The sequence below is a fragment of the Candidatus Acididesulfobacter guangdongensis genome (assembly GCA_004195045.1).
In the GTDB taxonomy this organism is placed as follows: Bacteria; SZUA-79; SZUA-79; order Acidulodesulfobacterales; family Acidulodesulfobacteraceae; genus Acididesulfobacter; species Acididesulfobacter guangdongensis.
In genome coordinates, this window is the sequence record SGBC01000004.1 from 230,686 (window position 1) to 288,356 (window position 57,671).

General features: G+C 31.9%; 49 protein-coding genes and 1 pseudogene (2 of these 50 only partly in view). 30 read left to right on the top strand and 20 right to left on the bottom strand.

Going from position 1 to position 57,671, the window contains the following annotated elements:
* Positions 1–811, top strand: the 3' portion of a protein-coding gene (locus EVJ46_09625; protein RZD15769.1) for a hypothetical protein. It extends 107 nt beyond the left edge of the window; the window shows 811 of its 918 coding nt (coding positions 108–918); its start codon lies off the left edge, out of view; it ends in the stop codon at positions 809–811.
* A gap of 42 nt (positions 812–853) precedes the next feature.
* On the opposite strand, the gene EVJ46_09630 is transcribed toward EVJ46_09625, so the two are convergent.
* Together EVJ46_09630 and EVJ46_09635 are read right to left on the bottom strand one after the other, a co-directional pair.
* Positions 854–1,096 carry a hypothetical protein gene (locus tag EVJ46_09630; GenBank protein RZD15770.1) on the bottom strand — a complete coding sequence of 81 codons (243 nt, stop codon included), beginning with the start codon at positions 1,094–1,096 and terminating at the stop codon, positions 854–856.
* Positions 1,097–1,417 (bottom strand): hypothetical protein, encoded by a 321-nt coding sequence (locus EVJ46_09635; GenBank protein RZD15771.1) that lies wholly within the window; start codon positions 1,415–1,417, stop codon positions 1,097–1,099.
* 266 nt (positions 1,418–1,683) lie between these two features.
* On the opposite strand from EVJ46_09635, the gene EVJ46_09640 reads away from it, so the two are divergent.
* The 6 genes from EVJ46_09640 to EVJ46_09665 all read left to right on the top strand — a co-directional run bounded on the left by EVJ46_09640 (position 1,684) and on the right by EVJ46_09665 (position 5,038).
* The gene (locus tag EVJ46_09640; GenBank protein RZD15772.1) at positions 1,684–1,866 is read left to right on the top strand and encodes a hypothetical protein; all 183 of its coding nucleotides are present in this window, start codon (positions 1,684–1,686) and stop codon (positions 1,864–1,866) included.
* A 454-nt stretch (positions 1,867–2,320) separates the two neighbouring features.
* The gene (locus EVJ46_09645; GenBank protein ID RZD15773.1) at positions 2,321–2,524 is read left to right on the top strand and encodes a hypothetical protein; all 204 of its coding nucleotides are present in this window, start codon (positions 2,321–2,323) and stop codon (positions 2,522–2,524) included.
* Positions 2,517–3,062: a hypothetical protein gene (locus EVJ46_09650; protein ID RZD15774.1), complete on the top strand. Its 546-nt coding sequence runs from the start codon at positions 2,517–2,519 to the stop codon at positions 3,060–3,062. Before EVJ46_09645 ends, EVJ46_09650 begins: the two co-directional genes overlap by 8 nt.
* Before the next feature lie 321 nt (positions 3,063–3,383).
* Positions 3,384–3,950 (top strand): nitroreductase, encoded by a 567-nt coding sequence (locus EVJ46_09655; GenBank protein ID RZD15775.1) that lies wholly within the window; start codon positions 3,384–3,386, stop codon positions 3,948–3,950.
* Between the two features lie 166 nt (positions 3,951–4,116).
* A complete protein-coding gene (locus EVJ46_09660) occupies positions 4,117–4,590 on the top strand; it encodes a hypothetical protein (GenBank protein ID RZD15776.1) in 474 nt (157 codons plus the stop codon).
* Between the two features lie 16 nt (positions 4,591–4,606).
* Positions 4,607–5,038 (top strand): hypothetical protein, encoded by a 432-nt coding sequence (locus EVJ46_09665; protein RZD15777.1) that lies wholly within the window; start codon positions 4,607–4,609, stop codon positions 5,036–5,038.
* Between the two features lie 45 nt (positions 5,039–5,083).
* Here the strand turns inward: EVJ46_09665 and EVJ46_09670 are convergent, their stop codons facing one another.
* Both EVJ46_09670 and EVJ46_09675 read right to left on the bottom strand, forming a co-directional pair.
* On the bottom strand, positions 5,084–6,028 hold the full coding sequence (locus EVJ46_09670) for a mechanosensitive ion channel family protein (protein RZD15778.1): 945 nt from the start codon (positions 6,026–6,028) through the stop codon (positions 5,084–5,086).
* A complete protein-coding gene (locus EVJ46_09675) occupies positions 6,025–7,533 on the bottom strand; it encodes a trehalose-6-phosphate synthase (protein RZD15779.1) in 1,509 nt (502 codons plus the stop codon). The genes EVJ46_09670 and EVJ46_09675 overlap by 4 nt, the downstream gene beginning before the upstream one ends.
* 538 nt (positions 7,534–8,071) lie before the next feature.
* On the opposite strand from EVJ46_09675, the gene EVJ46_09680 reads away from it, so the two are divergent.
* Positions 8,072–9,421 (top strand): hypothetical protein, encoded by a 1,350-nt coding sequence (locus EVJ46_09680; GenBank protein RZD15780.1) that lies wholly within the window; start codon positions 8,072–8,074, stop codon positions 9,419–9,421.
* Between the two features lie 421 nt (positions 9,422–9,842).
* On the opposite strand, the gene EVJ46_09685 is transcribed toward EVJ46_09680, so the two are convergent.
* The gene (locus EVJ46_09685) at positions 9,843–10,241 is read right to left on the bottom strand and encodes a DUF302 domain-containing protein (protein ID RZD15781.1); all 399 of its coding nucleotides are present in this window, start codon (positions 10,239–10,241) and stop codon (positions 9,843–9,845) included.
* Between the two features lie 356 nt (positions 10,242–10,597).
* On the opposite strand from EVJ46_09685, the gene EVJ46_09690 reads away from it, so the two are divergent.
* The 6 genes from EVJ46_09690 (at position 10,598) to EVJ46_09715 (ending at position 16,747) form a co-directional block, all read left to right on the top strand.
* Positions 10,598–11,407, top strand: coding sequence for a GGDEF domain-containing protein (locus EVJ46_09690; GenBank protein RZD15782.1), 810 nt, complete (start codon positions 10,598–10,600; stop codon positions 11,405–11,407).
* A gap of 300 nt (positions 11,408–11,707) precedes the next feature.
* Positions 11,708–12,829, top strand: coding sequence for a chemotaxis signal transduction protein CheV (locus EVJ46_09695; GenBank protein RZD15783.1), 1,122 nt, complete (start codon positions 11,708–11,710; stop codon positions 12,827–12,829).
* 11 nt (positions 12,830–12,840) lie between these two features.
* A complete protein-coding gene (bioD, locus tag EVJ46_09700) occupies positions 12,841–13,587 on the top strand; it encodes a dethiobiotin synthase (GenBank protein ID RZD15784.1) in 747 nt (248 codons plus the stop codon).
* A gap of 165 nt (positions 13,588–13,752) precedes the next feature.
* Positions 13,753–14,523, top strand: a complete 771-nt coding sequence (locus EVJ46_09705; GenBank protein RZD15785.1) for an FAA hydrolase family protein — start codon at positions 13,753–13,755, stop codon at positions 14,521–14,523.
* A 97-nt stretch (positions 14,524–14,620) separates the two neighbouring features.
* The gene (locus EVJ46_09710) at positions 14,621–15,805 is read left to right on the top strand and encodes an LL-diaminopimelate aminotransferase (GenBank protein RZD15786.1); all 1,185 of its coding nucleotides are present in this window, start codon (positions 14,621–14,623) and stop codon (positions 15,803–15,805) included.
* A gap of 117 nt (positions 15,806–15,922) precedes the next feature.
* The gene (locus tag EVJ46_09715; GenBank protein RZD15787.1) at positions 15,923–16,747 is read left to right on the top strand and encodes a 2-amino-4-hydroxy-6-hydroxymethyldihydropteridine diphosphokinase; all 825 of its coding nucleotides are present in this window, start codon (positions 15,923–15,925) and stop codon (positions 16,745–16,747) included.
* 309 nt (positions 16,748–17,056) lie between these two features.
* Here the strand turns inward: EVJ46_09715 and speD are convergent, their stop codons facing one another.
* The 3 genes from speD to EVJ46_09730 all read right to left on the bottom strand — a co-directional run bounded on the left by speD (position 17,057) and on the right by EVJ46_09730 (position 21,685).
* Complete coding sequence (gene speD, locus EVJ46_09720) at positions 17,057–17,464, bottom strand: adenosylmethionine decarboxylase (GenBank protein ID RZD15788.1); 408 nt, start codon at positions 17,462–17,464, stop codon at positions 17,057–17,059.
* A 117-nt stretch (positions 17,465–17,581) separates the two neighbouring features.
* Complete coding sequence (locus tag EVJ46_09725; GenBank protein RZD15789.1) at positions 17,582–19,930, bottom strand: hypothetical protein; 2,349 nt, start codon at positions 19,928–19,930, stop codon at positions 17,582–17,584.
* A gap of 66 nt (positions 19,931–19,996) precedes the next feature.
* Entirely contained in the window at positions 19,997–21,685 is a 1,689-nt protein-coding gene (locus EVJ46_09730) for a methyl-accepting chemotaxis protein (protein RZD15790.1), read from the bottom strand.
* A gap of 808 nt (positions 21,686–22,493) precedes the next feature.
* Here EVJ46_09730 and EVJ46_09735 point away from each other — a divergent pair.
* The 12 genes and pseudogenes from EVJ46_09735 (at position 22,494) to nadB (ending at position 36,460) form a co-directional block, all read left to right on the top strand.
* Positions 22,494–22,841, top strand: coding sequence for a cytochrome c (locus tag EVJ46_09735; protein ID RZD15791.1), 348 nt, complete (start codon positions 22,494–22,496; stop codon positions 22,839–22,841).
* Between the two features lie 62 nt (positions 22,842–22,903).
* The gene (locus EVJ46_09740; GenBank protein ID RZD15792.1) at positions 22,904–23,278 is read left to right on the top strand and encodes a cytochrome c; all 375 of its coding nucleotides are present in this window, start codon (positions 22,904–22,906) and stop codon (positions 23,276–23,278) included.
* 595 nt (positions 23,279–23,873) lie between these two features.
* Positions 23,874–24,944, top strand: coding sequence for an Lrp/AsnC family transcriptional regulator (locus EVJ46_09745; GenBank protein RZD15793.1), 1,071 nt, complete (start codon positions 23,874–23,876; stop codon positions 24,942–24,944).
* Positions 24,945–25,018: 74 nt separating this feature from the next.
* Complete coding sequence (locus tag EVJ46_09750; GenBank protein ID RZD15794.1) at positions 25,019–25,627, top strand: MotA/TolQ/ExbB proton channel family protein; 609 nt, start codon at positions 25,019–25,021, stop codon at positions 25,625–25,627.
* Between the two features lie 100 nt (positions 25,628–25,727).
* A complete protein-coding gene (locus EVJ46_09755) occupies positions 25,728–26,126 on the top strand; it encodes a biopolymer transporter ExbD (protein RZD15795.1) in 399 nt (132 codons plus the stop codon).
* A 177-nt stretch (positions 26,127–26,303) separates the two neighbouring features.
* Positions 26,304–27,995 carry an adenylosuccinate lyase gene (locus tag EVJ46_09760; protein RZD15796.1) on the top strand — a complete coding sequence of 564 codons (1,692 nt, stop codon included), beginning with the start codon at positions 26,304–26,306 and terminating at the stop codon, positions 27,993–27,995.
* Positions 27,996–28,136: 141 nt separating this feature from the next.
* Positions 28,137–28,517, top strand: a pseudogene (locus EVJ46_09765) (phosphoribosylformylglycinamidine synthase I).
* 571 nt (positions 28,518–29,088) lie between these two features.
* Positions 29,089–31,515, top strand: coding sequence for a phosphoribosylformylglycinamidine synthase subunit PurL (gene purL, locus EVJ46_09770; protein RZD15797.1), 2,427 nt, complete (start codon positions 29,089–29,091; stop codon positions 31,513–31,515).
* Positions 31,516–31,645: 130 nt separating this feature from the next.
* Positions 31,646–33,052: an amidophosphoribosyltransferase gene (locus EVJ46_09775; protein RZD15798.1), complete on the top strand. Its 1,407-nt coding sequence runs from the start codon at positions 31,646–31,648 to the stop codon at positions 33,050–33,052.
* 152 nt (positions 33,053–33,204) lie between these two features.
* Complete coding sequence (gene pyrE, locus EVJ46_09780) at positions 33,205–33,816, top strand: orotate phosphoribosyltransferase (GenBank protein RZD15799.1); 612 nt, start codon at positions 33,205–33,207, stop codon at positions 33,814–33,816.
* Positions 33,817–33,947: 131 nt separating this feature from the next.
* Positions 33,948–34,685 carry a hypothetical protein gene (locus EVJ46_09785; GenBank protein RZD15800.1) on the top strand — a complete coding sequence of 246 codons (738 nt, stop codon included), beginning with the start codon at positions 33,948–33,950 and terminating at the stop codon, positions 34,683–34,685.
* 101 nt (positions 34,686–34,786) lie between these two features.
* Positions 34,787–36,460 (top strand): L-aspartate oxidase, encoded by a 1,674-nt coding sequence (gene nadB / locus EVJ46_09790; protein ID RZD15801.1) that lies wholly within the window; start codon positions 34,787–34,789, stop codon positions 36,458–36,460.
* Between the two features lie 249 nt (positions 36,461–36,709).
* Here the strand turns inward: nadB and EVJ46_09795 are convergent, their stop codons facing one another.
* From EVJ46_09795 to EVJ46_09815, 5 genes are all read right to left on the bottom strand, one after another.
* Positions 36,710–37,441, bottom strand: a complete 732-nt coding sequence (locus EVJ46_09795) for a type II secretion system protein (GenBank protein ID RZD15827.1) — start codon at positions 37,439–37,441, stop codon at positions 36,710–36,712.
* A gap of 260 nt (positions 37,442–37,701) precedes the next feature.
* Complete coding sequence (locus EVJ46_09800) at positions 37,702–39,348, bottom strand: sensor domain-containing diguanylate cyclase (protein ID RZD15802.1); 1,647 nt, start codon at positions 39,346–39,348, stop codon at positions 37,702–37,704.
* Between the two features lie 251 nt (positions 39,349–39,599).
* Positions 39,600–40,673, bottom strand: coding sequence for a diguanylate cyclase (locus EVJ46_09805; protein RZD15803.1), 1,074 nt, complete (start codon positions 40,671–40,673; stop codon positions 39,600–39,602).
* Between the two features lie 67 nt (positions 40,674–40,740).
* Entirely contained in the window at positions 40,741–40,986 is a 246-nt protein-coding gene (locus EVJ46_09810) for a hypothetical protein (protein RZD15804.1), read from the bottom strand.
* A gap of 313 nt (positions 40,987–41,299) precedes the next feature.
* The gene (locus tag EVJ46_09815; GenBank protein RZD15805.1) at positions 41,300–42,472 is read right to left on the bottom strand and encodes an HD domain-containing protein; all 1,173 of its coding nucleotides are present in this window, start codon (positions 42,470–42,472) and stop codon (positions 41,300–41,302) included.
* 422 nt (positions 42,473–42,894) lie between these two features.
* On the opposite strand from EVJ46_09815, the gene EVJ46_09820 reads away from it, so the two are divergent.
* On the top strand, positions 42,895–43,533 hold the full coding sequence (locus EVJ46_09820; protein ID RZD15806.1) for a phosphoribosyltransferase: 639 nt from the start codon (positions 42,895–42,897) through the stop codon (positions 43,531–43,533).
* Between the two features lie 50 nt (positions 43,534–43,583).
* On the opposite strand, the gene EVJ46_09825 is transcribed toward EVJ46_09820, so the two are convergent.
* Positions 43,584–45,212 (bottom strand): sensor domain-containing diguanylate cyclase, encoded by a 1,629-nt coding sequence (locus EVJ46_09825; GenBank protein ID RZD15807.1) that lies wholly within the window; start codon positions 45,210–45,212, stop codon positions 43,584–43,586.
* Between the two features lie 776 nt (positions 45,213–45,988).
* Between EVJ46_09825 and EVJ46_09830 the strand changes: the two genes are divergently transcribed.
* A complete protein-coding gene (locus tag EVJ46_09830; protein RZD15808.1) occupies positions 45,989–47,131 on the top strand; it encodes a sensor domain-containing diguanylate cyclase in 1,143 nt (380 codons plus the stop codon).
* An 82-nt stretch (positions 47,132–47,213) separates the two neighbouring features.
* On the opposite strand, the gene EVJ46_09835 is transcribed toward EVJ46_09830, so the two are convergent.
* Entirely contained in the window at positions 47,214–47,996 is a 783-nt protein-coding gene (locus tag EVJ46_09835) for a 7-cyano-7-deazaguanine synthase (protein ID RZD15809.1), read from the bottom strand.
* Between the two features lie 686 nt (positions 47,997–48,682).
* Between EVJ46_09835 and EVJ46_09840 the strand changes: the two genes are divergently transcribed.
* A complete protein-coding gene (locus EVJ46_09840) occupies positions 48,683–50,098 on the top strand; it encodes an aldehyde dehydrogenase family protein (GenBank protein RZD15828.1) in 1,416 nt (471 codons plus the stop codon).
* 202 nt (positions 50,099–50,300) lie between these two features.
* Here EVJ46_09840 and hemB read toward each other — a convergent pair whose 3' ends face one another.
* From hemB to EVJ46_09865, 5 genes are all read right to left on the bottom strand, one after another.
* The gene (hemB, locus tag EVJ46_09845; GenBank protein ID RZD15810.1) at positions 50,301–51,287 is read right to left on the bottom strand and encodes a porphobilinogen synthase; all 987 of its coding nucleotides are present in this window, start codon (positions 51,285–51,287) and stop codon (positions 50,301–50,303) included.
* Between the two features lie 153 nt (positions 51,288–51,440).
* On the bottom strand, positions 51,441–52,328 hold the full coding sequence (locus tag EVJ46_09850) for a site-specific DNA-methyltransferase (protein ID RZD15811.1): 888 nt from the start codon (positions 52,326–52,328) through the stop codon (positions 51,441–51,443).
* Entirely contained in the window at positions 52,325–53,191 is an 867-nt protein-coding gene (locus EVJ46_09855) for a hypothetical protein (protein RZD15812.1), read from the bottom strand. Before EVJ46_09855 ends, EVJ46_09850 begins: the two co-directional genes overlap by 4 nt.
* 77 nt (positions 53,192–53,268) lie before the next feature.
* A complete protein-coding gene (locus EVJ46_09860; GenBank protein RZD15813.1) occupies positions 53,269–54,633 on the bottom strand; it encodes a tetratricopeptide repeat protein in 1,365 nt (454 codons plus the stop codon).
* A gap of 18 nt (positions 54,634–54,651) precedes the next feature.
* Positions 54,652–56,259 (bottom strand): hypothetical protein, encoded by a 1,608-nt coding sequence (locus EVJ46_09865; protein RZD15814.1) that lies wholly within the window; start codon positions 56,257–56,259, stop codon positions 54,652–54,654.
* A 540-nt stretch (positions 56,260–56,799) separates the two neighbouring features.
* On the opposite strand from EVJ46_09865, the gene EVJ46_09870 reads away from it, so the two are divergent.
* Positions 56,800–57,671, top strand: partial view of a cysteine--tRNA ligase gene (locus tag EVJ46_09870; protein RZD15815.1) — the 5' portion only. Its footprint extends 694 nt past the window's final position; 872 of the gene's 1,566 nt are visible here — the first part of the coding sequence; it begins with the start codon at positions 56,800–56,802; its stop codon lies off the right edge, out of view.

A 57,671-nucleotide genomic window follows, 5' to 3' on the forward strand; every position in this document is an offset into this window, starting at 1 on the left:
ATGCGTAGCCGTTGGTAAAGAACGCGGCATAATAATAGCTTTAAGCTATGAAGCCAAAGCTAAAGGCGTTAAAAGAGGCATGTTCGTATCGGATGCTAAACGAATATGCCCGGGCATAATAATACTCGATTCCAATCACGAAACTTACGGTCTTTTCTCCGTCCGTATGTTTGAGATACTGAAAAGATTTTCTCCTAAAATAGAAGAATATTCCGTAGATGAAGCCTTTATTGATTTAACCGGACTCAGAAGGCTATATTCATGCTCCTACGAAGAAATAGCCGTAAAAATTCAAAATACTATAGAACAAGAGCTTTCAATAAGCGTATCTATAGGCATAAGCATAACCAAAGTTCTTGCAAAGATAGCCTCTAAATATAAAAAGCCGCACGGAATAACGGCGATACCGGGGAATAAGATACATTTATATTTAAGCAATATATTAATAGAAGACGTATGGGGCATAGGACCCAACACGGCATCTCTTCTTAAAAAATTTGATATTAAAACAGCCCTTGATTTTGCTCTTAAAAATGAAAACTTCGTTAAAAAATATCTTTCTAAACCCTATATCCAGATATATAAAGAACTGAAAGGAGAGCCATCCATAGAGTTTATTGAAAAAATATCCCCCAAATCGATATCTAAAGCAAAAAGCTTTTATCCTCCGTCGCAAAAGCCAGAAGATTTAATCTTGCCGCATCAAACTATGCCTTTTGCCCTTTCTATATATTCCTTAACGCTGTTTCTTATTATGGCGCTTAAAGACAGATGTTTCTTGTTTTTTAAGGCTATTTCCCTTGCTTCCTGATATTCTTCGAATAGTTCTAAGGATATACGCACAGAAACGTTCTTATCTTTTTTTACCGGTTTCTTTTTTGGTTTTATCTCGTTTTTTTCTTTCTTCCTCAAGTTCCTTCTCCGCTTCTTCAAGCCCTATTTCAAAGGCTCTGTCTAATATTTCTTTTATGGTAAGCCTCAGTCCGTTTTCAGCTGCTTCTTCCTGCATCTTTTTTATCTCGCCAAATTCGTCTCTCGTAAGTTTGACTCCGATATAAACCTGTTTTTTGTCTTTTTTGTCTTTTTTTTCCGTCATTTATTCGTTGATTATTTTTTTAAATTCGTTTAACGATTGTCTTAATCCTGCGCATATTATATCGCCTACTTCCAGATTTTTGTTTTTTTCTTTTATTTTTATATATCTTTCAAAAAGTTCAGGCTCGGTATAAGATACTACTTTAACCCTGCTTAATTCGTCTTCTTTAAGCGAAAGCCCTTTTTTAATTATATCCCTCACTGAAAGCCTGATGTTGTATTCTTTTAAGGCTTTTTCTTTAAACGCAAGCGCTTTATCGTAAACGTTTTTATCTATAAATGCTCTTATCGTTATCTCGTTTTCTTTTTTTAATATCGGCATACCATATATATAAACATAATATGGTTAATTTTGTCAATACAAAAATAGATAGATGCAATATGCAGTATTGATACACTAATATATAAATGTTATTATTAATTGAATAATTTATATTATAAAAAAAGAAAAGAATTCAGTATTCTAAGGATAATTAATATGTCATAGACAACTATGAAACGGTTGCCGATTTTTTAGAAGAAAAAGCTATAGACTTAGATACTCAAGAATAGTTAGAGGATTACTATATCAGACAGATTCAATATTTAGTGAATGATTACGCCGATTATTATCTATCTGAATTAGAAGAGGATAAAAACAGCGATAATTATAAAAAATTAAAAAAGGAATTATCCGAGGCGTTAAAATTAGATTATGGTTACATGCCCGAAGCATTAATCGGCGAAATTGAGAATTTGTCTTTCAAAGAAACCGTAAATAAATACAGATAACAGAATGAATGCGATGTTATTGAAAAAATTCTTTATATTTAAAATATTTTAATAAAGATATGGCGGGAGCGATTGATATGGCTAATTTAAAAATATATAATTAAAATAATTAGGAGAGATTATGGAAAATTTTATACTAAAATTTAAAAAATACACTTTGTTACTATGCTGCTTGCCTTTGCGTTAGGTGTTCTTGCTGTTGAATTTTTTAATAAAACTTTTCAAAATGCAAATTCAAAAGAACTGGTCCATGAGCTAACTATATATGCCTTATTATCAACCGCTTTTGGAATGATTTCAATGAAAAAGATAACGAGGAATATTACATAACAGGAATAGTAGTTAGGATTAAACTTAATTATATGCCTATATATGATAATAACTCTGGGAAAATCGGTTTATTTGATGAATCATCAACAGAAAAAGTTGTTAATGCCTATATGTTTGTAAAAAAATGATAGAAACACTCATGCTTTACTCTGAAACTTTAGAAAATAACAATGAACATTCCAACTTTATGATAAATCGGACAGTTCTTCTAATTAACAATATAAATGAAATTAAGAAATTAGAGACTGATTTTAAAGAGTCAATAAAAGATGCTATAAAAGCATTAAGGGAAGAACTGTCGACAAATAGGTATATCCGAGATGAATAGTTCAAACCAAACCGCATTAGACCTTGACGGCGTGATATTCGATTACGAAAAGACCTTTTTGAAGCAAGCCGCTAGGCTTAATCTAAATATCTCAATTAAGCATCCCGAAATATACAATATGACTGAAAGATACGAAATCACGCAGGAACAGTTATCTTTAATTAACTTAAATATAGACTATTCCGATATGGATATTTTCGACGAAGTCTTAAACTTAAAGCGTTACATCATTAATATCAAATGCTTTATAACATCGTTTCCCGAAGAAATACTACATTTAAGGAAATCAAATCTATCTAAAATATTTAACAAAGATATTCCCGTATATTATGCGGGAGTTCAAGAAAAACATAGAATTATTTCGGAACTTGGAATAAAATATTTCATAGACGATTACGACGCTGTAATTCATCATATAGAGTTAAATTGTCCGGACTGCAAGGCGTATTGGCTTAACAGAGGATATAAGGATAAAACGTTACCGGAGCCGGTTAATAAGATAAATAATTTAACGGAGTTTTTTAAAATTAATTATTAACCGCAAAAAATATTACACTATTATAAATCTACTATTATAAATATTATGGACATTCAAAAAGCAATAGAAAAATATGTTAAAAAAGATTTAATGCTTATTCCGCATTTTAATATTTCAAAAAAACGAAAGTTTAACGGAGCTCAAAAATTAAATAAATCTGTTGGAATAATTAAAAAATAAATTTAAGAGGATATAAAAATGAAAATATATTATGATAAAGATGCAGATGCTGCATGCCGCATATTTAAGGCTGTCTGATAATATACCTATCGGCGTCATTAAAGTAAAAGAAGGGTTAAATATATTAAGGAGGAACAAAAAATGGATGTATCAGTAGCTATCGAGTCAAGACGCGCCTACAGATCTTTGGAAGAAACAGAAATAAATAAAGACCTTATAAAAACGCTATCTTCATTCGCGTCTTTGTCGCCGTCTTGTTTTAATCATCAGCCATGGAAATTTGTATTTGTTTATGAAAATGCTATTCTTGAAGAGCTAAAAACCGCCCTTTCCAAAGGCAATGATTGGGCACGCAGCGCATCTATGATAATAGTCGTTTTATCAAAGCAGAATGATGATTGTGTTTTGGATTATAGAAAATATTATCTTTTCGATACGGGAATTGCGTCAGCTTTCCTTATTCTTAAAGCAACTGAGCTTGGATACGTCGCCCATCCAATAGCCGGCTATAATCCTGAAATAGTTAAAAGTGTTATAAAATCGCCTGACGATATGGAAATAGTAACTCTTATAATATTTAGCAAACACAAAATGGAAATAAACCCTGTTTTGAGCGAAAAACAAAGACATGACGAAATTGAGCGGCCCGAACGTAAATCATTTGACGAATACGCTTGCTTTAACAAATACTGTTTTTTAGACAAATAAAAAAGCGTCCCTGAGGCAGCTAATTTTATATATGATATATGCTCTTTTTTTTCATAGCTATTGTGAAGCTTTATTTATTGTGAAACCATAAAGCAACATAATATAAATAATACGTGCGAATAAATATGTATTATATAGTAAATTTTTGGTGTATAATATAAACATTATGATGATAACAGTTGCCTATATATTAGTATTCGTTGCGTTTGCTTTGATTGTAAGCGATTTTTTTGTATTTTCATACGGAGTTTTAACTTCTGTCAGTGCGGTTTTGTTTGTAGTCGGAACGATCATTATTTTTATGTATTCTGCAAAAACACCGACGCTTTTTATGCATATAGTAATGCCTACATACATAGCAATTGTAATATTTATAGTTATATTTTTTATTCTTGGATATAAAGCTCAAAAAACAAGCAGAAAATCGCCTGTCGATAACATAATAAATTCTGCCGCCGATGTGGTAGAGGATATACCTGCAAACGGATTTGGACAGATAGATTTAAACGGCGAAAGGTGGGAAGCTTATGCCGATGAGCCGATTGCAAAAGGCAGAAAAGTTGTTATAATAGAAGCTCCAAATTCCTCGTCCCTCATAGATAAAGATTCTCTAAAATTAAAAGTAAAAGTTTTAAAATAATCCAAATGTATATACTATGTTAGATTACCTGATTTTAATTCTTATAAATATTAATCCTTTTTTTGGCGGTAAGTTTTTAGCTGTAGCATATATAACTGTTGCAAAACTGAATCCTTTTATTTCTATCCTGCTCGTAATAATTTCTGAAATTCTTATATGTACGCTTATATTTTACTTTGCGCAGTATCTGAGAAAATTTAATTTTTTTAAGAAAAAATTAAATAAAGTTAATAGCAAATGGGTCAAAAACGGCGCTTATATAGGTTTTTTTGCAGGACAATTTTTTGTGGGTACTTTATTTGTTTCTTTAGTTCTTGGATTAGTGGAAAACAGACGAAACGATATTTTGTTCTTTTATGTGCCTCTGATAGCGAGCACTATTTGCTATACATTGATTTATTATTATTTAAGTTCTCACGGAATAAATTTAATGAAAAATTGGTTATAATCCTATATTCATATGAAGCGCAGAATCTTAATCAATCTGCCTGATTTATTTTAACAAAGGTTTGCTTAATATCTCCGATTGTCTTATAAGGACGTATGACAGTACTGCATCTCTCACAGGGTCCTCGAAAATAGAAGGAGTAAAAACTTCAACAGCAACAAAATAGCTTGTCAGCGATAAATCTATAATCCTTATTATCGGAAGAGGATTCTGTTCTATGATATCTTTCTTAGTCAGCAAATAAACATTCAGGTCTTTCTTAAAATTTTCGAAATCTATTACCTTATCAAGTTCAAATCTGACCCTTACTAATCGTTTATTAGTATTTGCATAATTTGTTACCAGCGCCTGCATTAAAATATTATTCGGCGCTTTCATAATAAAACCGTTGTCTTCCTTAATGGTTGTGAATAAAATATTTATATCTTTAATGACGCCGGTATAACCTGGTTTAACCGCCTCATGCTGATATGTGGACATCAGAAGACCGTATTGCCAAGTTACTATTGTAATTCTGTCACCTATTTTGAACGGTTTTGCAAATAATATAGTAAATCCTGATAATAAATTTGAAAGAACGGTCTGAGATGCTATACCGAATATAACGCCTAAAAACGTAGCTCCAAGAAGAATATTTGAAATATCTATGCCTAATGAAGAAAAAATTAACAGAAACAGTGTGAAATATGCCGTAAAATTTAATATAAATTTTAAAAAACCTAATCTGTCTTCCGATATATAATTGTGAATAATTTTGACAAACAGTTCCTGAACGAGTTTTATTATTAAAATGCCGAAAATGAGCAGCAAAACAGCTTCTATTATTGAGTAAGAATGTTTTGGAAGATTTTTTGAATATATAGGTATTGCGTACAGAAGCCCCGACAAAAATAGTAACGTCGCTATAATGCCTGCAAGATAGTATGATATTTTTTTATATTTATTGTGCTTATTTTTATTATTATCGTCCGAGTTTTTATTTGCGTTCATATAGTTTTAAGTTTGGAAAGGAAGTTATACGCCCAGTCGAATATATCGTTATCAAGTATAATATTCTGCATTTTGGTAATTCTTTGTTTTTTTTCTTCCGGATTTAATTCTATCGCATATTTGATTGAATCTGCAAAGCATTCAATATTGTACGGATTGATTAAAACCGCATCATAAAGCTCTTTGGCAGAACCCGTGAATTTTGATAATACCAGCATTCCGTTGCAATCAGTATTCGACATTATAAACTCCTTTGCAACAAGATTCATTCCGTCATGCAGCGGACTTACAATCACAATAGCAGCAATTTTATAAAAATAAATATATGATTTTAAATCCAATTGCTTCAAAAATAAAACAATTGGATGCCAGTCGTCATTTTTATACTTCCAGTTTATCTGTTCAGTCAGGCTGTTTATTTCATCGTAGTATTCTTTGTATGCAGTTATATGCATTCTGGACGGAACGCCAAGCTGTAAAAAAACAAATTTCCCTATAAACTCAGGATATTTTTCTAAAAACAGGTCGATAGCCATTAATTTTTCTTTTATGCCTTTGGTATAATCAATCCTGTCAACAGAAAGAGCCAAAAATTGATAAGGCGGTTCTATAACCTCTTTTAATTCATTAAATTCTTCCGAGTTTATGTCGATATTTGTTGAAAAATCATATATAGACCTTGCATCTATACTTATCGGAAAAGGATTAATAATAGTTTTATGCCCTTTGTACGTAACGGAGTAATCAGCCCAGTTAACCTGAGCCTCAAGTTCCCATTCGCAGGCTTTAAGAAAATTCTGACAGTGGTATAAAATATGAAAACCTATTAAATCATTCGATAGTAGTCCTTCTAAAATTTCTTTTTTTTCCGGACATATTGAAAAAACTTCAGGGTTTGGCCACGGAATATGCCAGAATATAGCAATTTTTAACGACTCATCGTATTCTTTTATATATTTTGCGGCTAAGGACAGATGATAGTCTTGCAGCCAGATAACATTGTCAGCTTCATCCTGCAGATTGTTATGCAGACTGTCGTTGTTCGCTGCAATAGTCTTTATTTCTTCTATAACCGAATCGGCAAATTTTTTGTTTACGTTTTTATAAATTTCAAAATTTTTTGAATTAAATTCGGGCTGTTTGTAAACTATGTGGCTAAGCGGCCATAAAACAGAGTTTGCGTATCCGTAATAATATCCGTTTATTTCTTCCTTGCTTAAAAATAATCTTTTAAGCGAATACGATTCTTCACCCGGAGGCAGTTTAATTTTATTGTTGTTATCTATAACCGCTTTATCGGCGCTTCCGCCTCCGTAAGCAATCCATGTTCCGTTAAGGTTTCGCATTATAGGCTCTAAAGCGATAGTAAGACCGCCTACGGAACGGTTAGAAACTATTTTTTTACCTGAATATTCGTGTACGACAGGCTCCCTGTTGGAAACCGCAATCAGGTTTATATTTTTAAATTTTTCTTTAATCAGAATATTAAATTGTTTTTTTTCCATATGTAGCAATAATTATACCATTTTTTTATTATTTTTTCAATTTTAAATTATCTTAAATTAGGACAGGCTCTGCCTATTTTTCAGAAAAACTGAACAGTTGGCGAGTAAATTCAGTATCAGAAGCTCATTTATCCGTTATCCTGATTTATAATTTAATAATTTGAATATAATTTATTATTAACTATACATTATCATAAAAATTTGATATATTATAAAAAAATATAAAAATGAGTGTGATATCTAAATTAGATTATTTGAGCTAGCGATAGACACCTATTTCAAAAATTCATGTTGTATTACATAATTATAATTACATAATATAATAACGCACAATACATAATTACATTATGAAACCTGTTAATTATATTATATAAATATACATATAAAAGTATCCATTTGATTTTTGTACTTATTTTTATATTTTTTGTACTTAAATATTTTTTAAAACTTGTATAAATTGCATAAGTTATATACAATTTATATTAAAAATTATTAAAAATGTTGTAATATTATATTAAAAATTCGGAGGAGCAATTTTATGTTCGGCGGACACAACGAAGTTGAAAAAAAATGCAGGCTTATTAATGCCGCTTTTATAGGAACCAATGCGGAACTTAAAGAATTAATAAAGAAAGAGGCTAAACACGTCAAAGATAATGACTTCCTAAAAGCAATGGAAACAAGGCGCAAAATAGTTGAAATTGCAGATATAGTGGTCGGCGGTTTCAGCACGGCGGCTCAATCTAAAGTGCTGTATTCAGAATTTAATCAATCTTTAGGCGAGATATTAACAATGTCAAATACTACGTCTTCTTCTATTGAAGAGATGTCTCAGACAATAAAAGAAATCGCTTCAAATGCACAGTTTTCCGCAGGAGCGGCAAAACAGACCGTTGACCAGACGACTGAAGGTTCTAATGCTTTAAACCAGCTCTCCGAGAAGATGGGTATGGTAATGCAGGCTGTTCAAATGATGAGCGAATCAATTACAAAGTTTGTAGAAAATACCCAGAAAATAACGGGTCTTACCTCGGAAGTAAAAGATATAGCCGACCAGACTAACCTTTTGGCATTGAACGCTGCAATTGAAGCGGCTCGAGCGGGAGAGCAGGGCAGAGGTTTTGCCGTGGTAGCCGACGAGGTAAGAAAATTAGCAGAAAAATCGGCAAAAGCGGCAAAAGAAATTGAGCAGGTAACAATGGTTATAAACGACCAGTCTAACGCCGTTAAGGAAAAAGTAACAGACGGAATTAATTTTATGAACAACAGCAAAGAATCATTAGATATAGTGGAAGATGTTCTAAAAAAAGCTAACGACGAAGCTATAAAGACCTCAGACAGCATAAGCAGAATTGCAACAGCCGCTGAAGAACAATCATTCGTTTCAAAAGAAATGGCTTCCAACATTACAGCTATAACGGGAGATCTAGAAAGCGGAAGCGCAACATTTAAAAAATTATACGGTCTTATAGATGAATTATTAAACGGTTTCAAGAAGGACTTAAACGAATTTATGTTTTTTCCTTACGATACAATGCTTTTAACCCTGACTAAGGGCGACCATGTTACATGGGTTTCAAATGTTTTAGATATTTTTGTGGCTAATAATACGAAGGTAAGCCCTTCGGAATTAACCTCTCATCACGAATGCAGGCTCGGGAAATGGTATGATGGTCCGGGCAAAGAACAATACGGAGATAATCCGGCTTTTATTGCGTTAGGTCAAGTCCATCCGAAGGTTCACGAAACAGGAAAAGCAATCGTCGCTGCAATACAGAGCGGCAATAAAAGCGAAGCTAAAAAATTAGCGGAGCAGTTAGAAAAATATTCCGAAGAAGTACAGTTAAAATTAGACGATTTAATAAGAAGCGTTCAGGTAAAAGCTTAAACGCCGATAAACGTAATATCTATGCATAACATATATTTATGTATAGATTATATACATATATACATATATATACAGAAGCATATTTGAAAATATATAACAAGCGCTAGATGTATAATATGAATATTACTATAAAATATAAATATAATATAATAATGCTGTCGCAGATTTATCAATGCAATTTAGTTAATTAAAATAACAAACAGGCTGCATAGGTACGCCTATATATATGAAAAGGAAAAGGTGTCAGATTTTATTTTTTTGCATATGGAGTAGTTCAATTAACAAAGAAAATATTTGCAAAAAAATTAATCTGACACCTTTTCCGTATTAGACATATATAATGGATAAATATATGCATAGTATATACAGTATAGATAGAACTATATTATTTTTTTATTCACAGCAGCCTGTTTAGAAAATTTTAAATATCGGCAACTGCTTTTTCAATAATTTTTTTTATTTCTAAAGATTTTCTTTTCAAACTGCCATCTGTATCGGCGGCTAAACTTAGCAATGCGGCAGGGTTAACGGCATTGACTATAACATTGCCTTCTTTATCTTCATATATGCAGACATTGCAAGGAAGCAAAAGCCCTGTTTCATCGCTCATATCAAGTACATCCATAGCTATTTTAGGATTGCACATTCCTAAAATAGTGTATTTCTTGAAGTCTGCATTTATTTTTTCTTTTAAAGTTTTCTTAATGTCTATCTCTGTTATAGCGCCGAAACTGTTTGCCTTAAATGCTTCTTTGACCTTTAAAATTGCGTTGTCGAAATCTAAATTAACCGTTTTTTTAATGCCGATACTTTCAGTCATGTCAAATTCTCCTTAAATTTAATAAATTATTTTTTGTTTGATTGTAGTATATTAATATATACAGATATATATATATTAACATCAATATTTTATTTTTTCAAGCAAATTAAAAGATAGTGTCTATTTCTGTCAAATTAACGATTATTTCGTTTAAATTAATTAAATAACAGGGTGTCTGTTCATAATTAAACCTCTAAAATTAAAATTAAAATATTGCTATTTAATTGACAATATTAGTATTTAATGCTAAATTAATTTTAAAAATAACAGCATTAAATCAGTAAGACAATATTTATTATTTTTTTTGTTTATTATGGCTTTATCATTTTTTTTATTATTTATGGTTAAATATTATTATGGATAAAGAAAAAAAAATATTTTATATATTGACTTTATCAATTATAATAGAGATTTGCTTAGTATTGGTTGTATTATTTATAAGTTCTAATTTTTTGATTTATAACGATTTTAGCGTATTAAGAGAAATTAATAAATCTATTTTTATCGGTGCTAAGAATTTTATTTATATAAGTTTTATTTTAGAGTTCATCTTATTTATATCGGCAATAACCGTCGTCTGGATTATTACCAGGTATAAAAAAATATTTTTCGAAAAAAATTCCGAAGATATAGCTATGACCGACAGTTTGACCGGTTTATACAACAGGCGGTATTTCGACAGCTTTTACGAAAATATATTTGATCAGGCTTCAAGATACAGTACGATATTTTCGTTAATAATGTGCGATATTGACCATTTTAAAAAAATTAATGATACTTATGGCCATGATAAGGGCGACGTAGTGTTAAAAGAAGTAGCAAAAATTTTAAAAAATAATATTCGCAAATCCGATATAGCCGCCAGGTACGGCGGCGAAGAGTTTATGATTGTTTTGCCTCAGACCGAGTTATCTAACTGTTTAGACGTCGCAAGAAAAATCAAAACTTTAATTTCTAAAATTAATATAAAAGATACAGGAAAAATCACTATAAGTATGGGAGTAATATCTTATTCAAAAGAATTTGAAGATAAAGCAAAAGATTTTTTAAAAAAAGTTGACGAACTTTTATATGATGCTAAAAACAGAGGCAGAAATAGAATAATTTCCGTAGATGCAAACAATGAAAATATTGAAGTTTCTGAAAATCCATGGATTGACGATTAGTTTTTTAAATACCTTAATCCTGCAATAGAAAGTTATCTACTCGGAAAAGGTGTCAGATTAATTTTTTTGCAAATATTTTCTTTGTTAATTAAACTATTTCATATGCAAAAAAATAAAATCTGACACCTTTTCCTTATATTTTGCTTAACCGAGCAAAGAAATGCATAAATATTTTCTATTGCAGGATTAAAGAAATATTCTTATATTGAAAAAAACAGTTGAATAAAGTAATATATAATCTGAAATAACTATAAATAAACTAAATATAAAATAAACTATAAAATAAACGAGGATATAAATATGGGTATTAATATTCCCAAAGAAACGCCAGTGAATGCGGGGCAGAATATATTAGAAGTCGGACAGAACAAAATGGAGCTTGTTGATTTCAGACTTTTTAGTATTAATGAGCAGCCCAATGCGGTATTTGACAAAATTATAAGCAATAAATCAAAAGCAGGTTTGTCCGATTTATCCGATTCTTCACGCAACGACGGTTCGTCAGAACAGCAAGGTTTAGCATCCGATAAAAGCGGCTATTCCAGAGAAAGCAGCTTAAAGCTTTCGTTGGAGGAATACGGAGACGAAATAAATGAAGGAATATACGGAATAAATGTAGCCAAAGTCATTGAAATCATTAAAATGCCGGAAGATATTTCTGAAGTTCCCAATAGTAATGAATTTATAGAAGGAATGTTTAATCTGAGAGGTTTTGTTGTTCCTTTAGTTAATCTGCCAAAATGGATGGGGTTAGCGGAACCGGAAAATTTAAAAAAGAAAAATTTTAAAGTTATTATTACAGAATTTAATAAAGTCAAAGTCGGCTTTATTGTCCATGAAACTACAAGAATAAGGCGTGTGTCGTGGGTTGATATCAATAAAACTGAATTGTCGTCAGTTTCTCAAGAAGATTCAAAAGTTACCGGTATAATAAAAATAGAAAATGATGATTTGCTTCTTTTGTTAGATTTTGAATCTATCGTTGATGAACTTGGATTTTATAAAAAAGAGATAGGTGAAATAGATGCGGAAAAGAAGGAGATTGCAAGCGATATAAATGTTCTTATAATTGACGATTCTTCAACCGCAAGAAAAATGGTAAATAACGCCCTCTTGAAAGAAGGGTTTAAAACAATTATGGCGGAAAACGGAAAAGAAGCGCTTGATGTCGTCTATTCAGGAAAATATAATATTAATGCTATAATCTGCGATGTTGAGATGCCGGTCATGGATGGTTATACTTTCACCAAAACTATGAAGGCTGATGACAAGTACAGAGATATACCAATCATAATGCATACTTCCCTCAGCGGAACGGAAAACGAATCTAAAGGTAAATCCTCCGGTGCCGATTTGTATATTGTTAAATTTGACCCTGTTGAATTCAACAAAGCAATTAAGACAGTGCTAAAATTAGATTGATATTATAGAGAATAGATATAATAGCGAATAGAGGGCTATTTATTTTGGAAATAAAAAAGCGTGTTTTTTTTATAACAGGAACAGATACGGATGTCGGCAAAACATTTGTGAGCTCCTTAATAATTAATGGCTTAAAATATTACGGCAAAAAAACTGGATATTTGAAGCCTATAGAAACAGGGGTTAAATTAAATTGCGACGGCTCAAAGAAATATATTGACAGTTTTTTTGTTAAAAAACAATCAGATATAAAGGAAAGTTTAGAGGAGATATGTCCGTTTACTTTTGAACATCCTTTATCTCCGCACGCTGCAGCTAAATTTGAAAATAAATCGATTTGCATTAAAGATATTTTGTATAGTTTTTACGATTTGCAGAGCAATTACGATATTTTAATAGTTGAGGGAGCCGGAGGTATGCTTGTGCCGCTTAAAAAAGGGCATTTTATGATAGATATTGCCAGATATATAGATGCTGAAGTTATAATAGTCAGCAGAGCAGGTCTTGGAATGCTGAACCATACGTTACTGAGCATTGATTATGCTAAAAATAACAATATTAAACTTGCAGGCATTGTTATAAATAATGCAAGAAATGAAACAGATGAAAGCGTATTCTCAAATAAAGAGGTGTTGAGGGAATTTACCGATGTGCCGATAATCGGAGATATTCCGTATTTTTCGGTTGATGAACGGAAAAATTTTATCTATTTAAAAGCATTGCTTTTAAATTATATAGATTTTGACAGTATATTATGATAAAATAAACTATAAGGTCGGAGTGTCATCATGCTGCTGCTCGAGTTGAGAGCTGTGGCTTTTTCATTTAACTTTTTAGTTGTTTTTTCACTTTACTTTTATACTATATTTTGCAGATAAATGTATGTTCATATTTTTCTATTGCTATTACAATAAGGATTTATTATGAAATTTGGAAGATTTAGGCATAAAAAAGGGGAGATGAAAACATATTACGGAACGTTATCCCCTGAAGGAACATTCGTCAACGTCATAGAAGACTTTGATTTTTGCGATATTGATTATACAGGCAGACAGTATGAATTAACCGAGCTTGAATATTTGCCTCCTGTTCAGCCTACTAAAATTGTCGCTGTCGGTTTAAATTATAAGAATCATGCGCAGGAAATGCAAAAAAAATTACCGGAGGAACCTCTTCTTTTTATTAAACCGTCATCCAGTATTATACCTCATCTCGGCAGTATAGTAATGCCGGCTGCTTCAAAAAGGGTTGATTATGAATCTGAGCTGGCGGTAGTTATAGGTAAAACTGCAAAAAATGTTAAAAAATCAGACGCTAAAGATTTTATATTCGGTTATACCTGCTTAAATGACGTCACGGCACGGGATTTACAGGCTAAGGATATTCAATATACCAGAGCTAAAGGATTTGATACTTTTGCTCCTGTAGGTCCTTATATAGAAACAGAAATAGACAATCCCTCTAATCTTGCAATTAAAGGCTATTTAAATGCGGAATTAAAGCAATCTTCTAATACGTCAGACCTCATATTCAGCCCTTTTGAATTAGTTGAATTTGTCTCAGGCATTATGACGCTTTATCCGGGGGACATTATTTCTACCGGAACTCCCGCAGGGATTGGGACGTTAAATCACAAAGACATATTTGAAATTGAAATAGAAAATATCGGCACATTAAAAAACTTCGTAGAATGAAATTAAACGAATCAAAACGAAACGCATAAATAATCTAAAAATGCCTCAGAAAACAATATTTTTAAAATTGTTAACTAATTAGGAGAAGATAATACTGATGAAACATACAGACGCTGCTGACCAAAGTTCATTTAAATTTTCTGAAAGACTAAATAAGCTTCCCATTTATCTTTTTGCCGAGATTGACAGGCTAAAGCAGGAAGTTAAAGCCAAAGGGGTAGATATTATCAGTTTCGGTATCGGCGACCCCGATTTGCCCACGCCAAAAGCTATCGTGAATGTATTGAAAGAAGAAAGCGAGATAGATATAAATCAAAAGTATCCTTCCTATGAAGGTCTTTTAAAATTCAGAGAATCTGCCGCAAATTGGTATAGTAAAAGATTTAACGTTTCGTTGGACCCGCAAACGGAGGTTCTTTCTTTGATAGGTTCAAAAGAAGGGATAGGGCATCTTCCTCTGGCTTTCGTTAATCCCGGAGATATTGTTCTTGTTCCTGATCCGGGTTATCCTGTTTATAATGCCGGAACTATTTTTGCAGGCGGTATTCCTTATGTTATGCCTCTTAAACAGGAAAATGATTTTCTGCCGGATTTTTCTATAATTCCTGAAGACGTGCTTAAGAAGGCTAAGATTATGTTTTTAAATTATCCCAATAATCCTACTTCTGCTAAAGCCGATAAGTTTTTCTTCAATGAAGTGGTCAAACTTGCAAAAAAATATAGTTTTATAGTAGCGCATGATTTTGCATATTCTGAAGTGTTTACGGGAGATACCGAGCCTGAATCGTTTTTATCCGTCAAAGGAGCAAAAGACGTAGGTATTGAGTTTCATTCCCTTTCTAAGACATTTAATATGACAGGATTCAGAATAGGTTTTGTTTGCGGAAATAAGCAAGTTTTAAGCGGACTGGGAGCGGTAAAGACGAATATGGATTCCGGCGTGTTTCAGGCAATTCAGCTGGCAGGCGCATACGGTTTAGATAATGAACTTGAAGTTATTAAAGAGAATAATAAAATATACAGAAAGAGAAGAGAACTTCTTATTGAAGGACTTGAACATCTCGGTTATGATGTTTATAAATCAGATGCAACTTTTTATGTATGGACAAAAGTTCCTGCAGCAGGCGTATCATCGAAGGATTTTGCCATGTCGCTGCTTAACGATAAAGGAATTGTCGTAACCCCCGGCTCAGGTTTCGGCGAGTACGGCGAAGGATATATAAGATTCTCGCTAACCATAAGCGAAGACCGTATAAAAGAAGCTCTTGAAAGAATGGCATAACTGACATTACAGCGTAAATACAGAACATAAATACAAAGTATGCAAATAAAAGCATAAATAAAATACAAAGTATAAATATAAAAAACATAAATACAAAGTATAAATATAAAACATCACATGGATGTTTATCTGGGTTTAGGAAGCAATTTAGGCAACAAAGAAGTCAATTTAATTAATGCTATTTCATTAATAAATTTAATAAAATTAAATAACGGAGGAGTTTTAAAATTAATTAAAGCTTCGAGGGTATATAAAACTTCTCCGGTGGGTTTTAGCGAAGATGAATGCAAAAAAGGTGTTATTCCTGTATTTTTAAATTGCGTTGTTCTTTATAAATATGAAAATAAAATTGATAATAACTGCATCTGCAGCGACTACCTTACTACCGGCAGCAGCTATTCTGATGCCAAACCTAATCAATCGGCACTTAATTTAAGCAATGACTATCTTACCGACAGCGACTGTTCTGACGATAACAGCTGGATTATTAAAAGCGCTGAAATTTCTGAACTTGATGATAATGATAAAATAATGACAGATTATGCTCATCGTGATTACGAGAATATCGGTAGTGATTTGTTATTTAAAATTAAAAATATTGAGAAACTGATAGGCAGGAAGTTTGATTATAAAAATGAAGGCAAGGATTTATTTATTAAATATCGTCCAAGAGAAATAGATATCGACATACTTCTGCTTGACGAAAGGATTTTTTCGCATCCGCATCCTCCTGTATTAAATATACCTCATAAAGAGTTAAAAAATCGTAAATTTGTTTTGCAACCATTATTAGATATAGATGAAAACATCACCGACCCATTAACTAAAAAATTATATAAAAATATACTCTCCGATTTTATCGAAACAGAAGAAGGCAAATCTCAATTCATTGAACCATACGGTGTTTTCAGCGATAACTATTTAATGATTAATAAGATATAAGTTATAACAACAAATAATTTAGACAAATAAATAATTAAGTAAGCAATTAGTAACTAACTAAATAAAAAAAGAACTTAATAATCAAAGAAATCTAATTGAGATCTCGCGTAAACAGCTGCTCATATTAATATTAAGACAATATATTATTGTTTCCTGTAAACGCCTATAGCCTTGACAGCCGTTCTATTTGTTATACTTAAACTATATATAAACATAACTATAAATGCGATAGTCCCAATTAGATTAAGATAATTTTTTATAATCAAAATAATTAAAATAATCAAATAATAATTATAAAATTTTAGAACGCTAACGAGCGACTAGCTTCTCTTCGCAAACTACTTTATGCGGCAGCTTTTGGTCATACATTGAAATGAGACCTCTTTTGACCTCCATCATTTGCGGTTCTAAAGACCCGAATCTTTCAATTAAAAATTGAGCAGCTACCTGCGGTTTAATTATATCCCCGCATGTAAAAATATCAACCGCAGCGTAATCATACTCAGGCCATGTATGAATAGACAGATGCGACTCGGCAATTATGACCATTCCGCTGATACCGAACGGATTAAATTCGTGAAACTTATGTTCTACTATTGTAGCTTTTGCATTTACCGCAGCATCAAGCATAGCTGTCTCTACAAATTGTAAATCAGCAAGAATATACGGCTTGCATTTTTTTAACTCCAAAAGCAGGTGTATCCCAAGAGAATTCATTTTTTTTCAACCTCCATATACATTATATTAAAAAATAAAAGCACGATTTTTTATTATATTGCATACAGATAAAAATGCAAGAAGAATTTGTTAAAAAAATATATTTTTTTAAGTTTTTTAATTTAAAACAATAATGCTTCCGGCAACGCCGTTAAGTTTTCCGTTAAATCTTAATAGTCTGACGGGATTATATGAGCCGGAGTTTGGATTAATTTCATATAGTGTTTTATAAAAAATGCCATGTTTTAAAACGTTGTTGATAAAAAATAAATCTCCGCTGCTGTTTTCAGATAAATTGCCGATATAGCCTCTGATGCTTGCGATATTTTTTACAGACGGCTTAACCGTATTTTCATATTTGTTTGCATATTTGTGTTTTAGATAGCGCTGTTTAATTCTTAGCCTCAGTATATTATTATAAACATATCCGTTGTGAAAGGAATGTTTTAGCGCCCATAAGGTATTTTTATATCCGGAGACTATCGGCATTGTTGAAGAGAATTTACCAGAAATTGCATATAAACGCTTAATATATTGATTGTTTAATCTTTTATTTAAATATTTGTTTTTAATTTCTTCAATATAATTTACAGCGCTCCCGTTTTTAAATTTTAGTCCGCTCAGCAGCAAATTACCGTTTTTATCGAAAGTCAGATAAGAAACATAGTTTTTAAGCAGCATTTTTTTCTGCAGAGACATAGTATGATTATTATTTATTTTAATTTTGCACAAGTAATTATTGAATGTATTTTTAGCGTATGAATATAAATACGAAATGACCCATAAGGTATTATTTCTATTGTTTACAGCAAGATTGCTCAGTATTCCTGAATTTCTCTGTTTTATAGTCAAACATTTTTTTATATCGGTTTTATTAAAATTTTTTGACAATTTTGATAATGAGTAAACGCTTCTGATATATGTTCCTTTTAGATTTCTAACATCGGAGAAGAATAATTTATTTTTTTTACCGGATGCTTTAGACAGTATATCTATTTTTCCGCCGTAGTTAATTCCGCTGGTGAGTATAACTTTTTTAAAAAAATTATAGCCGGTGTTATTTCGGTTTGTTTTAAATTTAAAATAAACTAATGAGGTAACCGGCACGTCTTGAAATGTCATACTGTTGTCGACATATATAAACTTTAATTTTAAGGGCATATCAGGCATATCTGAGCTATTCTTTCTATAGCTATCAATAGCAGGATAAGCAAAATCGGTATTTTTATGAAGGTGTCTGCTCTTATTCTTATTCTTATTATTCTTATTCAGTAAAGAGATCACCTTTATAGAGTTTCTTTTATTAAGTAAATAATATTTTAAGAAATTTTTATCAGGTATAAAATTTTTAATTTTTGGATGCAGGTAATTTTTTTGTTTAAAAGCCGGTTTAATATGCGTATTTTTAATCACATCTACCATTGTGCCGTAGTTTATCTGTTTCCAGATTATCCACGCATTTCTTAAAGGAAGTTCTAAGCAGCCTAGGCTTTTATTGATGCCGTACATGCCTCTCGGAAATCCGTGTATTGCTTCTCCAAAATCAAAATAGTTTATAAAAGGAATATTTTTATCGTCATACGGCTGATGCCAAGGCGTTTTGCCCGACATAGTGGCTTCAAAATAGCGTTCGTAGACCGGAAATATCCCGTTGTATGTCGGCGCATCGAAAACACCGGTATTAACAAATGAAACTAAAATATTTTTTCCGTTTTTCCATAAATGCAGTGTTTTTGGAAAGGTTTTGTCAGCCCATACGACGGTCAAACCGTATTTATTTGTTTTATGATTTCTTAAATCTTTAAAAGCAGTTTTCCATACATTTTCATTAATTCTTCCGGTTATCCTGAGTTTGTTCTGATGCTGAAAATTCATTGCAGCGCCTTCCAATATAGCTGAAAAGTAATCCGGTTTCCAATCTTTTATAAAACTATCCGGCAGATTTTTCCAGCGCCATTTCCATCTGCAATATCTGTTATGTTCATATTTAATATAGATATAATTTTTACCGATGTCGGCGGCGCTAAAGGGAATACATTCTATCGGCAGATAATTTAACTTAGACATTATTACGCTGAATAAATTATTTCCTTTTCTATATATGCCGTGATAAAGATAGGGATATATAAAATTAGCCGGCATAGTGATTTTTAAACTATTTCTATGTCTGTATATATTATTAATACCATTGGTTTGCGGTTTGATTATACTCTTATTGTCGGTAGAAGCAGTATGAACGGCAGCGTCAGTCTGCTTAATTGTTGTTTCAGTTAAAGATTTTGCAGATTTTATTTTAAATATCGAAAGCGTAAAATTTTTTAAAGGAACGAATATGTTTTTCTTAAAGGTATATCTGAGTGGTTTATTGAGCATGAATGCAATAGAAGAGCCTGTTAAAAAAAATATTATAAAAATAAAAATAATTATAAATAATTTTTTTTTAATATTTTTCCGATTGTTGTTCATTGTCGATATCGCTCAGCGCCATTATAATTTTTATTTGTTTTTATTTATTATTATTTACTGCTATTATCATTTAATTTTAAATATATTTACTACCTTAGACAATTCCGAAGCCAATTTCGAAAGTTCGTTTGCTCCTATTTTTACCTGTGCTGCGCTGGATGTTGCAGATTCTTGAGACTGCAAAATACTGTCTGACGATGCGGATATTTCTTCTGTTGCGGTTGACTGTTCTTCGGCAGCCGTTGCAATTAGCGTTATCATATCTTTCAGCTTAACGGAAAGCTCTTTAATTTTATTAATTTGGATGCCTGCATTTTTAGCAACGTTTACACCGTTTTTAACTTCTTCTTTTCCATAACTCATTGATTCAACAGCCTTTGAAGTATCTTCCTGAATAGAAGATATCATATTAGTTATCTCTTTTGTAGCTTTTGTTGTTCTTTCGGCAAGTTTTCGCACTTCATCGGCAACTACTGCAAATCCCCTTCCCTGTTCTCCAGCGCGTGCCGCTTCTATAGCTGCGTTTAAAGCAAGCAGATTGGTCTGGTCCGCAATTTCATTAATAACGGCGATAATCTCTCCTATTTTTTGAGAAGATTCGCCAAGTTTATTTATAACATTTGCAGCATTATCTACCGATTTTTCAATAGATGTAATTTCCTTAATAACATTTTGAACGGCACTATAACCTTCTTCGGTGGCTTTTTGTGTATAATCGGCTTCCTGAGCGCCATTGCTGGAATTTTTCGCAATTTCGACAATTGCAAGGGTTAATTGTTTAATGGATTCAACTATCGATGAACTGTTTTTTTTCATATGGTCTATCGCGTTTTCAAGTTCTGAAGACGATGCGTTCAATTCTGTGCTGGAGCTTGACACCGATTCTACGGCTTGAGTAATAGAACTTACATTGTTGGTTAGCGAGTCTATCAATATATTAACGTGACTTACGAGCAGACCTATTTCATTTTTAGGATTTACGTTTATTTTTATTTTAGTTCTTAAATCTCCTTTCGCAACTTCGCCTATTTTATTTGTTGTGCTTATTAATTCTTCAATTAAGAATTTTTTAAAATAATAGCTTATTGCAAGTAATAGAAGCAATGCAAAGATTGGGAGAATTACAAAGAAATCAATAAGCATTTTAATTTTAGCGGCAGATTTTGCAGCTATTTTTTCTTTTACGAAGTTCAGGTTGGCAATTATGGCGTCTATTTTTGTTTTAAAATAATCAGGATTAATCGTCGGTCCTATTTTAATCGGATTTTTTAATAGCTTAACCATATTAGGTCTGTATGATGCCATAAATTTTTTGAGCTGGAGCATTTTAAGATTAATCTGTTTGCTTGAAGATTTTTTTAGATATTTCTTTTTGACGCCAAAAACTGTTTTAAAATTTTCATGGCTGAATCCTGTTGTAAATCCATTTATGGATAATGTGTTGTCAACGCGGGCTTTTTTTATCGCATTTCTTAAATCAAATATTTTTTTATTTATTACAGATGAATTAAATGTCTTCTTTTCTAATTTTGCTATTTTTAAATCTTTTTGTCTGAGTTTAGAAAGATATATTATACCGATAGTATTTCTCTGAACTTTTAGCAGAGAAGATATCGTCGAACCTATAACAGATTGTGTATAGGAGTAATTTTTAAAAGAATCGATGTATCCCATAATTACAAAATTGCCTATTAGAATTACTACAAACATCATTATTGCTGCAAAATATAATCTTGATTTAAATGTAGCAAGCATTTTGTGAGCACCCCTCTAAATATAGATATAGTTAATTGATTGATATATAATGCCGATAAGATAATTAGATTTTCTAATCATATTGCGCCTATTTTTATTCCGGATATCATTATTATTATAATAAGAATGACAAAAATTAATAAATATGTGAGATAAATCTGTTTTTTAACTTTTACCTTTTTAATTTTTAAAAATATGAATGAACCTGTAAATGTAATTAAAAAACTAAAAAAAAATACTACGCCGGCTATATACAAATATAAAAATACTTTATCCATAATTAATTGTTAGAATTTATTAGAATATATTATTAAAATATTGCTTAGATGCAGTTTTATTTTATTTTTTTGTAATTGAAACAGTATTATAATACATTGAATACGGAAATACAAAGATATTTATTATTTATATTTTATATTAACATTAAAAGAGATAAATTAAAATTATTATGCTAATTTTGTATTAGTATAATTTTATTTTATCATTATATTAATTAAATATTTAATTTGTGTTAATGAAATAAAAGCTATATTAATTAAACATCTAACTTGAATAAAAAAAGTATTGACTTTATTTAAATAACTTATTAATATTTAAAATTGTGCCGATATAATATATAATGGAAAGTATGATTATTTTTTATATAAATGTTAAATGTTTTTATTGTTTAGAAAATTTAAAAATATATATAAAGAAGCAGAAGCAATGGAAACAAATAAAAAGGAATTAAATAAATAAACTGAGGGTTATATAGTTTTCACGATATAAATATAAAAATATAATATAAAAAGGAGGTGAATGAATAATTATGAAAAAAATTACAGGTATTCTTATTATTATTTTAGGGTTTGTTGCGCTTAATGCGTCAATAGCTTTTGCATCTTCAGGCGCTTCGCTTTTTAGTTCGGAAGGATGCGTAGCCTGCCATACTATTAACGGCAATGGCGGCTCGGTTGGACCTAATCTTTCTCATGTAGGCAGCACAAGAAGCCTTTCATGGATTAAAACCCAGATTACAGATCCATCGGCTCATTTTGCATCGGGAAGCACTGCTACAATTAACGGAAAATCATTTATGGCAATTATGCCGGGCCATAAAAGCATGTCAGCTGCAAAATTAAATGCATTAGCCGGCTATCTTGAATCATTAAAGTAAAAAGTTAAATCATTAAAGTAAATCATTAAAGTATTAAACCAAAAAATGGGGGGAAATTCAAAATGAAAAAATTCTTTTCAAAATTAATCAAATCAAAAATTTTAACCGCTTCGGTTTTAAGTTTAGGTATTCTTACATTCACATCGACAATGGCTTTCGCAGCCACCGGTCCGCAGCTTTTCAGTTCTGACGGATGTATTGCCTGCCATACTATTAACGGCAAAGGCGGTTCAGTCGGACCTAATCTTTCTCACGTAGGCAGCCAGAGAAGCCTTTCATGGATTAAAACCCAGATAGTAACGCCTGGTGCTCATTTTGCATCTGGAAGCACCGTTACAATTAACGGCAAATCATTTATGGCAATTATGCCTAATCATAAAAGTATGCCGAAATCACAGGTAAATACTTTAGCTGCTTATCTGGAATCTTTAAAATAAAGAACTGTGTGAAAATCGACGGCTGTAAATCTTTGTTGTATGGATATATCAATTATTTAAAATAAACAATTATTTTAATTTAGCAATTATTTTAAATTAGAAAGCTTGTTAAAATTTTTGTATTTTATTAATTTTTGAGAATTCAGTTTTTTTATATTTTTTGCACGCAGCAATGCAGGCAAATTTTTTAAATGCTTAGAAGATTGACATTGTTATGCTTTGTTTAATCTTCTAAGCATTTTTTTTTATTTTTTTACTTACCTGCTTACTTCTTTTTATTTGTTTTGCCGCCTTGCGTTAATTTAATTAAGTTAAATTAATTTTATTTTATATAGAAGCTCAATGTATTTTTTATCTATCTATCTATCTATCTATCTACTTACCTACTTTTGCCGTCTTGCGTTAATTTAATTCAGTTAAATTAAATAAATTTGATTTTAATTAATTTAATTTTATAGATAAATTCAATTATTCTTTGCTTAAATTCTATAATAAACTTTTTTATTGATTTTTTTATTGATTAGATTGGTTCGATAATCTATAATAAAAAGTAAGTGGATTAAGTTAATAAAAATCATAAAAGGAATAAAATATTATGGAATCAGCTCTATCTGAATCAGCTTCGCAAACTTTGTCTTCAAAGCCTGACTTATCTTTAATAGACAAAAAGATTCTAAATATTCTGCAAACCGATTTTCCTATTTCAATCAGACCGTTCCAGAAAATAGGTTCAGAGCTTGAAATAACCGAAGAAGAAGTAATAAATAAAATTATCAACTTAAAACAGGCAAAGGTAATCAGACAGATAAGCGCAATATTTGACTCGCATAATATAGGATACAAAAGCACGCTTGTTGCCTTCAATGTTCCGCAAGATAAAGTTGAAAACGCTGCATCCGTTATCAATGCCCATAACGGCGTCAGCCATAATTATCTCAGAAATAACCTATATAATATATGGTTTACTATTACGTTGCCACCGGATAAAGATTTTGATGAAGAAATAGGGCTTATCGCAAAGAACGCTAAAGCGGAAGATTATCTTATTCTTCCTACATTAAAGCTATTTAAAATAGGCGTCAATTTTGATATGACCGGAGAAAGCGAAACGTCATCTCCTGTAAATGCCGATGCTAATAAGAATTCCAAATTTAAATATTTTTCTCAGGATGATGCCATAGAAGATTCTAAAATAAATATCAGCGAATTTGAAAAAAATTGCATAAGAGAAGTGCAAAAAGATCTGGAAATTGTGCCTGAACCTTTTAAAAATGCGGCTTCAAATTTAAATATTTCTCAGGAAGAGCTTCTGTCTCAAATTGATAAATTTATTGCTGAAAAAAAAATGCGCAGGTTCGCTTGCGTTCTGCATCACCAAAAAGCAGGATTCAGTTATAATATAATGGGGATATGGAAATCAAAAGAAAATGAAGCCGATAGAAACGGAAAAATAATGTCTTCAATAAATGAGGTTTCTCATTGCTATCTGAGACCTGTATATCCGGGTAAATGGGAATATAATATTTTTACTATGATTCATACAAAAAATAAAGAAGAAGCCATTAATGCAATGAATAAAATTGCTGAACTCACCGGCATAAAGGATTATGACAGTTTAATAAGCACAAAAGAATTTAAAAAGGTAAGGGTTAAATATTATGTATAACATATTAATTAAATTAACAAAATATGTTCGCTATGCTTATTTTTCGAACATTATATCGGGTGAAAATTAAATAAATGTTTAATTCTACCATTTTAATATCGGAATACTTTTTATATCCTCTTATCTTATGTTCCATTATCGGTCTTGCAATAATAATTGAAAGACTATACGGTCTGCGAAAGACTAAAATATTTCCTCAGGATTTAATAGTTAATATTGAAGATGCTTTAAAAAAAGGCGATATAGAAAGAGCGAGGGGGTTTTGTTCAAATTCTGCGACACCTTTGACGAGGGTTTACCTCTCAATAATAGAAAATTATAAAAATTCTATAGATACGGTCAAATTAGAAGTAGAAGAGGCAGGGAAAAGGGCTTATTCAGAACTTGAAAAAAATTTGGAAGGTTTAAGCGCAATTACGACTATAGCGCCGCTTCTCGGACTTCTCGGTACCGTTGTTGGAATGATTAAAGCTTTAAGTGCAGTTTCTTACAGCAGCGGGATAGCGAATCCTCATTTGCTTGCGTTAGGCATATCTGAGGCATTATATTCCACGGCAATGGGTTTAATAATTGCAATTGTATGTTTTTTGTTTTATAAATATTTTGTTTCGAGAGCCTTTAATTACGCCGTAATAATGGAAGATATGGCATCTTCGCTAATATCAAAAATAAAAAAAGATTGAAAAAAGATTGAAAAACTAAAAATTAAAAAACATAAACAACAAAAATAAATATAATAAATCAGTTATAATTTAGTCTTAATATATTTAGTATATTATATATATGAAATTTGCAGAAAGAAAAAAACGCGACCCTATTATAAATGTTATTAATATGGTTGACGTCTTTTTGACTTTATTAATATTTTTTATGATGACTACAACATTTGCGAGCAATTCAGGAATTAAGATACGTCTTCCGAAATCGGGACTTCAGTCTTCCGCCGCTTCAAAAAAACCGATTACTATATATATTACAAAACTTGGCAATGTGTATTACAAAAAGAAAAAAATAACTTTAAAAAAACTTTCGGAAATTTTATCTTTTTTTAAAAAATCAGGAGCAAACCCGACTATTGTAATTAAAGCGGACAAAGCATCAAAAGTTTCAAGTGTCGTAGCCGTCATGAGTTCTGCTATTAAAAACGGACTTTATAAAATTGCTATAGCTACTAAAAAATAAAATACATTAATATATCTTGAGACACTATGATTTTATTAATCAGCTACGATACTGACAAGCTACTGAAAAATAAAATACATTAATATATTTCGATATACTATGATTTTATCAATTTGCTACGATATTGACGAGCTACTAAAAAATAAAATATATTAATACATTTCGAGGGTAAATAAATTGATAGATAGATATTCTTTGCCGGAAATTTCTAATATCTGGTCGCTAGAAAACAAATACAATGCATGGCTTCAAGTTGAACTTGCGGTATGTTCGGCTTATAATAAAATCGGCAGGATACCCGATAAATCATTAGAAAATATTTTAAAAAACGCAAAATTCGATGTTGCAGAAATTGAAGAAACTGAAAAAATAACAAAGCATGACGTCATTGCTTTTTTGACTAATGTTGCAAAATATGTCGGCGAAGATTCAAGATTTATTCATCTAGGACTTACATCTTCGGATATAGGCGATACTTCGTTTTCTCTATTATTTAGGCAGGCGCTTAATTTGAACCTGTCAAAAGCTAAGATTCTTGCAGAAAGTTTATTGCAGAAAGCCGTCAAATATAAATATACCTCTATGATGGGCAGAACTCACGGAATACATGCAGAGCCAATAACATTCGGTTTTAAACTTCTCATATTTTACGAAGAAATTAACAGAGGAATTGTCAGACTAAATAAAGCTATAGAGACAGTTTCATGCGGAAAACTGTCTGGAGCGGTGGGAACATTTGCAAATTTTCCGCCTGAGGTTGAAAAAATAGCGCTTGATATTTTAGATTTGAAACCTATTTTGTCAAATCAGGTAATTCAAAGAGATATATATGCGGAATGTTTCTACGCTATTGCCTCGCTTGGCGCTTCCTGTGAAAAAATAGCCCTTGAAATGCGGCACTTAATGAGAACCGAAGTCTCGGAAGCTGAAGAAGCTTTTTCTGCCGGACAAAAAGGATCGTCAGCTATGCCGCATAAGAAAAATCCTATTGTCTCCGAAAATATCTGCGGGCTTTCCAGAATATTAAGGTCAAATTTAATGTCGGCTCTTGAAGATATTCCCTTATGGCATGAAAGGGATATTTCGCATTCTTCGGTGGAAAGAATTATAACGCCTGATTCTACAATCTTAATGTATTACATACTGAATCAGCTTATTAATTTAGTTGACAATATGGTTGTACATGAAGACAGAATGCTTAAAAATATGCAGTTGACGAAAGGTGTTATTTTTTCGCAAAAAATTTTGCTTGCCATGATAGATAAAGGAATGCTCAGGGAAGACGCATATAAAATTGTTCAGAAACTTGCTCATCAGGCTATACAGACGGAAACAGAATTTGCAGTTCTGCTAAAAAATAATGACGATGTTCTGAAATATTTAAACGAAGCTGAAATAAACAATTTATTTGATATTAACTATTATTATAAAAATATTGATTTTATTTTTGAAAGGTCCATGTCATTATTTCCTTCTCCCGCGCCGGAAGGCAATGATATAATAAAAGCTACGGTTAAAGTTACACTTAAAGACGAGGTTCTGGACCCTCAGGGGAAGGCTGTTTTATCTGTTTTAAAATCGTCGGGATATGATAATATTGAAGATGTCAGAGTCGGAAAGCATATAGAATTAACTATTAAACAAAACAATAATATTAGTAATATTGATAAGGACAATAATAATATTATTGACGCCTATCACGGCAGTAATGATAATAGCGCTGCTAATGATAATATCGGCATCAACGGGTCAAGCAGAAATAATATGTCAGGACTGGACAAAAAAATGTTAAGCAAAGAATTAAAAGATATTTCTGAAAAGATATTGTCTAATCCTATAATAGAAAACTTTAATATTGAGATCAAATAGCTATGTTGCATTGATATAATGCAGCTGATGCAAAAGCTCCTATATATAATAGAAAACTTTAATATTGAAATTAATAATTATTTAGATAGACATTGAGACGATTAATTGAGTATTGGGCTAAATTTAATGGAAAATAAAAAAATAAACGCAGGCATTACTGTTTTCCCAGGTTCTAACTGCGATATGGATGTTTATTATGCTTTAAAGGATGTGTTTAACCTCAACGTTTCTTTTTTGTGGCATAAAGACGAATTTCATAATTTTAAAAATTACGATTTTATAGTAATACCGGGCGGATTTTCTTACGGCGATTATTTAAGAGCTGGCGCTTTGGCTGCAAGAAGCAGAGTAATGAAATCTATAAAAGAATATGCTGACGGCGGAGGCATTGTTTTGGGCATCTGCAACGGATTTCAAATACTTTTGGAATCAGGGCTGCTTAAAGGAGCAATGCTGACAAATAAATCTTTAAAATTTGAATGCAGGGACGTATATATTAAAAATATTTCCGGTAATAATTCCAATAAAAATAATAGCAGCAATAATAGTGGCAACAATTATAGCAACGGCAATAAAAACAATAGCGGCAACAATAATAATATCAATAAAAACAATAGCGGCAATAACAATAACCGCGAAAATCCGTTTACTTGTCTTATAGAAAAAGATGCTGTTTTGAAGCTTCCTATAGCGCATCATGACGGGAATTATTTTGCCGAAAATAATGAACTGGAAGATTTATTTTCTTCAGGTCATGTAGCTTTCCAATATTGTAATGAAGACGGAGTTGTAGCGGACGATTCAAATCCCAACGGTTCCTTAAAAAATATCGGAGGACTGTTTGGAGAAAATTTTAATGTGATGGGTCTCATGCCTCACCCTGAAAGAGCATCAGAAAAAATATTGGGAAGTAATGATGGAGCAAAAATATTTAATTCTATTATTTATTACATTAAAAATAAATAAATTCAGTTAAATTATCTTTATTAACATAAATTATATTAAATAAGCATTAAATAGGTATTAAATATGATAATTATATTTAATCAGTTTAACTATATTTAATTCTGGATTATTAAAGACAAACAAAAATATGATAATAACTGATGACAGCAGCACTGACAACAGCTATAAAAGCGATAATGACAGGTCAGGTAATTACATTGATAATGCAAACGCAAGCGCTTCTGTTCATTTGCCGGTGAGCAAAGATTATGCTCAATTCGGATTATCTTTTGAAGAATATAAAAAGATAAACGATACCATAAAGAGAGAGCCGGACGATTTTGAGCTGGGTATTTTTTCCGCTATGTGGTCGGAGCATTGCAGCTATAAAAGCACAAAAATACATCTTAAAAATTTACCGTCAAAAGGTGACGCCGTTATTATAGGTCCTGGAGAAAACGCCGGAGTTGTAAAATTTGACGGCGATTATGTTCTTGTGTTTAAAATGGAAAGCCATAATCACCCCTCTTTCATTGAGCCCTTTGAAGGCGCGGCGACCGGAGTAGGCGGAATTATGCGCGATATCTTTACAATGGGCGCAAGACCTATTGCAAATCTTAATTCCCTCAGATTTGGAAATTTTAATCATCCAAGAACGCCCTATTATTTATCTGAAGTTGTAAAAGGCATAGGGTTTTACGGAAACTGTATGGGAGTTCCTACCGTCGGCGGCGAGGTCGTGTTTGATTCATGCTATGATAATAATATACTTGTCAATGCTTTTACGATAGGAATAGCTAAAAAGGACGCTATATTTCTTTCATCAGCCTGTGAAGAAGGCAATTTTGTGGTGTATGTCGGTTCGGCAACGGGGATGGATGGAATCAACGGAGCTACCATGGCTTCAGGTGAATTTGATTCATCGAAAGCTAAAAAAAGAAGCACTGTTCAGGTTGGAGACCCTTTTACGGAAAAATTGCTGCTTGAGGCGTGCCTTGAGGCAATGGATAAAAAACTTATAGTTTCCATTCAGGATATGGGCGCAGCCGGATTAACGAGCTCTTCTTTTGAGATGTCGGAAAATAGCGGTAAAGGCATGATTTTAAATATGGATAAAATTCCGTTAAGGGCGGCAGGTATGACGCCGCTTGACATTATGCTTTCGGAATCGCAGGAAAGAATGCTTATTGCATGCGAAAAGGGAAAATATGATGAGCTTGAAGGGATATTTAAAAAATGGGATTTAAATTGCGTTATTATAGGCGAAGTCACTAAAGAAAAAACAATTCAGTTTATTTATAAATCTAAACCGTATCATACGCTGTCTGTAGAGGCGGTGGTAAACGGTCCGTCTTACGATAGACCGTCGGCTGTTCCGTTATATATGAAAGATATAAAACAATTTTTGCCGGATGAATACAGAATGCCTAAGAATTTTAATTCCGTTGCCGAAAGAATTATATCTCATCCAAATATTGCATCAAAACATTTTATTTACAGGCAGTACGATTATCAGATTGGAACAAATACGCTTGCAGGTCCGGGTTCATCTTGCGCAGTGCTGAGATATAAAGAATTTAACGCTTCGACCGATTCAATAAATTCGGCAAATCCCGCAGATTTAAGTTTAGATGATTTAACAAATCAGGCAGATTTAAGTTCCGGTTATCTAACAAATCAGGCAGATTTAAAGGCAGATTTAAGTTCCGGTATAATATTAAATTCAAACTGCAATTCAAAATATTGCTACCTTAATCCTTATAAAGGGGCAATGTTAGCTGTTATAGAATGCGCAAGGAATATTTCCGCATGCGGAGGAACGCCCGTTGCTATTACCGACTGCCTTAATTTCGCCAGTCCGGAAGACCCTGAAATTATGTGGCAGTTTAAAGAAGCCATAAGGGGCATAACGGATGCCGCCTTAAAATTTAATACCCCCGCGGTCAGCGGTAATGTCAGTTTATACAACGAAACAGCAGGAGCAGGGAAGATTTATCCTACTCCGGTAATTGCGATGGTAGGCTATATAGACGATGCCGGCAAAGCTATCAATTCAAATTATAAAGACGAAGGCGATAATGTTTACCTGCTTGGCAGGCTGTCCGGAAATCTCGGCGGGAGCTTATTTATGGAGCTTGTTCATAACGATTTTATGCAGGAACCGCTTTCTATTGATATGGACTATGAGTTAAAACTTCAGAGCTGCTTACGCGGTCTTATAGACGGGAAATTGTTAAAAAGCGCCGCTGATATCAGCGAGGGCGGTCTTTTTACGGCAGTAGCAGAACCGGCAATTTCATCAGATAAAAATTTGGGCGTAATTGCGGAAGTACATAGAGACGGACTAAGAAACGACATGATTTTATTTTCTGAATTTGAACAGGCTTTTATTATAAGCGCAAATCCTTCGAACGAACATAAGATTTACGAATTTGCAAAAAATGCAGGTATTGAAATTGAAAAAATAGGAATAATTGTAAAAGATATTATAAAATTTAATAACATAATAGAACTAAAAAGTGGTAAAATAAAAGAAAGGTATTATAACGCGGTAGAAAAATTATTTGGCAAGTAGAGATTTATGTATTAATTAATAAATAAATTTAATAAATACACTAAATAAACAATAAATTAACAATTGCTTAAGCGATTAACAAAGCAATTATGCCAATCGATAACATATTTTAGTTAAAAAAACAGAGAAAATGGAAGAAATCGACGAAGAGTGCGGAGTATTCGGTATTTATAATAATGAAGAATCCGCGAATATAACATATTTAGGATTATATGCGCTGCAGCACAGAGGACAGGAGTCATGCGGAATCGCTTCTTCTGATAACAGCAATATATATTTTCATAAAAATTTAGGTTTGGTCAATGATGTATTTAACGAAACCACCCTCAGTAAAATTAAAGGTAAACATGCTATAGGTCACGTAAGATATTCGACATCGGGGGAGACGCTGCTAAAAAATGCGCAGCCGCTTATTGCAGATTATTATTACGGTTCTATTTCCGTAGCTCATAACGGAAATTTAACCAATGCGAATGTTCTTAAAAAAGAATTAGAAGAAAAAGGTTCAATATTTTATTCAAGTTCTGACACCGAAGTAATTATACATCTGATAGCATCGTCAAAAGAGAGATTTTTAGTTGACAGGATTATAAGCTCGCTTGAAAAAGTCAAAGGTGCTTATTCATTTTTATTTTTGTCTGAAAATGAATTGATAGCCGCAAGAGACCCTTTCGGTTTTCGTCCGCTCGTCATAGGGGAACTTGAAGGCTCTGTTGTTTTTGCATCCGAAACATGCAGTTTAGATTTAATAAATGCAAAATATATACGCGATGTTAAACCCGGCGAAATCATTCTTGTCAATAGCGAAGGTATGAAAAGTTTTTTTCCGTTTGAAAAGAAAAAAAATTCATACTGTGTTTTTGAATTGATTTATTTTTCACGCCCCGACAGTATATACAACGGCAAATCAATTTATAAAATCCGCAGCGCAATGGGCAGACAGCTTGCCAGAGATGCATATATAGATGCCGATATTGTGATACCTGTTCCTGATTCGGGAGTTCCGGCAGCTCTTGGCTATTCTAAAGAATCCGGCATACCGTTTGAAATGGGTTTTACTAGAAATCATTATGTAGGCAGGACTTTTATAGAACCTAAAAGAGCAATAAGAAACTTTGGCGTAAAAATTAAACTCAATCCTGTTTTGGATGTCATAGAAGGAAAAAAAGTCGTAGTGGTTGACGATTCTGTCGTAAGAGGGACTACCTCTAAAAAAATAGTGGATATGCTTAAGGCGGCGGGGGCTAAAGAAATACATCTTCGTCTAAGCTCGCCTATGGTTTCTTCTCCATGCTATTACGGTATAGATACTCCGATCAAAGAAGAACTTATGGCGTCAAAATATTCTGAAGACGAAATAAATAGCCAGTTAGGCGCTACCTCCACAAAATTTTTAACTTTAGGCGGTTTAAGAAAAGTAGTGGGAAATGAAATTAATTTTTGCGAAGCGTGTTTTTCAGGGGCTTATCCGGAAGATATTGAATGTGAAAATGATTATTACGGTCAATTGAAATTATTCAGTAAAGAGATTATATAATTTTAAGACGCGAAAAAAAATAATAAAATAATAAAAATAATAAAAGACAAATTAATAATAAATAATAAGAATAATAATAAATAATAATAAATTAATAATAAATAATAAGAATAATAATAACTAATAATAAATAATCAAAATAATAAAAGGTAATGGATAAAAATAATAGTTTTGATTCAAATATATTGAATGTCAATAGCGGCGAAATAAGATTAAAAGTTTTAAATGCAATAAAAACATTATGCTACGAAAAAAAAGAATTTACCTTAGTATCCGGAAGAAAAAGCGATTTTTATATTGATTTGAGAAGAATTTCTTTTGACGGCGATTATCTCTATTATATAGGAAAATTACTGTATGGCGAGTTAACGGCTCTCAACGGCAGAATGCCGTATGACGTTATTGCGGGTGTTCCCGTAGGGGGACTGCCGCTGGTTGCGTCTATATTAATTGCAAGCTTTTTAGATAATAATCCTTTAAAATCTGTTGTTATCAGAAAAGAAAGAAAAGGATACGGAAAAGGCAATATGATTGAGCCTGTCCAGTTTCTTGGAAAAGATGCTAAAATAGTAATTATTGAAGATGTTGTTACCACAGGAGGCTCAATTTTAAACGCCGTAAATAACGCAAGAAATGAAGGTTACATAATTAATAGCGCGGTGTGTATTGTGGACAGGGAAGAAGGCGGCAAAGAAAATTTATTGGAAAACGGTATCAGCTTAGTTTCTCTTTTTACAAGGGCTGATATATTGCTGCCGCAATAAATAAAATTGCAAAAAACTCAAATATAAATCAAGATATCACAGAAAAATGCTGATATATTGCTGCCGCAATAAATAAAATTGCAGCGCCTGTCTAAGTTTATTTTTTTATATTATTATCAATAATAACTGCTATGAATAAAAAACCATATTTTATATTATTTGCAATTTATGTAACTATTTTTTTTGTTCTTTCCGTAACTTTATCCGGCTGCGCGCTTGTAACCAACAATAATTCAGAATACGGCAAAAACAGAATAAACAGTGAGATTAATAATAGCAATAATAAAATCAAAGGCGCGGCAAATCGTCAAAAAGTTACATATTATAATAATAGCTACGCCGGTGTGCTGAATTATTTTACTAAAAAAACTGATGCTTATAATTTTGAAAATTTAAGCACTATAATGTATTTACGCGCAACATATTTTAATAGACAGTTTGTATTTGCTTATGCAAAGAAATACGCAAAATATTATATGCTGAACAGAAAGGCTTTTAAGAAAATGCTGCACAAATTATACAGCAAATCAGACAAACATATAAAATTTTTTATATCAGTGTTTACTCCGCAAAGCAAGTATAACAATTTTAATTCGAGCCGTTCTATATGGATGATATATCTTGCTAATAATAAGAATGAGAATGTTTTGCCTTTAACGATTAAACCTGCGGAACAAAAAAGAGCCTTTTTAAAAGCTTTTTTTCCTTATATTACAAAATGGTCAAAACAATATATTGTTGAGTTTCCAAAATATTACAACAAGAAGAAAAAAGAACTGCTTATAACGAAACACACAAAATGGATTAAACTTATTATTCTCGGCGTCAAAGGAAAGGCGGTTTTAAAATGGGATTTGCGCTCTAATTAGATGATTAAATTATAAAAATTGTAAATTATTGAAGATGAAATTATAAAATATTTAATTAAAATAGAATAAAATAAATTTAAAAAAGGTTAAAAGCAAAAACAATGCATTTCAATGTTTTAATAATAGGTTCGGGCATTGCAGGCTTAAGTCTGGCAAACAGATACCCTGAAAATATTTCAGTAGGTATTTTTACAAAAAAAGAAGAGGCTGAATCAAACACAAATTACGCGCAGGGCGGTCTTGCGGCGGTTATGAATATTAAAGATTCCGTTGAACTTCATGTAAAAGACACATTGGCTGCAGGAGACGGTTTGTGCGACGAAGAAGTAGTAAAAATGGTTGTCGAAGAAGGACCGTCGGTTGTGGACGACCTGCTTAGCTGGGGCGTTAATTTTGCAAGATACAAAGAAAACGAAGAAACTTTTGATCTTGGAAGGGAAGGCGGACACTCGCAGAGGAGGGTTCTGCACGCCGGAGATATTACAGGCAGAGAAATAGAAAGAGCGTTAGTTGAAAAATCAAGAAGTAAAAGCAATATTTCAATTTTCGAAAATCATATTGCAATAGATTTTATTACCTCGCACAAATTAAAAAAAGAAAGAAATATGCCAGATAAAGTTTTAGGAGCTTATTTTTTAGATAAAAACAGCGACAGAGTAGTTCCGGTAAGCGCAGATTTTGTCGTTATAGCAACCGGAGGAGCGGGCAAGGTTTTTCTTTATACTTCAAATCCTGATATTTCCACCGGAGACGGGATTGCAGCGGCGTACAGAATAGGAGCTAAGGTTGCAAATATGGAATTTTATCAATTCCATCCTACAATTTTATATCATCCTGAAGCTAAATCTTTTTTAATATCCGAAGCGCTCAGAGGAGAAGGCGGCACTTTGAGGCTTAAAGACGGAACGCCTTTTATGGATTTGGTGCATCCCTTAAAAAGCCTTGCTCCGAGGGATATAGTAGCAAGAACAATTGATTTTGAAATGAAAAGGACCGGAGACGAATGTGTATATCTTGATATGACTCACAAATCAAAGGAATTCTTAGAAAAACGTTTTCCTGATATATTTAAAACAACACTCAGTTTCGGCATTGATATGTCAAAACAGTGGATACCCGTTGTTCCGGCTGCCCATTATCTCTGTGGAGGAATATTGACAGATAAAGACGGCTTAACGTCGATAGACAATCTGTACGCTATCGGAGAGGTCGCATGTACAGGACTTCACGGCGCAAATAGACTTGCGAGCAATTCATTGCTTGAAGGCTGTGTTTTCGCCAAAAAAGCCTACGAATCTACAATGAAAAAAATGGATAGTCTTATAAAAATAAAATCAGTTCAATTTCACTATGATGATAAATCGTATAAATCGAACGATAAATCATCGCAGGATTTAAAATATAACGACGAAAATAATAATGACATCGTTCCCGAATGGAAAGATTTCGGTCTTGAAGGCGGAGACGAGCTTATAGTTATAACACATAACTGGGACGAACTGCGGCGAATGATGTGGAATTACGTCGGTATAGTGAGGTCAAATAAGAGGCTTGAAAGGGCTAAGAGACGCATTGATAACCTTATTGACGAAATTAAAGAATATTACTGGAATTTTAAAATATCTTCAGATTTAATAGAATTAAGAAATATTGCCGAGGTTGCAAATTTGATTATTACATCGGCTATGCTCAGAAAAGAATCTAGAGGAACGCACTATACTATAGATTATCCCGCAAAAGACGATAAAAATTTTAAACATCCAACAGTACTGTAAGTTTGTCTTTAACTGTAAAAAAAGCCTACAATTTCTATAATCTGACACAGATAAAAAGATAAAAAATTGTCGATGAAAAATAAATAAATCGATAAAATAAATCAGATATGGTTTATAAAAAATAAATAAAATAAATAAATCAGATATATATAATTAGATATGGTTTGTATATATTAAAATACTCCCGACCGCGGCAAACGCAGTCGGGAGTATGAGATAAAATAAATCAGATATGGTTTCTGTGATTTCTTATGACTGGCAAGGCGTCATATAAAATCCTTCTATGTTGTCATTTGCGGATATAACCATGTAATAAGCGTAGCTGTCTTCTACCGAGCCGTTTGTATAGACATAATCTATATTGCCTATTTGTTCGGTATATTCATTAACAGGTACGGTCGTGGTAGGCAGAACATAATTTGGATTGGTCGTCGCTGAATTGTTGCATATTAGACCTGCGGAAAGACCTGTTGCCGTGCCGGGACCTGTAACTGCGCCGTTTGAATAAACAAGCCACCATGAATTGCCCGGGGTTGATGTTGAAGGAACGCTCGGAGCAGTTGTCACAATATTGTAAGATGTGCCTGAACCTGCCGGAGAGCCAGTTATAGGCGTTGTATAGTTAGGCAGTAATAAAAACGGATTTGCGTAAGGATTAGTTCCCGCTGTATTAGCGGCAGGCAGTGTAGGTTCAAATGTCACTTTTCCTTTTGTTGTAGCGCTAAACCCTGTAATAGCTACATAAGTTGATAAATCATTATTTACCAAATTTTTAGACATCTGGCTTGTTACACCCTCGCCAAGCGAGCCTATTACGCCCTGCGAAGCCGCCTTATTTGCCGAACCGGTTAAATTAACGAATTTCGGCAGTACCACAGCCGCCAAAATACCTATCAGCAAAATAACCATAACAAGTTCGATAAGCGTAAAAGCTTCGCTGTTTTTAAGTCTTTTAAAATCTTTCGTTAAAGAATCAAACATTTTCATCATTAACACTCCCTTTTTTAAATAAAATTAAATAAAAAAATTTCCAATAAATAAAATTAATAAAAAATATGTTAAATTTACAAAACATAGTCTAATATTTAGATAAAATGTTATTTTATACTGACTTATTATATTATTAGTTTAATATATAATCAAATATTTTTTTTATGTTTATGTTTAACAATTTTATTATTTATTGCAGTATTATCAATTTGTCAGCGCAAATCGGGCGAAAAAATTTTTAATAAAATTTATTATTCCCAGCTCACTTTATTTCTTCCGGTATTTTTAGCGTTATATAAGGCGCCGTCCACTCTGAATATAATACTTGCGTTGGTATCGCCTTTCACTGCTTCCGTAATTCCGAAACTGCAGGTTAAGGAAGTTTCTATATTAAAATCATGTTCTTCTATTTTTAGCCTTAATCTTTCTGCAAGCTCTTTTGCCGTAGAAAGAGGCGTTTCCGGCGAGATTATCATAAATTCTTCCCCGCCGTATCTGAAGAAATAGTCCGTATTTCTTAAACTGCGTTTAATAAGTTTTGTTATTTCTTTTAAAATATAATCGCCTATTTCATGACCGAAGCCGTCGTTGACGTCTTTAAATCTGTCTATGTCGAACATAATAAGAGAAAGCGCTCTTCCGTACCTGTCAGCCGCGTTAAGAAGTTCTTCAAGTTTTTTATCAAAAGCCCGTCTGTTGCCTATTTTTGTAAGTTCGTCTATTTCCGACAATTCTTTATAGGCTTCTTTTTCTTCGGATATCAGTCTTTTCTCCAAGACTTCGTCCGTTATATCGTGTATAACTCCAAATCCCGCAATTTCGCCGTTATACACGATAGACATTTCAAAAAAATTAGCATATATAATGCTTCCGTCTTTTTTCTTGCATCTTACGATATATTTTGAAATAAATCTTTCTTTGTTTTTTATTTTACCGAAACTTTTTTTGATTTTATTAAATTTTTTATCGTTTTCGTCAAAGAATTCCCAGACGTATTTATTATAAAACTCTTCTTTGTCATAGCCGAATAATTTTTCGGCGGCGGGATTTGCGAATAATAGTTTTTCATTATAAATGCCGACAGGAATGGGCATATTTTCAATAAGCGTTTTAAACAGTTCTTTATCGCTTTCAATCTGATTTCTCATATTAACCATTTCGGTTATATCGACGAAGCTTGCTATTCTTACTATTTCGTTTTTATATATAACGGACGAACCGTAAATATAAAGCCATATTTCTTCTCCTGATTTTTTTATAGCTTTAAATGTCACGTAATGATTATAGTTAATATCGCTAAGACCTCTGCGAATACCGTTTTTTGCTTCTTCTTTAAACTCGTCTGTATAAAGGTCCCATACATACATGCTCTTCAGTTCGTTTTCGCCGTACCCCAGTATTTTTTCTCCCGCAGGATTTATATAAATAACCTTTTCTTTATATAAAACAAGACCCATAGTCATATTTTCCGTAAGAGTTCTGAATAACTCTTCAGATTCTTTTATTTTCTTTGCCAATTCTATCTTTTCGGTTATATCATGGATAATTGAAAAAAGAAAAGTTTTGCCGTTTACGCTAATCGGAGATATATGCACTTCAACGGTTCTTAATTCGCCGTTTTTTAATTTATGTATGAATGTGAAATAGCTTCTTTCTTTATTATATGCCTGTCCGGTATATTTTATCAGTTCGTCCTTCGGAACGGTGTTGAAATCATAATTATGCATCGTTTTAAATTCTTCTTTGGAATATCCGTAAAATTCTACCGCAGCGTCGTTAACGTCGATTATTTGACCGCTTTTATCGACTAAAATCATAATAGCGGAATGATTTTCAAACAGAGATTTATAGAAAATAAAAGAATTATCATTATCAGTTTTGGTTTCGGCAGCGTTCATATTTTTACCGTCTTCAATAAATAAATAAATAACATAATAAAAGCATTGAATAATTAATAAAGTAAATAATTAATTAAAGAGAATTGAATACTCTAAAAAACATAGTAAAATAATTAAATAATTAATCAAAGAAAACCAAATGCTTAAAAATCTTGTTGAACTTTTAATGTTAATATAATTTAAATAATTTTCTAAAATAATTTACGGTTAATTTGATTATTTTATAGGCATAAATAAGCCGCATTTGCGGTTTATACGGCGCTTACTTTGTTTCTTCCTAATAATTTTGATTTATACAATGCTTCGTCGGCTCTTTTTACCGTGTCTTCGGGGGTTTCTCTTTCTAACGCCTGAGTAAGTCCTATGCTTACGGTTAAATTTATATTGTGGATAAATTTATGGGATTCAATAGCTCTCCTTATTTTTTCCGACATTCTTTCGGCATTTATTTTTGAAGTATGCGGAGCTATTACCAAGAATTCGTCTCCTCCCCATCTTATTAGATAATCTGAAGCCCTTATATTATTTTTTATAAGAGCGGACGATTCTTTTAATACTATGTCTCCAGCGCTGTGCCCGTAAGTATCGTTTATATTTTTTAAATAATCTATGTCTATTATAGTTAAAGAAACGGGATAGTCGTATCTGAATGCGGCGGTGTATTCACGATTTATTATTTCGTCGTATTTATTTCTGTTAAACGCTTTTGTCAGATTATCAGTGGTGGCTAATTTTTCCAAAATTATTCTTTCGTTCATAGCTTTTTCGTTGTATGCCGCTACAGCCAGCGTGACGTCTATTGTCATAATCTTTTGAATGGAATCTATCACGTCTAGCAGGGTATCGTCGTCTATTTGCAGTTCCGGCATTTCCTTTTTTATAATCTCCATAAATAACGATAAAAGATAGGCGTAGGATTTTATATAAATATCTAAAGATATTCCGTTATTAAAATGCGCAAAGCCAATCTGAAGCCTGCTAAAAAAATAGTCCTCGTCGTAATTGAGAGAAAAAAATTCTTTGATGTATTGCGAAAGCGATTGCTTCAGTTTAGATAATAAAGGCGGTTCTTTAAGTATAATTTTTTTAATAACTTCAAATTTAAGGAGGTGATTATAAAATTTATCGGCTATCGGATAAGAATTTTTAATCATTAAATCTTTGACTGTTGAAATATTTTCAATGTCTTTTCCGTCAATATCGGAAAATTCCAAACTGAATTCTATATTATTTTTAGAAATAAGAAAATAAATTTCGTCAAACGAGTTTTTATTTAAATTTTCTTTTTCCAGTACGTTTTTTAAATTACGCATTATTCCGTTCATAATTATTATTACCTCCTAAGCATAGCGGGAAACATAAAATCAGCGCGTTTTTTTGTCTGCCGATGTTTTAAGGCAGACAAATTAGATTTGCGCAATAATTTATACGTTTGATCTTTAATTTATACGGCGCTTCATACTTATATAATATCTCAAGTATTGATAGTGAAAATAAATTTACATGGAAAGATTTATAAATTATTGCGTCTGCGCCGGTATTTGAATAAGACTGTTTTATTAAACTGCTGCAGGGAATTAATTTATTAAAATTAAAAAATTTTGAGAAAACAGCGTCTATTGAAAATATTAACGGCATAAATAATGCGAACGCTTCCGTCAGCCGATTCCTATAAATATCCGCAGCCGCTATCCTGAGTACTTTTATCCCCCGTATGCGGGGGGGGGGGGGGGGGGGGTGATATTAATATTATATTTTACCATGGCAGTTTTTGTATTCTTTTTATTATTTAATTTTATTAAATTTAATAATATCGTACATATTCTTATTTAATATTATACATTATTATTTTTTTAAAAAAATTATGCAAGCAAAATTTTATTTTAATGTTTTAATGCAATATATTGTTAATACTTCAGTATATAGTATATAATAGCTTAAAAGAATAAAATTAACGTATTGAACCCTTGTAATGATTTTTAATAGTCATGATATCGTCAAATCCTTTTGTGAACGCGTCAAACACAGCAGGGTCAAAATATTTTCCCACGCCCATTTCGTTTTTCATGATATTTATACTTTCTTCCACGGAATACGCCGGTTTATAAATTCTTTTATTTGTCAGGGCGTCGAATACATCGCTTATAATGCAAATCCTGCCGGAAATCGGAATATCTTCTCCCTTAAGTCTGTTCGGATATCCGTATCCGTCATATCTTTCGTGGTGGGACAAAGCTATCTCCGCTCCGAATTTCATAATTTTAGAATCCGAACCGCTAAGTATCTCATATCCTTTTATTGTATGCGTTTTCATTATTTCAAATTCGTCGTCGGTTAATTTTGCAGGCTTTAGCAATACATAATCCGGGATAGATATTTTACCTATATCGTGCATAGGCGAAGCTTCTAAAATATCCATCTGAAAATCGTAGTCAAATCCTAAATGTCTCGCAATTGTCATACAGTAATAAGACATTCTTTCGATATGAGATCCCGTATCTTCGTCGCGGAATTCCGCTATGCGCGACAGCCTTTTAATAAAATCGTCGCTCAGTTTTTCTTTTTCGCTCATTTCTTTACTGTAGTAAGCTCTTATAACTAAAGTAATATCCAGATTTATAATTTTTTGTATGGAGTTGACGATATTCAGAATTTCTTTATGCGAAAAGCCGCGTTTCGGGAGTTCGTCTTTTATAAAATAAATAACTAAAGATAAGAAATAAGAATAGCTTCCCATAAAAACATTGAACGGTATATTAACGTTTAAATGGGTAAGCCCCGTGTTAAATCTGAGAGCAAGATAATTATCATCGTAATTTAAGGAAAAAAGCTCTTTAAAATACGACGTATGCACTTTTCTTAAGTGTTCCGCGAGTCCTGGCTTTTCAAGCATAATATCTTTCGTTTCTTTAAATTCAAGCAGATGGTCGTAAAATTTATCCATAAGGAAATCCATATTTTCAATAATCAATGAATTTATTTTTGAAAGATTTTCTAAATCGTCTTCGGTAAGTTCTAAAAATCTGTGTTCAAAATCTATGGATTTTGTGGAGAATATATCTATAATTTTTTTCTCAATATTCGGTTTTAAGTTTGCGTTTTCAATTGTTTTTAGAAGCTGCATATCTATCTCCTATATTTTAAGTAAATTATTTTGGTTAAATTTTTATCAGCAATACGATTTTCATGCTTATATTTATTACGTATTTTATCTATTTTTTTAATAATTTAATGCTATTTATCTTATTAATCTATATTATTATAAATATTTTATTATAATAAATAAAATAAATAAATAGTTATAGCCGATATGTCAGCAATGCAGCCGGATTAAATTCTCCTATAGCTGTTATAAGTCCTGTATTGACTAAACTATTCCGGTTCATTTTTAATGTAATACTATTTTGCATTATATATTATATATTATACTACATATATTGCTAAATAAACTAATTATACAGTCTTCATTAATCATAAAATATGATATAATTGCAATTACTATACTAATTACAATTTAAATTAAATTTTTATAATAATAGGTATTTAATTATGTTTAAAGATAGGGCGGAAGCCGGAAAATTGCTGGCAAAGCAATTATTGCAATATAAAAATGATAAACCCGTTGTTATCGGACTTGCCAGAGGAGGCATTCCCGTAGCTTTTGAAATTGCACATGCGCTGTGCGCTTATTTAGACGTTGCTTTAGTTAAAAAAATAGGAGCTCCGGCGCAAGAAGAACTTGCAATAGGCGCTATAGTTGACGGAAAAAATCCTCAAATATTTCTTAATAATGAAATTATCGGACATCTTAATATCACAAAAGATTATATCGACGAAATTATTAAAATTAAGCTTTCGGAAATTAGAAAACGTGAAAAGATTTATAGAAGCGGGAGAGACAGAATAGATATTGCCGGTAAAATTGCAATTGTTGTTGATGACGGTATTGCGACGGGCGCATCTATTAAAGCGGTAATAAAATCTTTAAAATCAGAAAATCCAAAGAAAATTATTGTTGCCGTTCCGGTTGCTCCTATTGAAACAATAGCTGAACTAAAAAGAGAAGTTGATGAAGTTATTGTTTTATCGGTTCCTGAAAATTTTTATGCAGTCGGAGCATTTTATAATGATTTTAGCCAAACATCGGATGAAGAAGTGATTAGCTTTTTAGATAAAGTAAATTAAATTTATTTTTTCTTTATACAGTTAGATATTTAATTCCGGCATCTGTTATTTTATTCCCAGCTCACTTTATTTCTTCCGGTATTTTTAGCGTTATATAAGGCGCCGTCAACTCTGAATATAATACTTGCGTTGGTATCGCCTTTCACTGCTTCCGTAATTCCGAAACTGCAGGTTAAGGAAGTTTCTATATTAAAATCATGTTCTTCTATTTTTAGCCTTAATCTTTCTGCAAGCTCTTTTGCCGTAGAAAGAGGCGTTTCCGGCGAGATTATCATAAATTCTTCCCCGCCGTATCTGAAGAAATAGTCCGTATTTCTTAAACTGCGTTTAATAAGTTTTGTTATTTCTTTTAAAATATAATCGCCTATTTCATGACCGAAGCCGTCGTTGACGTCTTTAAATCTGTCTATGTCGAACATAATAAGAGAAAGCGCTCTTCCGTACCTGTCAGCCGCGTTAAGAAGTTCTTCAAGTTTTTTATCAAAAGCCCGTCTGTTGCCTATTTTTGTAAGTTCGTCTATTTCCGACAATTCTTTATAGGCTTCTTTTTCTTCGGATATCAGTCTTTTCTCCAAGACTTCGTCCGTTATATCGTGTATAACTCCAAATCCCGCAATTTCGCCGTTATACACGATAGACATTTCAAAAAAATTAGCATATATAATGCTCCCGTCTTTTTTCTTGCATCTTACGATATATTTTGAAATAAATCTTTCTTTGTTTTTTATTTTACCGAAACTTTTTTTGATTTTATTAAATTTTTTATCGTTTTCGTCAAAGAATTCCCAGACGTATTTATTATAAAACTCTTCTTTGTCATAGCCGAATAATTTTTCGGCGGCGGGATTCACGAACAGCAGTTTGTCTTTATATATACCGACAGGCAGGGGCATATTTTCAATAAGCGTTTTAAACAGTTCTTTATCGCTTTCAATCTGATTTCTCATATTAACCATTTCGGTTATATCGCAAAATGTTGCAAGTCTGGTATTCTGTTCTTTTAATTTTATAGTGGCAGTCTGCCACAGCAGCCATATGGAACTTCCGTCTTTTTTCAATCCTTCCAATATATATCTGCTTGTAGCACCGGCTGTTCTAATGTCTTCGTCAAATCCGGCGTGTATTTCGTTCTGGTCTTTTTTGTTTATCAGATTAAACGGATTTAGTCCGAGGAGTTCCCCTTTGCTGTAGCCGAATGTTTCATGCGCCCTCGGATTTGCAAATATGATTTCTTTTCTATTGTATAATATTAACCCGGATGTGAGATTTATGGAAAGCGATTTAAAAAGTGTTTCAGATTCTCTGAGTTTTTCTTCAGCCCGCTTTTTTTCTGTTATATCATGGATTATTGAAATAATATAATTTTTGCCGCCGACATTTATCGTAGAAGCGTTCACTTCTACATTTTTAAGTTCGCCGTTTTTTAATTTATGAATAAATTCAAAATAGTTTCTTTCTCTATTATGCGCCTGTCTGGTATATTTTATCAGCTCATCCTTTGGAGCGGTGTTAAAATCATAATTATACATCGTTTTAAATTCTTCTTTGGAATATCCGTAAAATTTTACCGCGGCATCGTTTACATCGATAATTTTTCCATCTTCTTTGATTAAAATCATCACTGCGGAGCTATCCTGAAAAATAGATTCAAAAATGTTTTTGTTATTTTCTATATTCATAAATATTTAGTTTTAAAATTAGTCAATAATATTGATTAAAGAGTTATAAATCATAATAAATATAATAAATAATAATTATGAAATGAAAAATTTCTGTTAATAAAGCAAATCACCGCGGCCGGCTTACAATAAGTATAATACGACTATAAGCAAAAATCCTGTTAGCAGGCGCATAGTAACCTATCGATATTTATAATTATACATGGCTATTAATATAATTATATATTATAGGGGATGAAATTATTAAAGATAAAATTATTAAATATAAAGCTTCGGGGGGGGGGGGTATTCATCATTTTATTTTTATTCATTATTTCCCTGATATCTAACGTATTGCAAACTATATTGTAAAAATATTTTATAAAAGCACGCCGCATAATCTGTAAAACAAATTACTTATAATGTATTAATTATATATAATTATACATAAAATAATATTACATATTCTATTTATGATATTTATTCGTGATGTTGCAATTTTAATAATATCAATAAATTAACAGTTTAAATTAACCTTTTTCATTTCAGGTGTCAAGATATTACATTATTTTTTAAAAAAAATCAACTATTTTTTTAATTATTTTTTATTGACATATAGAATACAATTTTATAAAATCAAAAATTGTAAATAATATAAATAAATAAGTTTAATTCTAAATAGAAATTATATATATAACATCATAATTTAAAATACCTTGTTTATTTATCAAAAACCAAGCAAGAAAACTCCGGCTTCTTAAGCGGGAGTAGTTCACTTAATTTAAGGAGAGCTGATTATGCAGGCAGCGGACGGCGGAGAGTTTATAAATTTAATAGATTCGGCGGATTGCAGTTTAGAACCAAATAATTTAGAAGCAAATTCCGTGCGTAATAATATTTTAACCGTCGATGCGTATGACGGCAGTTCAGATATCCATAGTGACGATAATAATAAGATAGGCTATAAAAATAATGGCGCAAACAACAAAAATGACAGTGCAATTAGCGGTTCTAACCGTATCCAGTCGCTAAACAGTCCTGCATTTATCAAAGATAATATAATTAACGGCGTTGATGATATCGCAATTTCCGATATATTAAATTCCATGGAAGAAGCAGTGGTGATTACCAATAAAGAAAATAAAGTAATATTCTGCAACAGTTATTTTATGATTAATTTTAATATCAATTTAAATAGCTGTCTTAATAAAAATATCAAAGAAATTCAATATTTTAAATATTTGTTTTCCGATAACTTAACAGTTCCGACCGAAATTAAAGACCTTGCTTCAGGATATAAGGTAACCAATATATATGAAATAGACAATCAGGATCATTATTTTGAAAACGACCGGATTCCTATATATGACAGCAGCGGAGAAACAAAAGGCATTGTCTATCTTTTCAGAGATATAACAAAAGAAATAAGATTTGAACAAAAATTGAACATACTTGCAAAAACAGACAGTTTATCAGGTTTATATAATTCAAGATATTTTTACGACGAACTTGAAAAAGAAATGACAAGGTGCGCAAGATATGGTTACGACCTGGCTTTAATGTTTATTGATATAGATAATTTCAAAATTTTTAACGATACATACGGTCATAAAGTTGGAGATGAGATAATAAGATTTACGGCTTATGCTTTAAATAATTCTGTCAGAAAAAAGATTGATACAGTATGCAGGTACGGGGGCGATGAGTTTGTCGCAATTTTGCCTAATACTAATGCGATGCGTTCTACAATAGTTGCAAACAGGATAATGAACTTTTTTAATAGCGGATTAAATGAAAAATTGCAGACTTACAGCGTTAATCCCGATATTTGCGCAGATAACAATATCGTTGCGGAAAATGTTGGCGCAGATAAAAAAATTAATTTATCTGTAGGTATAAGCGAATATAAAAAAACGGGAAAAAGAGCGAGGAGCTCATAAATGAAGCGGACAGCGCAATGTATAGAGCTAAAAAACAGAGCAGCTGCAAGGTCTGTATCTTTAATAATAAATAATAAATAAATTAAAATAATTTAGCATATATAGTAGGGTCTTCAATGCCGGCTTCTATAAATCCGTTCTTGCGCAATATGCACGAATCGCAAACACCGCAGGCAAGACCGCCAATCGGGTCATAGCAGCTGTGGGTCATTTCCAAAGGTACGTTTATGTCGTGAGCCTTTTTTATTATATCTTTTTTGCCCATATTTATAAGCGGTGTATGAATTTTAAATTTTAATTGCCCGGTAACTGAAGCCTTTGTTGCAATATTTGCCATTTTTTCAAAACTTTGTATGTATTCGGGTCTGCAATCAGGATAACCGCTATAGTCGATCCAGTTTACACCGATGAAAATATCTCCGGCATTGTTGACTTCGCCGACAGCTATAGCATATGAAAGAAATATTGTATTTCTTGCAGGAACATAAGTTATCGGTATATTGTTTTTTTGTGCTTTTGGTGTATTGTCTTTCTGCGCAGCAAGTTCAGAGCTTTCTGAATTATCGGTTGTATAAAGAGGGTCTGACGCCGCAGCAATTTTAATTTGATTTTTTGGAACGCTGATATCAAAATCCACTAAGGCTGAGCCTTTAATACTGCTGAAATCCAAGTTTATTATAATGTGGTTTTTAATATTAAAATATTCTGCTATTTTCTTGGCATGGTCTATTTCAGTTTTGTGCCGCTGATTATAAAAAAAAGAAACAGGGATAACTTCATAGCCTTCGTCCAATGCAATTTTTAAAACTGTTGATGAATCCAGACCGCCGCTAAATAAGATAACGGCTTTTTTTGAATTATTCATAGATTATATAGTCGGCGCATTAAAATTGAATTTTTTTATTTATTTTTGTTTATTGACTTAGCACAATTATATCATATTTTTAATGAGAAACAGACACCTATTTTTTTATTTATATTTATAATCAAATATAAACTTTGCGTGCTGCATACTCGTTCAGCAGTGTCTGCCGGTAATTTTGTCACAAACTCCCAATCATCCTCATCGCTATCCCAGTTAACATATTCTAATTTATCAATCTTACCGGTTTTATCTGTAATAAATTCTAATCCTCTATTGCTATATTTATGGGCAATAAAAATGTCTATGGAGATTACAAAATAAAAAAATAAAGTGTAATAATATTAATGGGCTATAATTATAAATAATAAAGTGATGAAGTTAGGTTAAAAATATTTTTCTATTTCCAATGTATTAAAACAATAATTTTTATTAATTAATAAAAAAAACTCTTTACTAATTATCTTTATATGCTATAATCATTTATAGTAATATTTTATAAAATATCCCCTTGTTAGAAAACGCTGCGCAAATTTAAATTTTATCATTATCCCCCTTTTGATTAAATTTAATTGCAGCGTTTTTTTTATTTGATTAATTTTCCGCAAAATTATATAATGAAAACATCAAGCATTATAATAATATAAAATCTAGCGTAGGCCAATTAAAAATAATTAAAAACCATTATGATAAAAAAATACCCATTATTTATTAACGGCAAGTGGATTGACAAAGACGACTTCTATGAAGACGTTAACCCTTTTAGCGGCGAAATAGAAGCATACTTGAGCAAACCTGACAAGAATGATATAAAATTTGCTATTGATTCCGTAGAAAAGGGTTTTGAGCAGATAAAAAATCTTCACGCATTTGAAAGAGCGGATATCCTTGAAAGAACCGCACTTAATTTAGAAAAAAATTCAAAAGAAATTGCGCATTTTATAACGGTAGAAGTTGGAAAAGCGCATAAATATTCATTAGTAGAAGTCAACAGGGTTGCAAATGTTTTTAAGTTTGCGGCAGAAGAGGCAAAGCGGCTTCACGGCGAAACCGTTCCTATGGATGCCATCAAAGGATATGAAAACAAAATAGCTTTTTATATGCGTGTTCCAGTCGGAGTTATAGCGGCTATCACGCCTTTTAATTTTCCGATAAATCTTCCGGCACACAAGATAGCTCCTGCTATTGCAGCCGGCAACGCTATAGTGTTTAAACCTTCCGTGAATGGTTCTGTTGTTGCGTATTATTTAGTTCAGGCACTGCTGGAATCAGGTTTGCCGGAAAAAGCGATATGCCTTCTATACGGCGATAGAGATACAGGCGAGGCAATTACTTCAAACGACAAAATAAGAATGATAAGCTTTACCGGAAGTCCTAAAGCAGGCAGAGAAATTATGGCAAAAGGCGGATTGAAAAAATATACTATGGAACTCGGAAGCAATTCTGCTTTAATTATAGACAAAGATGCAGATATAGCCGAAGCTGCTAAAAAATCCGTTATCGGTTCTTTTTATAATTCCGGTCAGGTATGCATATCGCTGCAAAGAATATATGTTCATAAAGATGTAGAGCAATCTTTTATAAAACATTTTGTCGAAGAAACAAAAAAACTTAAAGTAGGCGATCCGTCAGATAAAGATACCGATATAGGACCGATAATCAGCGATGAATCAAAAGAGCGGGTTGATTCTTGGATAAAAGAAGCGGTTGCCGACGGAGCAAAAATAGAAACAGGCGGCAGTTTTACAGGCAGCGTTTTAGAACCCACTATCTTTTCTAATGTTCACCAAAAGATGAAAATATCGTGCCTTGAAGTTTTTGCGCCTATTGTAAGCATCGTCTCTTTTGAGGACATAAAAGAAGCCGTTGATTATGTCAATGACTCAATATATGGTCTTCAGGCAGGCGTTTATACAAATAATATGCAAAATGCGATGTACTGCATAAAACATATCGATGCCGGAGGCGTGCTGATTAACGATATTCCCACTACGAGAGCCGACCATCAGCCATATGGCGGCGTCAAAGAATCCGGTTTTGGAAGAGAGGGTGTAAAATACGCCGCGGAAGAGATGACGGAATTAAAATTTATAAGTTTTTCATAGAGTTTAACTTCTCTTACAGTCTGTTGGTTTGGCAGCTGTCTATCAGGCGTAGTCATGTCCTCATGTCACAAACCTTTACGTGTTTGACGGCCTGTTAGTTTATCGGCTATTTAGCATAGCTCATGTTTTAAACAAGCTCTTATGTTTGTTAGTTTGTTAGCCGCTGCCGGTAGTTTATTGTTCACGATATTTGGTAATGTTTTTACATTCTTGCAAGAATATCCGCCGCATATAAAGCATAGTATGTTATGATTATATCTGCTCCGGCACGTTTTATAGATGTCAGCATTTCAATAGCCGCTCTTTCTTCGTCTAAATATCCTGCCCGTGCGGCAGCTTTTATCATTGAATATTCTCCGGACACATTATAAGCTGCCAACGGTCTTTTGAAAGTCTGTTTTATTCTGTATATTATATCAAGATAGCTTAATGCCGGTTTTACCATTATAATATCGGCGCCTTCATCAATATCCAATTCTGTTTCGAGAACTGCTTCGTCTGAATTTGCGGGATTCATCTGATATGCTTTTCTGTTGCCGAATTTTGGCGTACAATCCGCTGCATCTCTGAAAGGTTCGTAAAAACTTGAAGCATACTTTGAAGAATAAGACATTATAGGAATATTTATAAGCTGTTCGTCATCTAAAGCCTCTCTGATTTTTTTAACCCTGCCGTCCATCATATCGGAAGGAGCTATTATATCGGCACCGGCTTTTGCGTATGATACGCTGATTTTAGCAAGATATTCGAGTGTTTCATCGTTTTTAACATAACCTTGGGCGTCAACTATACCGCAATGACCATGGGATGTATAATCGCATAGACAGACATCCGTTATAACGATTAAATCAGGATAAATTTCTTTTACGGCTCTTAAAGTTTGCTGAACTATACCGTTATCGGAATAGCTTTCCGAACCTATTTCATCTTTATGTTCAGGAACGCCGAAAATAAGTATGCCGCCAATTTTTAAATTTTTTACGTTTTTAAGTTCTTTCAGAAGTTCGTCTATCGTATATCTAAATTGTCCGGGCATCGTATTTATCGGTTCTTTTTTGCCTGCGCCGTGCATAACAAAATAAGGCATGATAAATTTTGACGGATCAAGCGAATTTTCGCTTACTAATTTTAATAAATTTTGTGAGGTTCTTAATCTTCTCGGTCTTATATAAGGAAAACCAGAATTCATATTTGTAATCCCCTGTTTGATATTACAAAACACTTTTTAATTATATTTATTGTATTATATAATGTTTTTTTATTACTTTCAATGTTGCAAATTATATTTTTATTTTTAAAATGTATGGTTATAAAAAATTTGTTTTTGCTAACTCATTTGACCTCATGTAAAAAGATTATATAAAAGCGAAATTCTTCTTTCGGCAAGGTTGATATACTCCTGGTTTATATCATAGCCTATAAATTTTCTTTCCGCTTTTAATGCTGCTGCCGCTGTTGTCCCGCTTCCCATAAACGGGTCGAGAATAATATCGTCTTTAAATGAGTATAATTGAATCAAACGAAAAGGCAGTTCTTCCGGAAATGGTGCAGGGTGTCCTATTCTTCTTGCGCTTTCGGCTTTCATTGTCCAAATTGATTTTGTCCATTCCATAAATTGTTCTTTGACAATTGTATTTTGCTTTCCTTTTCCGATTCTGTTATAATCCCCTTTTGAAAAAACTAAAATATATTCGTGAATATCCCGAAGAATAGGGTTTGTTGAACTTAACCAGCTTCCCCAAGCTGTTGATGGACTTGCACTCGCCGCCTTATTCCAAATTATTTCTCCACGCATATTAAAACCGATGTCAATCATCATTGTTGAAATGTAATCGGAAAGTGGAATATAAGGTTTGCGACCGAGATTTGCAATATTAATACAAGCACGACCGCCATTCACTAAAACTCTATAAGTTTCTCTAAATGAATTTTCAAGCAAGTGTAAATATTCTTGCAGTGAAAGGTCATTATCATATTCTTTTGAAACATTATAAGGGGGCGAAGTTATCATTAAATGCACGGAATTGTCCGGCAATTCTTTCATATTTTCGGCAGAACCGAGAATGAATTTATTTAATAGTTCATCGGGTAGCTTTTTCTCAGTCTTGTCTATTACTTCTTTAATTTCAATAGCTGAATATAATTTTGAATTATAAAACATTGAACTATCATGATTAATTCTTCCTTTAGTTCCGAAAGCACTTGTTTCTGTTCCTTTTGATTTTTTCATTTTATGTTCCGAATTAAAGTTAAGAATTTGTCCGCTTTTGCAGTGTCGGTTATTTCCATATTTGCAATTGAAATAATTTTCCCAAGATCGATTTTAGAAATCATTGATGAAAAATAGTTTATATCGCTTTCTATAAGTTTTTTGGATGATTGAAAAATCATATCTGTTGCTTCAATTGTTTGAAAACCTTTTTCAGGGGTAATTTTAATAAAATCGCTTCTCGTCGGTTTAGGATTAAGCGACCAAAAACCTTGAATGACCCCTGAAGTTTTTAAGAAGTCTACTTTTTTGATATAACTTTCCGTGATCGGACTATTACCTAAAATAACAATAGGAATTTTCGTTGAAGCAAGCCCCGACACTCTGATGTTAATCGATTTCCCGATTGCTTTTAACATGGAGTCCGAACGAAGCAAAGCAGGGTTGCCTTTGTGCTGTTTATAATCTCCTATAAATTCTATTTTGTCTGGCGCAGTAAACTTGTAATTAGAAACTATGCTCATTTTAATTTCAAAGATTAATTTTATATTATCCGGTTGTTGAATAACATCATTAGTCGTGCAAAATGCAAGGTCTGCGCTTGATTTTCTGGTAAGACTGAGTTCCTCGCAAATTACGCCGTTGACTGCAAAAAGCCCTAATTCTTTAGCGATTGGTTCAAAAAGCGTTTTGCACCATTTTTCGGTAAATTGTCCAATGAGTGAATTTCTGCTCTGCAAAGTCTGTCCTTCTGCGTCATAACCCTTTGGAATATAAGCATAATAACCGCTTTGTAAGTTATAAAAAAGCTTTTCCGGCGAGGCAAAATTTTTAAGAGCTTCTATAAAGAATTTAATTTCGGTTTCGTTGTTCCAAAGCGCCATTACGTACAACCTTATATTATTTTATTAATAAATTTTACGATATTATAACATTATTTTCATTTATATTTTTAAAAAAACTATAAAGCAGATTCAAAGGCTTTTTTGAAAAAAATTTCGGCGTCTTTTGATCTGCCGGATTTTTTAAGACATTCTGCGTAGTTAAAATAATAGTCGGGATTATAGCTATTAAGCGCAATGGCTTTTTTGAATAATTTAAGAGCGTTAGAATAATTGGCTTTAATCACGCCGGTAATATTATCATCAGTATATATATTTCCATTTCCTATGTCATTATATAGTTCAGAGAGTACCGGTATATATTCGTTTGTTATAAACATAGCAGAGCTAAAGCAAATTTCATCTTTAGTATAATAATTTTTGGTTCTTGATTCCCACATATTTAAAATATCAAAGAATTTTGAATTAATATTATTATATGCTGCGTTGCTTTCTTCTATCTTTATTTTATCAAAATCCCCATTGATTTTATAATGGATTTTATCAAACTCTTCGAAAGTTTCGGATGTTGAGCCGGCACTATAATTTTCAAAGGCAGTACTGTACATTTCTTCAGCATAAGAATTTTTAAAATCGTTATATATTTTTTTACTGAAATTCATCATATTGTAAAAGAAAGTAAGTTTTTCATATTCTTTAAATTCATATAAATATTTGCATAAATCGAAAAAAAGCGGCGTATAATTGTAGTTATATGTATAAGTATAAGTTGAATAATCTGGTTCATGCGGTTCATTGCAGTATTTATATTCTATTTTATCATTATTATTAATTTCTTTTCTATCTATTATTATTTTTATATTTGTAGTATCGTCACCATTAATTTCATTTCCATTTGTTGTTATAGTTATTAGATCATTATTATCAATTTCCTTTTCATCTGTTTCTATATTTTTTATATCATTATTATTAATTTCTTTTTCATTTACTGTTGTATTTATTATATCTTTTAGCGAGTTGATAGTATTAAATATCTCCAGATATATAAGAATTTGTTTCGTTATTGCAGATTTATCATAAGCGCTAAGATATTCATTGCCGATTATAATGACATTATAATATTCAGTCATTATTTTTTTTAAGAAAGTATTGCAGGCATTATTAATATTTATTCTGCTTGATATTGGAGCGCTTAATTTAAATTTTTTAACGAACTCTTTAATATTACAGGTTTTTTCGAAATTATCTATATGCGCTTTTATTGCCGTAAAGTTTCCGTTTATATAGTATGATTTTAATAAATTTAATCTCAAATCTATATTTGAGTCATTATTTGTATTATTGCCGCAGTCATTGAGCCCATTATAGTTATCGTAATTATTAAAACTATTACTTTTGGATAAAAATTGTTCGGCATTTTTCTGAAATGCCTGAATGCCTTCATAAAATCTTGCTAATTTATTTAATTCATAATAATAATTCATTCGTTTTCTCCGGTAATATTATATAATTTTATTGTAGGTTGTTAATTCCTTTATAAAATTGTTTAAACCTGCAAATGCGATGAGTTTTTCTTTTTCAGATAAATTTTTTAATGAATATATTCTTAGATCTTCATCGGTTTTATAATCAGTGAATTTTAGCTTTAATGCGCTTTCATTATTTATTGCCATTGTTAATCTGCAGGAAGAGTTGGATTCTACCGTTGTCTTAATTTCATTCAGTAAAATCTTTTCGGATGTAGAAAGTTCGCCGATAGTACTAAGCAAATTTTTCATTTCATTTTCGTTTGTAATATTTTGCTTAAAGTCGGCGTTATTTGATTCTATATTTTTTTCGAAATTATACTCTTTGTAATGAGATAAATTTTTGTCTATAAAAACATCGCATGAGTCAATTTGCTTATGATTATCTTCGCTAAGCGCCACATAGTTTGCAATATTGTCTGCACCGCCGTCTTGCAGCTGGTTTATGTGATGAATCTGTACTGGAGTCTGTTTTTTATTTATGTTTATATCTAAACTCGTATTCATATGTTGATTGCCGGAAATATTTACCTGAGAATAAATTGATTTTGCATATTCATAGTCTCTTTTTTTAATATATTCTCTTACTTTGTCCCAGTTAAAATGGGATTCTAATTCCATTATTTTTTTATTGTCAATGGAAATTTTTATATTTTTGAACCCGTCAAGATAATTCTTGTAATAGTTAAGCGCTCCGAGCAGCGGTTTGCTTGATTCAGGAATAGTTTTAGAAATGATATTTTCAATGTTGTCTGATTTATTTTTCCATATATATACGCTTGGTTTTTCGAGCAATTCATACGTTACCGTATTGATAATTGTATGGCTATGGATGTCCGGCAATTGCAAATTATCTATGTTAAGGTTTTTGACATCGTTAAAGTGCTCTTTTTTAAATAAACTATTATTTTCATTTATTGCCGTTTTTGTTATGTTTCTTTCGCTGTCCGTTTTTGAAACTATCGTTATAGTTCCGGGCGCAGTTTTTTTAATATTTATATTAAGACCGTTTTCTTTTAATTCAAAATAATTTTTCAGAGTAAAGTCGGATAATTTAAATTCGTTATTCAGACTGTAGTTCCCTGTATTTTTTTTAATATTAATTTCTTTGAATTTATCCTGTGAAATTAAGATATTTTTTACCGCTATATCCCTGCCGTATTTCGTCATCTCATGAAATTTTACTCCCTGAATTTCTACTATGGGATTTTCGGAAACTGAAGTTGAATATGTCATGTTTTTTATACTGCCTAAGGTTTTTTCGTCTATTATGCCATAAGTTTTTATTAGAAAATCATTATTATTTTTTATTATAAAACCAGAATTGCATAAATTTTTAATTTCGCTTTCCGCTTCCATTATTTTAGAACTTCTTAACTTTTCATCATTAAAGGATTTAATAGCATTTATTTTATCTGTTAAATTTTCAAATCTGGTTATTTTTTCTGATAATTCGCCGATATCTTTTTCAGATATATTTAAATTTTTTTTTATCTTATTGTTTTTATTATCATGCAAATTTTTAATATTTAAATTATTTTTTAAATTGTCTGCTTTTTCTAATACTTTAACGTTCAGTTCCATTTTGCAATCCTTTTAAGTTGACGTTATAAGTTTATGTTATACGTAACTGCGTATAAATGTATCTGCTATAAGTTGATATTGAAGTTTATGTTATAAATGCGTGTTATAAGTTTATGCTATCGATATAAGCTGCCAATCCGAGAAGGCGCCGTCTCTATCGCCGCTCTGTGTGCTGCCGATATAATAAAATAAAAATAGCTATCCGGCGTTAAATTATTTATTGTTTATAGCGTATATAATAAATTTAACAAAAATATATTTCATTATTATGAATGTTTTGTTAAAATTGAATTAAATTAATGTAAAAATTTGATGATATATATTAAAAATAAAGCTATAAATTTTACTTATAAACTGATAATATATTTTAGATACAAGCGCCGCGAATTGCGTATGAGGAGTTATTAAATATTTATGTTTACGACTATCTACAATCTTTATTTATCATAATCATAATCATAATTATCATTATCAAAATTAAATTATTAAATAATAAATTATTAAATTAATAAATTTTCAAATTATCCGGATACCATTAACATGGATTTAAAAAAAATTAAGAATAGTCTATTTATTTTCAATACAATGAGCGGTTCTAAAGAATTATTTAAACCGCTCAATAAAAATAAAGTGCTGATGTATGTTTGCGGCATTACCGCATATGATTTTTCGCATATAGGGCACGCAAGGGCATATATCACGTTTGATATTATTTACCGTTATTTAAAGCATTTAGGATTTGATACCGTATATGTCAGAAATTTTACCGATATCGATGATAAAATAATTAAAAAAGCTAATGAAGAAGGTGTTGCTTTTAATATTATTTCCGAACGCTTTATTGATGAATTTCACAATGATATGGATTCGCTGTCTGTCGAGCATCCTTCTTTTGAGCCTAAAGCTACTGAAACGATAGCGGATATGCTTTTATTTATTAAATCTTTAATAGATAAAGGTGTTGCATACGAAAAAAATAATGATGTTTTTTTTAAGGTCGATTCATTTAAAGAGTACGGCAAACTTTCTCATAAAAATATAGATGAATTGCTTTCAGGCGCAAGAATTCCTTTAAACGATGAAAAAGAAAATCCGCTTGATTTTGCGCTGTGGAAAAAATCAAAACCGAATGAGCCGCTCTGGGAAAGTCCATGGGGTCAGGGAAGACCTGGCTGGCACATTGAATGCTCTGCGATGAGCATGAAATTTCTCGGAGAGCAGATTGACATACATGGCGGCGGGTCAGATTTGATATTTCCGCATCATGAAAACGAAATAGCCCAGAGTGAAAGTTTCACCGGAAAAAAATTTGTTAATTACTGGATCCATAACGGATTTGTTAATATTAACAACGAAAAAATGTCAAAATCCTTAAAAAATTATATAACTATCAGGGACTTACTTAAAGATTA

Excerpts from the sequence above, each read along its gene's own strand:
- EVJ46_09630 (RZD15770.1), bottom strand. The coding sequence starts at position 1,096 with ATGACGGAAAAAAAAGACAAAAAAGACAAAAAACAGGTTTATATCGGA.
- EVJ46_09635 (RZD15771.1), bottom strand. The coding sequence starts at position 1,417 with ATGCCGATATTAAAAAAAGAAAACGAGATAACGATAAGAGCATTTATA.
- EVJ46_09645 (RZD15773.1), top strand. The coding sequence starts at position 2,321 with ATGATAGAAACACTCATGCTTTACTCTGAAACTTTAGAAAATAACAAT.
- EVJ46_09650 (RZD15774.1), top strand. The coding sequence starts at position 2,517 with ATGAATAGTTCAAACCAAACCGCATTAGACCTTGACGGCGTGATATTC.
- EVJ46_09655 (RZD15775.1), top strand. The coding sequence starts at position 3,384 with ATGGATGTATCAGTAGCTATCGAGTCAAGACGCGCCTACAGATCTTTG.
- EVJ46_09660 (RZD15776.1), top strand. The coding sequence starts at position 4,117 with ATGATGATAACAGTTGCCTATATATTAGTATTCGTTGCGTTTGCTTTG.
- EVJ46_09665 (RZD15777.1), top strand. The coding sequence starts at position 4,607 with ATGTTAGATTACCTGATTTTAATTCTTATAAATATTAATCCTTTTTTT.
- EVJ46_09670 (RZD15778.1), bottom strand. The coding sequence starts at position 6,028 with ATGAACGCAAATAAAAACTCGGACGATAATAATAAAAATAAGCACAAT.
- EVJ46_09675 (RZD15779.1), bottom strand. The coding sequence starts at position 7,533 with ATGGAAAAAAAACAATTTAATATTCTGATTAAAGAAAAATTTAAAAAT.
- EVJ46_09680 (RZD15780.1), top strand. The coding sequence starts at position 8,072 with ATGTTCGGCGGACACAACGAAGTTGAAAAAAAATGCAGGCTTATTAAT.
- EVJ46_09685 (RZD15781.1), bottom strand. The coding sequence starts at position 10,241 with ATGACTGAAAGTATCGGCATTAAAAAAACGGTTAATTTAGATTTCGAC.
- EVJ46_09690 (RZD15782.1), top strand. The coding sequence starts at position 10,598 with ATGGATAAAGAAAAAAAAATATTTTATATATTGACTTTATCAATTATA.
- EVJ46_09695 (RZD15783.1), top strand. The coding sequence starts at position 11,708 with ATGGGTATTAATATTCCCAAAGAAACGCCAGTGAATGCGGGGCAGAAT.
- EVJ46_09705 (RZD15785.1), top strand. The coding sequence starts at position 13,753 with ATGAAATTTGGAAGATTTAGGCATAAAAAAGGGGAGATGAAAACATAT.
- EVJ46_09710 (RZD15786.1), top strand. The coding sequence starts at position 14,621 with ATGAAACATACAGACGCTGCTGACCAAAGTTCATTTAAATTTTCTGAA.
- EVJ46_09715 (RZD15787.1), top strand. The coding sequence starts at position 15,923 with ATGGATGTTTATCTGGGTTTAGGAAGCAATTTAGGCAACAAAGAAGTC.
- speD (RZD15788.1), bottom strand. The coding sequence starts at position 17,464 with ATGAATTCTCTTGGGATACACCTGCTTTTGGAGTTAAAAAAATGCAAG.
- EVJ46_09725 (RZD15789.1), bottom strand. The coding sequence starts at position 19,930 with ATGAACAACAATCGGAAAAATATTAAAAAAAAATTATTTATAATTATT.
- EVJ46_09730 (RZD15790.1), bottom strand. The coding sequence starts at position 21,685 with ATGCTTGCTACATTTAAATCAAGATTATATTTTGCAGCAATAATGATG.
- EVJ46_09735 (RZD15791.1), top strand. The coding sequence starts at position 22,494 with ATGAAAAAAATTACAGGTATTCTTATTATTATTTTAGGGTTTGTTGCG.
- EVJ46_09740 (RZD15792.1), top strand. The coding sequence starts at position 22,904 with ATGAAAAAATTCTTTTCAAAATTAATCAAATCAAAAATTTTAACCGCT.
- EVJ46_09745 (RZD15793.1), top strand. The coding sequence starts at position 23,874 with ATGGAATCAGCTCTATCTGAATCAGCTTCGCAAACTTTGTCTTCAAAG.
- EVJ46_09750 (RZD15794.1), top strand. The coding sequence starts at position 25,019 with ATGTTTAATTCTACCATTTTAATATCGGAATACTTTTTATATCCTCTT.
- EVJ46_09755 (RZD15795.1), top strand. The coding sequence starts at position 25,728 with ATGAAATTTGCAGAAAGAAAAAAACGCGACCCTATTATAAATGTTATT.
- purL (RZD15797.1), top strand. The coding sequence starts at position 29,089 with ATGATAATAACTGATGACAGCAGCACTGACAACAGCTATAAAAGCGAT.
- EVJ46_09775 (RZD15798.1), top strand. The coding sequence starts at position 31,646 with ATGGAAGAAATCGACGAAGAGTGCGGAGTATTCGGTATTTATAATAAT.
- pyrE (RZD15799.1), top strand. The coding sequence starts at position 33,205 with ATGGATAAAAATAATAGTTTTGATTCAAATATATTGAATGTCAATAGC.
- EVJ46_09785 (RZD15800.1), top strand. The coding sequence starts at position 33,948 with ATGAATAAAAAACCATATTTTATATTATTTGCAATTTATGTAACTATT.
- nadB (RZD15801.1), top strand. The coding sequence starts at position 34,787 with ATGCATTTCAATGTTTTAATAATAGGTTCGGGCATTGCAGGCTTAAGT.
- EVJ46_09795 (RZD15827.1), bottom strand. The coding sequence starts at position 37,441 with ATGTTTGATTCTTTAACGAAAGATTTTAAAAGACTTAAAAACAGCGAA.
- EVJ46_09800 (RZD15802.1), bottom strand. The coding sequence starts at position 39,348 with ATGAACGCTGCCGAAACCAAAACTGATAATGATAATTCTTTTATTTTC.
- EVJ46_09805 (RZD15803.1), bottom strand. The coding sequence starts at position 40,673 with ATGAACGGAATAATGCGTAATTTAAAAAACGTACTGGAAAAAGAAAAT.
- EVJ46_09810 (RZD15804.1), bottom strand. The coding sequence starts at position 40,986 with ATGCCGTTAATATTTTCAATAGACGCTGTTTTCTCAAAATTTTTTAAT.
- EVJ46_09815 (RZD15805.1), bottom strand. The coding sequence starts at position 42,472 with ATGCAGCTTCTAAAAACAATTGAAAACGCAAACTTAAAACCGAATATT.
- EVJ46_09825 (RZD15807.1), bottom strand. The coding sequence starts at position 45,212 with ATGAATATAGAAAATAACAAAAACATTTTTGAATCTATTTTTCAGGAT.
- EVJ46_09830 (RZD15808.1), top strand. The coding sequence starts at position 45,989 with ATGCAGGCAGCGGACGGCGGAGAGTTTATAAATTTAATAGATTCGGCG.
- EVJ46_09835 (RZD15809.1), bottom strand. The coding sequence starts at position 47,996 with ATGAATAATTCAAAAAAAGCCGTTATCTTATTTAGCGGCGGTCTGGAT.
- hemB (RZD15810.1), bottom strand. The coding sequence starts at position 51,287 with ATGAATTCTGGTTTTCCTTATATAAGACCGAGAAGATTAAGAACCTCA.
- EVJ46_09850 (RZD15811.1), bottom strand. The coding sequence starts at position 52,328 with ATGAAAAAATCAAAAGGAACAGAAACAAGTGCTTTCGGAACTAAAGGA.
- EVJ46_09855 (RZD15812.1), bottom strand. The coding sequence starts at position 53,191 with ATGGCGCTTTGGAACAACGAAACCGAAATTAAATTCTTTATAGAAGCT.
- EVJ46_09860 (RZD15813.1), bottom strand. The coding sequence starts at position 54,633 with ATGAATTATTATTATGAATTAAATAAATTAGCAAGATTTTATGAAGGC.
- EVJ46_09865 (RZD15814.1), bottom strand. The coding sequence starts at position 56,259 with ATGGAACTGAACGTTAAAGTATTAGAAAAAGCAGACAATTTAAAAAAT.